This window comes from Dehalococcoidia bacterium (assembly GCA_022449765.1).
Lineage (GTDB): Bacteria > Chloroflexota > Dehalococcoidia > Lucifugimonadales > Australimonadaceae > UBA2963.
On sequence record JAKUPZ010000009.1, the window covers coordinates 1 to 57,671 of the forward strand.

The window sequence follows — 57,671 nt, forward strand, 5'->3', positions numbered from 1 at the left end:
CAGGCTGTGGTCCAAGGTATGCAAATACCAAGCCTGCTTTTACTTCTACCGGGTATGCCTTCATCTGGATTTTGTCTTTGAATCGAGCCTCCGGATCTTCTGTCTCTTCATAAGGCTGCTCTGTGCACTGACCAGTTTGATCGTATAACCAGCCATGGTATGGGCAACGGATACCTTCCTGCTCTGGTATTCCGTAAATCATATTCATGCGACGATGCGCACAATGAGGCTCGATTAGACCATAGGAACCTGAACGGTCTTTGTAGAGAATGAGGTCTTCTCCCAAAAGCCTGACCTTCATAGTCCATTTATCATTCATCTGTGATACCGCAGCAACTGGATGCCAGTACCGACGCATCAACTCTCCCATTGGTGTGCCCGGTCCAACTCGCGTATATCGATCGTTTGCTTCATGTGTCAGCATCTTTTTCTCCATGCACCTGTTATATAAACTTTACTGGCTAGGTAAGATTCTTTCTTCAAAAGCCCTGTTAGATTCTGAAAGCAATCTGGGAAATTCGTTAGTCTTGCAATTGTGCCAATCCTCAAGAGCATCTTCCCATTTTAAATTAGGCTCAAGAATTGTTGCACATGAACGCACAAAGTACATTTCGGGATTTTCAGAACCTGGCGGCATTTTGCCTTCCTTTTCAAAAGCAACCGCAGCACGGATCAAACTTCTACGTGCTCTAATAATGCTTGCATCCGTGGTCCCTAAATGCTCTTTTGTACGATCCATAATAGGGCCCATACTATGAATAACGGCAGAATCTTGTAAACGTACCGTAGGTATGCCTGTCATATTCTTAGTTTTCTTTGCTCGGGCATTGACAAGAAAATCTGAATCTAGTGCTGCTTTAGGCCACCAGTGAGAAAAAAATTTTCCATGTTGCTCGTCCTTCATTGGACCCACCCCTGGAGATAAAGCCCCAATTTCGTCTGCAAGTAATGCTGATGGTCTGCGAGTACCATCCATACGGCCTGATGGCTTCCACCAAATTCCCATGTGTAGGGTGTGATAATCATCAATTGGCACATAAATTGATAGAGGAACAACACCATCCTGAGCAGGAAACATTCCATAGAATGGAAAAAGGAATTGCGTAGTACGCCAGTATGTGTTTCCGTCAAGTTCCGTACGTTCTGCACCGTAAGTAAAGCCGTATTCTTTATCAACGATATGGAATTTAGCTCTCATGTCATTGTGGTATAAACCAAAGCGAGGCGAATCAGATGGATCTAAACGCCTATGTAAAAAATAGACGTGAGTAGAATCTAGTTCACCTTCCAAAGCCTGCATCCAATTGCATTCATAAACAATTTTCTGAGCATGATTGACGTTTTCTTCAGGGAGCAAGCCCCATTCAAATTGTGGAATTTGTGGCAAGTGCAGTTGGTCAGCGCCCATATATACCCAAGCTACGCCACCAAAATCAGCACATCTATACGACTTAATTTTTACTTTGTACTTAAAATTACTTTCAGCCGGTTCATTAGGCATCTCAATACATTGCCCTGATATATCAAATTTCCAGCCATGATATGCACAGCGTATACCTGATTCTTCATTACGCCCGTAAAAGAAATTCACTCCTCGATGGGGGCAATTAGGTTGAGTGACAGCCAACTCGCCTTCAGAGGATCTCCAAACAATGAGATCTTCTCCAAGTAGTCGTATACGTTGAGGCTGATCGTTTTCCTCATACTCCCAGGAATAGCCAAAAGGCAACCAATACTGCCTCATCATTTTCCCCATGGGAGTATCTGCACCAACACGGCAAAGCAAATCTGTATCTTCAGAAGAAAGCATTTATACCTCCGCACCTAGCTTGTATAAAAGCACTGGCACAATCATACTCTTATACGAAAATAAGTTAACAGTCTGCGTATACAAAGATGGAATTAGTAAATGGAAATCGTTGAAAAAATATCTGCTTCTGGAATGCGAATCTGGTATGCACTTCCTGAATCGGAGCTTTCAGCTCCTTTGATGGTAATGCTCCATGAACGATATGGGCCTGTAGAGCATAGCTTCAATGTAATCAAGCGAATGGCGTCCTATGGCTACGTCGCTTGCTTTGCTGATTTATTCCACAGATATCAAGGGGAAAGAGGACCGCTTGAACGTTCTGAGGCTCGCTACGACCCTACCGATATTCAAACAATCACTGACATTGACGAAACAATTGACTTCATGAAGCAAAATTCATTTGTAGATAATACAAAAATTGGGATAGTTGGGTTCTGTCAAAGCGGTAGAACACCGCTAGTGTACTCAGCTGCAGGGCGCAAAGTATCTGCAGTAGCTATTTTCCATGGTGGCGTCTATCCCCGTGATTACGAGCCGACTTTCGAGGGCCAAGAAGGGATTGGGACTGTGTTAACACGGCTTGATTGCCCTTTACTTGCATGTTTCGGAGAAAATGACAGGCTCGTTCCTTTGGAGAATATAAAAAAGCTACGCGATTCATTAAATACTCTAAACAAGCAAGCTACTTTAAAAGTATTTGCCAATACTCCTCATGGCTGGATGAATGAAACCAGACCAGACGAATACCAACACGATACATCTGAGCGGTCATGGGCAATACTTAGTGATTATTTTCAGCAGATATTCTCTGGTGAAAGTGATGCGGTAGCTGAAGTTGATTTTGAAGCTGATGCGGAAATCAACTTCAGCTTTTAAGCAGCTTCTATCTAGCTAAAGAAGGATTTTCTGATACGGCAAATCCTTCCAAGTCTTCCCATTCGCTAGGCCCACCTAATCCATGCTCAATATTCCAGGTAAGAGTATCAAAGCATTTACCTGTGACCCCACTTTTAGCATCTTGAGATGCCAAAAATAGAGCCAAAGGCACAATATGTTCAGGCCTCATTGGAGGTGGCGCATTGCGGTTTGCCATACCCATCTCACGACGAGCGATGTTCTGTTCATCAAATCCCGTGGTTCTGGTGTGGCCAGGAACAAGCAGGTTTACAGCAACATTTTGATCTCTAATCTCGTCTGCCATATAAAACATCATTGTCAAAAGTGCAGCTTTGGTAGATTGATAAGGCATTTCCCTGCTATTAGGACGCAGGGCGTGGTAGGCCCCTCCATAAGAATGGTGGAGTGCTCCGCTGCTAATTACAGACATGATGCTTCCGCTCTGTTTTTCTAGCATGGGCTGTACGAATCTACGTGTCACTTTCAACGCTCCAAAAACGTTGACTGCAAACATTCGTTCCCAATCCTCATCACTGGTTTCAAGAGTAGTTGTTCTACCGGTCGGAGGAAATAAAATTCGCTGGCGCATTGCAGCATCATTCATCAACGCATCGCATGTTCCCCATTTCTCTATGGTCCTTGCATATGCATCATCTATTTGCCCATCATTTGTCACGTCCACAGTTGCTACTATCACATCATCAGGTCGTGACTCTAATTCGCTGAGGAATTCCTTGTCGCTATCTCCAGAAAATCCTGTAGGCTCCCAGGAAATATCCATAGCAACGACTTTTGCTCCTCTTTCAAGAAAAGAACGAGTAAATGCTCTTCCCATTCCTCTTGCAGCACCAGTAATCGCGATTATTTTTCCTTCTAATTCAGACATGTTTACTCCTAGATTCTCTCTTTTTTATAGCCCGTACAGTCGTTTAGGATTATCAAAAAGGATTTTTCTTTTGACTTCTTCACTTACATCATTTCGTTGCCTAAAAGTATTGATGGCGTCGTTTTCACCAGAGATATCCGTGTGCCCGTAATCAGTCCCAATAACAATATTGTCTTCTCCAGCATAAGAAAGTACATACGGTAGATCATCGTCGGACTCACAGGAAACAAAAACATTTAACCCTTTCAGTAGGTCTTCAGGCATAGTTCGATTTAGTTTTCGTTCTCTTCTCCTCACTTCTTTAACAACCCAAGGGACCCATTGCGAAGAAACTTCTATAAAACCCCACCTTAGTTTAGGGAAATACTCTGGTATGTCGCTCATCATCACAACCAGCGACGAACCTACAGTAGGTACTCGAAGCGAATAAAAGCTAGATGCGCGATCGTGTGCAGATTTCATTCCACTAACTACCAATGGATTACCATTGGAAACGTGTACTGCAATACACATGTCTAATTTCTGGGCTTCCTCGTATAGGGGGTAAAAGTGAGGATCTACCAATGAGTGCTCTCCTTCAATAGATCTCATCATCACACCTACAGAGCCGTTGGCACGAGCATAACGTAATTCTTCAAGAGCCTCTGGAATTGACATGACTGGTACGACACAGGTCCAAGGCAGTCGATCATTTGACTGCTTATAGGCATCTGCCATCCATCTGTTCCAACCTCTACAAATTGCTATCTCTGCACGAGGATCATCAGTAAATTTTGTGATCCAAAAGCTGTTAAATATTATTTGGGTATCTACACCCATCCTGTCCATATCTTTAAGGCGTGCTCCTACATCATCTAAATCTCTTCCTTCCGGGGAAAGATTTAAATCAAATCCTTGCTTTTTCGAAAGCTCTGATAACTGTTGCTTATTCAAGTTAAAACTAGTTGGTCTAATTAAGTCACCAACTTTCCAGGCAATAGTCCCATCATTTGCCTGATACAAAACGGGGCGGAATTTTTGATCCGAAGGTTCAATGTAATCCCAAGTACGAGTCGTTTCTACAACATGCGCGTCTGCATCTATTACTTTAGTCGCGATTTCAGTGACCATAGTTTCCTCCCTATTGACGACCGCCATTTATATCAATAACTGCTCCAGTAGTATATGACGCTGCATCAGACACTAAATATAATGCAGCGCCCGAAATATCATCTGCGTCTCCAGTCCGACCTAAGGGGATGTTGTTAGGTCCTCGGCTACCCGGAGGTGCGTACGGATGTACAGCCGCACGGTCGGCATGTGCAATAGTACCTGGCGCAATAGCGTTCACTCTAATCTTGGGCGCCCATTCCTGAGCCATAGTTAACGTAAAGCTGATTACACCTGCTTTTGCAGCACCATACAGCCCATTCCCTGGGCTAGCGCCCTGCCCTGAAGCAGAAGCCATGTTAAGAATAGTTCCTTTACCCTGACTGAGCATGTAAGGAGCAACTGCGGAACTGGCGTGGAAAAAGCTCTTTAAATTAAGGTTCAGGCATTCGTCCAAATCTCCTGAAGTCATTTCTAGTAAGGGGCCCATACGAAAAGTTTCCCCCCAAGTCGCACCCGCGTTATTAACTAAAATATCGATCTGACCCATTTCATGAATAACCTCTTTCGCCATAGCATGCATTTGCTCAGGATCCCTGACATCGGCAATAATGCCCAGTCCACGTCGGTCCATACTCCGAATCTCATCAACAACGGGATCTACGGGTTTATGTATTCTTTCAGTTCCAAGGCTCACCGATTCTGGAAGCCTTGCAATGATTACAACATCTGCTCCTGCTTTAGCCAATGTAAGTGCAATTGAACGGCCAATACCTTGGCTTCCACCTGTAACAATTGCTACGCGGCCGGATAGATCCATAGAGTCCATATAATCCTCACTTCTGCGCAAGTATGGTTATTTTTAGCTAGTAGGTAAAGAGGCGCAATTTCTATTAATTCGGTAATATTAGCGCAATAGTATTAATATGAGTGATTCAGATAACTGCTAAAGTCCGATGAGGGGGCAATATGGTTTCAATAATACATTCTCGTGGCGATAGATCATTGCGTGATTTAGTAAATCTAGATGAAGGGTTAATCGCAAGAGAAATTTACGTAAATGAAGCAATATATCAGCAGGAATTAGAGCAAATATTTGCCCGTGCCTGGCTGTTCATTGGACATGAAAGCCAAATTCCTAATCCAGGAGATTTTGTCATATCCCGCATGGGTGAGGAAGAGATAATAGTTGTAAGGGATCGCAAAAATCAGATACACGCATTTCTTAATACTTGCAGGCATCGGGGAATGAAAGTTTGTCGATATGACGAAGGAAATACTCTTGTATTCACATGCCCTTTCCATGGATGGAGCTATGATACTGATGGGCGATTAGTTGGTGTTCCGTACTACAAAGCGGCATATCATGATGAGTTAGATAAATCGCAATGGGGACTGCATGAAGTTGCACAATTATCAAACTATTATGGGTCTCTTTGGGCAACATGGGACAAAAAAGCACCGTCTTTTGAAGATTATTTAGGAGTTTATGCTCCAACCGTACGTTGGTGTTTCGAAAGTAGTGGTGGTGAAGATAATGGTGTCGAACTATTCACACCTGCAACTAAATGGCATATCCCTACCAATTGGAAATTCCCTGGGTTCAGTTTCGACGGAGACAGCGCACATGGAGCAATGACGCATCGCTCAGTCAACGTTGCAGCTATCGGTCCTCAAGGTGAGCTAGATGGAGGAGGAAGAGGCGGAATTCAAGCGCCTTTTCCTAAAGAGCCATTTGAAATGATGCTCCCCGAACTCGGCCATGGTGGACATAACCACATGTACGAACTGCCTGGTACTCCTGAGTACGCGAACACCTGGCAAACTGAACCTCCAGAAGTTGATGAATATTACAAGGCTCAGCGAGAGAAAAAGCAGGCAAAATACAAAGGCACTTACCTACACGCAGGAAATGGCGGAACTGCGCTGGTCTGGCCAAATGTGAATATACAGCCTCATCGAATTTTAATCTGGCATCCTCATGGGGTCGGAGTTACTGAAAGCTGGCGACAGTACCCGGTTGATAGGGATGCCCCCCAAGTTGTAAAAGACGCTCAGCGACGGTACATGATGAGGTATGGAGGTCCTACAGGCCTTACTGAATCTGACGACATGGAAAACTGGAATTATGCATTCCCCGCAAGTTTAGGGACTATTGCACAAAGACTTCCATATAATTTTCAAATGGGTTTGGGGCATGCACATACTGACGAGCGAATGGAAGGTATGACATTCAATTATCGTATCGCTGAAGAAAATCAAAGAGCTCGCCTAAGGCGCTGGATTGAATTCATGGAAGCGCCAAGCTGGGATGAGATATTCCCAGTAAATCCTAAAAAAAACACGGAACGAAAATAAATGACAAGCAACAACGAGAAACCTAATGCTGATGATTTGATTAATGTAAACAACACTGTCATTCTTACTAATTTGCCTGAAGGTCAAAAAGTTAAATTGCGAGATGGGTCCGTGGCGGAAGTTACAGCCAATCCGAGAGACGGCGGGTGGATATTTATAAAGTTCATTGAGTCACCAGACGATCCTTCACTAGTTGGCACTGAAGATATGGCATTCGCGGCCGATGTTGTCGGCCTGGTGGATTAGGAAGTAGGGAAAATGAGTAATTATGCTACTGATACTTCAATTGAACGATTGCTATTTGAAAGAGAAATCGAAAAATTCCTTTACTATGAAGCTGAGCTCTTAGATGATCGAAGATTTAATGAATGGATTGAACTAATAGCAGACGATATCCACTACCACATGCCCGTTCGTCGGAACGTCAAATTTGGAGAGCAGCATCGTGAAAATTCAGACTCGAAATCAGAGATTTCATGGTTTGATGAAGGTAAAAGAACATTGGCAGGTCGTGTGCGTCAAATTAATACTGGGTTGCATTGGGCAGAGGAACCTTTTTCAAGGGTCCGTCACATCATCAGTAACATCGTAGTAGGTGAGCTGTCTGAAAATGAAGTCCCAGTGAGAAGTAATTTCTTTGTTTGGACCAATCGTCTGCAAACAGAGGTCAATGTATTCGTCGGAACTAGGCAGGATATTTTAAGAAAAGACGATCAGACAGGATGGAAAATCGCGAAGCGTCTTATTCTCCTAGATCAGAATGTCCTTTTGTCAAAGGCCATCACAACTTTTTTCTAATGCCTTTATCTGCTGAGTGGCGAATTTTCGGGGAATTTGATGTTTTGTTAATTCTCAGAGCTTCAGGTGAAGTAAAAGAAGCCCTAACAGTTGATGTGAGTAATCTGCATGATTTCCTTACTCAAATGGATAGCACCTTTTCAGTTGCTGGAGATTTGCCAATTGAAGGAACAAAACGCAACCCAGAACCTTGGGGAGCTCTTGTGCTGTCTCGTGAACAATCTGGGGAAATTATAGATATGGATCCTGAGAAATTTTGGGAAGGAGTCCATATATGGTTCCGGTCACATGGTGTAGATTACGATACTCCCATTCGTAACCATCCCAAATTTAACCATTAGCCCTGTCTGGTGGCCGGGAAAAAAATACGCAAGCGCTACCTAGAAACGAAACTAAGGAAAATCCAACAAGCGCGAAAAAATAACTTTCAAAAGTGTCATAAGCAACAGCCGCAACTACAGGTCCTAAAGCCTGTGCAATTGTCTGAAATGCAGTAACTACTCCGCTTATACTACCTAATCTACCGCGACCAAAATAATCAGCAAAAATAATCTTCTGTAATGTCATTTGCCCAGTTAGAACGACTCCCCAAAATACTGCCCAAGCAAATGCAAGCCAAATCGCATTAGCTGCGCCCAAAAGAGCAAAAGCACCCACGCCTATTAAGGCTGTATCCAATGTAAGGCTACGGCGTGCACCGAATCGATCCGCAGCATAGCCCCAGATTACTGCGCCCAAAACTCCACTTGATGCATAGCACGCAAGTACAAGCACTGCTAATGATGATGAAAAGCCATGATCCATAAAGAAAGGGATCATATGCAATGTGACTCCCGTCCTGATCAACCAGGTCGTGCAAATAGAAGCAATAAGCAGATAATAAGAAGGTATTCGCTTAGCCTCATGAAAACCCAAGGAAATCTGAGGTTCTCTGAGGTCTGCTGCAGGCACCGAATTACCCTCTTGCACCTTTGGAATTACTCCATCAGGGAGCAATCCCAGATCCTCGGGCTGCCTTCTCATGAATATAATTGCTGGGAAAAATGACAGGATCCATATGACTATACCTGCAACCACTGCGGCAACGCGCCAGCCGTAAAGGTTTACCAATAGCTGCACATAAAGAGGGGTAATGGTGGATCCTGCTTGAGAACCAATGCTCCCAAACGCAACTGCGCGCCCTCTTTTTTCAATGAACCATTTGGGGATGATTATTCCTAAGGCTACTCCCGTTACTCCATTCGACATCATGCGTGCGATGGTCTGTAGAGCATAAAATTCCCATAGCGTTGTGATCCAGTTCATCAGGACAAACGCTGCGCCCACTAAACCAAATGCAATTCCAAGAGCAACTCTTGGACCAAATCTATCAATCAATGGACCTACGAAAAGAGCTATTGCTCCCCCAAGTAAGGAACCGAGAGACATTGCCCCTGCAAACTGAGTTCGTGTCCAACCAAATTCCGCATTCATTGGCGCAAGGAAAACACTCAACACATTGAATGTCTCTGTGCTCTGAGTAAACATACCCAAAGCAGTCACAATGATAATCACCCAGCCGTAGTAAAACCGGGGCTGATTGTTTGTATTTTTTTTATTCAATAAATTACTTGTGTAAGGCTAACTTCTTATCAGCCTGCTCTCGAGTTAGTTTCCCTGCATCAACCATTGATTTGTATTTTTTAGTAAGCAAAGCAAGCTTCTCGTCTGCCTGAATCTGCGTAAGCTTTCCTGCCGTTACCAGATCGCTTAAGCTCTGGGTTTTCTTTTTTTGGATGTTTATTTTTTTAGCGTAGGTTTTCTTAGATTTATTAGGTGTTATTTTTCCCTTGGATTTACCTATTTTCTTCCTATCTGCCTTTTCCTTTTTACCTTTTGGCTCATCCTTAAACTTGTTAACAGTGATTTGAGCAGCTCTATTATTTCTCTGAGCCCTGTTTCTAAAAGGTCTTTCCATTTTCGGGGAAGCGCTTGGGCTTTGCTGAGCATCTATGCGATCTCTACGTACTAGAGGCGCATTTGAGGAGTTCTGCTCGTCCTTCGATTGCATAGCAAATACTACCGCGAAAGTGGAAATTCCCAGGGAAATTATTACTAGTACTAATAGACCAATCGTCCAAATTCGAAAATTACTTGCCATGTCGTTAAATTACCAGTCTCTTACAAATTAGTCACTAAACGATATACCCGCATTCCTTATAATAATCTTGCGCACCCTCATGGATCGGAGCGCCAGTAAAAGATTCGTTCCATTGTTTCTCAATAGGCCCGGTCAAAGAGGACCAGTATTTGGTCGTCGTCACTGGTAATCCGCCAGCTTCACCGTTGTCGTAGTCCAGCTGAATTGACGTAAGCTCAATATCGCGCTTTTTTTTATCTATTGCTTTTGCCAAGTAATATGCGATTTCAGAATCCAAATCTGCACGGCATGTGACGACAATGTGGGAGTCGTCAAGCGCAAGTAAATTACTTTCAATGCTTGCCACGAATCCAGAAGGAGTAATTTGACGCCTTAATCCTTTTGACTCCAGACGCTGCATTACGGTTTCATCTATTCCCAGAAACTTGTATCCGCGTGAACCCACCCATGGCCATGCTGAAAAATCGTAAGCGCTTCCATCACCCCAGAGCCCATCCAATTGATTTGCTTCAAAGCGTTTTTTTGCTTCTGCTGCTGTATGTTCAATCCGGCGCACCGAGCCGCCCCACTTTTCAATGTCTGCATAGGAAAAGCCATATTCATTTAGCACAGCTTCGCCACCGCTTCCAGCAATATGTAATGCTGGCTTTTTTTCAGCAATCTGCGCAAATGATGTTATTCCTGTCCAGGGAGCCATGGAAAACAGAAATCTATCCTCTTGAGGAAGCCAGGCGATTGTGCGTAACCATTCATCCGGAGATGCGCCTGCGTATAACCCTTCTCCAGAAAACCGATGTTCATTCACTACCCATTTTGAAAAAATCACATCTACTGCACCTTGCGAAAGCGCACTGTAACCCCCTGGTCCTAAAACATGTGCAGAAGCTTTTATATCCATAAATTCACTCAACCCCCTACCAATGGCCTGTGTAAAGCGGAATTGAGTGGACCATGATGTTCCAAATTTTATTTCTCTCGGTTCAGATTTAGTCATATATATATTCTCTTACTTACTGATGATTTACGAATAAATTTTGCCAATATTCATGACATAGTACATGCCAATTAGTATCCTATAAATATGTCCAAAAAATCACCGCGTATACCAAAAGACACGAAACCTGTTGAGGACGACCGTACTCAACTTGATATTCGTGAGTACGGCCGCTTCAGAAAAGAAGAGGACTACAAGCCCACTGATCCACCTGACTATGAAAGCAAGATCCATGGGAGCACTCGCAGGATTTAGTCCTATCACTATTAAGAGGCAAGTTTGAAGCAGATATTTGCAAATTTTATTGAACGGCGTTCAGGTCTCCTTATTGCTGCTTTTTTTACAGCAACCTTATTTCTATCTATACCTGTTGCGACACAAGGCTCTCCAGATTCTGCCTCTACTGAACCTGATGGAGAAGCATTCGATCTTCGCGATGACATTGCCTCAAAGCTCGCCTCCCCTATATTTCCCATCGCCTATATTGCTGAATCAAAAAATGGTGACGTTCTTACCAAAGATTCTTTGTTGACATTATTTCGTGCTGAGGAAGAATTGCGACAAAAAGATGAGCAAGGCCTACTCGCAGTCAATGGGCTGCCGAATAACTCCTACTTAATCAAGTCTTTCAGTGTTCAGTCGAATTCTGAATATTATGGTGTGAGCACCATCGCAGATATGGCTAACCAGGTCCTTCAAACCCACCCTCTTCTAGGTACAAACCTAGAAACGGCGTCTGAGGAGCAGGTTAAATTTGCAATCCATTTTCTCCTTGCCAATCCTTTAACATCTTCCCTTCAAAGCCAGCTTTCAACAAAAGCAACTAGGGAAACCCGTACCGTACTAGGGGAGAACATTGATTGGTGGATTTCACCTGCAATCAATTTTGTCGTAGTTGCAGATAACAAGCTACTGGGAGGCGAAAACACGCGCAGTGCAGGTTCCCTTTCCAGTGACGAAACCACGCTAACCAAGGAGCATTTTGCCCGTAATATCCAGTCAATCTTGCGGGTAGACCAAACACACTATCAAGTCTGGGGGTTGGCGATAGACCAAAACCTAGAAGCTGAAGACGAGGGCTCTACAGCAGGCATTTTTATAACTCTGACTGTTATTGCCGCCCTGGGCGTTGTGGGTATCTCTCTTCGAACATATTGGGCAACGGCCTTAGTAGCCATGGGTATTGGGTTTTTAATGATTTGGCTCAAAGGGCTAAGTACACTACTCGGCATCAAGGGTGGGTTAATCATTGAATTTATCGTACCCATTGCGATGGTTTCCCTAGGAGTGGATTTCGCTGTGCATGCAGTCAGGCGTTATCGAGAAGAACGCCTAAACGGTTATGCGCCACGCATGGCACTGCGCATTGGGTTCGCGGGCGTACTCAGCGCACTCGCACTTGCAATGGCAAGCGATGGGATAGCATTTTTATCAAACGTTCCATCAGGCATAGAAGCTGTAACGCACTTTGGGCTTTCTGCAGGGATAGCCGTTTTTTCTTCCTTTATTGTTCTCGGCATAATTGTCCCTTTGATACTGATGCGTATTGAAAATCTTGGGCAAAGATCCACCATTCCTAATGCAGCGCTATCCAAAGTCCTGTTTTGGTCAGGACTAATAGGGGTGATCACCACAACTGGATTTGCGGTGATACTCACGGTTGCATTAAATATTCAGATTGGAGTGTTAGTGCTTTTCGGAGTAGCCATCATCTTCATAGGCATCCCTTTGCTTGTTACCAAACGAGATGGTGTACCTTCAGATGAATCTAGCAAATTTCATAAAAAGCGACCCCTTATTGAACGGCTTCTTCCGAAGATTGTTCTGGTGCTTGCCGAATACAAATATTTCACGCTGCTTCTCACTCTTATCGTTACAGCGCTAAGCATATTTACAGCTCTAAAATTAGAAGCGACATTCGACGTAAAGGATTTTTTTGAAAATGATTCGGACTTTGTTGTTGGATTAGATAAGCTTGATGAACATGTCGGGGATCGCTCGGGCGAGGGTGGAATAGTTTATATTCGCGGAGATCTAACTGACCCGGAAGCACTCGTAATGATTGATGAACTAATGTCAAAATTAGGCAGCAATCCCTACGTAGGAAAAGAAGCTGATGGCACTCCAAGTATTTTCCATAGAAACGTGATCAGCATGGTCAAGCGTATCTCCTTGGATCCTGTGGTTTTTGAAAAAATTACCGGTCAGCAAATTATCGACAACAACAATGACGCAATTCCCGACTCAAAAGAACAGATCAAAGCCATCTTTGATTTCATTCGGCTTAACGGGGTGCCGCTAAATCAAGATGTTCTGGTCTACACCGTAGAAGATGTCAGCACCTCTTTCTTCCATGACCCCAGTGGCTCCGAAGAAAATGTTGCGACACTCATAGTCGGCATTCCGGGTACAAGGGAGCAAGCCGTAGTGCAGGAGGCAGAGATCTCATTATCGAAAGATTTGGAGTTTTTGGCAGCCAATGTATCCATATCAAAAGTGGGGCTTACAGGAGCACCTTTCACCAGAAATGCAGAGCTTACAGCTAGCACTAATGCATTAAGAACATCTTTGCCAATAGCTGTAATTGGCACATTAATTTTTCTTATTCTCAGCATGCGATCATTCAGGTTTGCTGTTGTCACAGTTATCCCTGTAATACTTGTAGCATCCTGGCTTTATGCGCTCATGTACCTTTTAGGCTTTGCCTTGAACCTTGTTACAGCGACGATTGGAGCCTTATCAGTAGGTGTCGGAATCGATTACTCCATACATATGACAGAGCGCTATCGTGAGGAAATGACTCGTTCTTCAAGCAAGTTAGCAGCCATCGAATATGCCGCAAAAGAGACTGGCTCAGCATTATTAGCATCTGCAGGTTCCAGTATCGTTGGCTTTACTATCATGGGGTTTGCACCAATGCCTTTGTTCTCGTCTTACGGTATTTTGACAGCGATAATGATTTTCTTAGCACTTGCTGCGGCACTAGTCGTCCTCCCATCACTCCTAATAATAGCTACTGGTTCTCAATATTCGTCCTCAGAAACAACAATTGACGCCCGCCTAAACTAAATATAACGTCTGCGTATATATCTCTTAGATTCTTTGGGAGGAGAAACTATGACAACAAATAACGACCCGGCTCAAGTTCCAGTATTTGAGCGTATCGACAGCTACGAAGAGTGGAAAAGAGATGAGGGTGTCAAATTACACGGAGGGCTATACATAAAAGACTTGTATAGCTTGGAGTTGGATTACTGGCCAAGAAAAGGCGTTAATGGAGCAGTAGTCTATCTTGATGGAGATGAAGATACTGACGAGCATGTCATCGAAATAGGTCCAGCAGGGAAAACAAACCCCGAGCACCACATGTACAACGAAGTCATTTACGTCCTTAGCGGGCGAGGAGCTACTTCGGTATGGTATGACGAATCAAAGAAGCAAACATTCGAATGGGCTGAAGGTGCCTACTTCTCCATACCAATGAATGCTACCTTCCAGCATTTCAATGGAAGCGGTTCAGAACCAACACGCATGGTTTCAGTAACCACCTTGCCAGGTGTATTAAGAAAGTTCATTACCCCAGACTTTATCTGGAATAACCCTTACGTTTTCCCTGATCGTCTCAATACGGAAGAAGGATGGGCTTCGGGTTCCGGCTCAATGTACAAAGGGCGTATTTGGGAAACTAATTTTCTTCCTGATGCGGCGAACATGCCTATGCCAGAATGGCACGAGAGAGGAGCAGGCGGAACTAACATAATGCTTTCTCTTGCTGATAACACAGTTGCTTCTCACATTTCCGAATTCCCAGTAGGAACTTATAAAAAAGCACATCGGCATGGGCCAGGCGCTCACCTCCTAATCACCGGCGGCGTTGGCTTTGCTCTTGTTTGGAAAAATGAAGACATGTCTGATCTTGTGAAGGCAGACTGGCAAAGAGGAAGCCTCTATCTTCCTACGCAGGATGCAGATAATGAATATTTCCATCAGCATTTCAATGTTGGAACCACGCCTGCACGATATATCAATATGAGCCCCGCCAATTCTCGAAAATATGCAGTAAGGCGAGGAAGTAACGATATCTCTAAGCAAGGTGAAATCCGCGCGATGGTCAGCATCAAAGAGGGCGGTATCCAATTAGAGTATGAAGATGAATCACGAAGAGTACATGAGATTTTTGAAGAAGAATTACGTAAGCATGGGCAGGAATGCAGGATGAAAAACTTAATCCCCTATTGCACTGGAGTTGAAGGACCCCAGAACAAGAAAGGTGCTCTTAAGGCTTGGGATTAATCTTGACTTGATTTCTATAGAAAATAAGGACCCGCTTGGGTCCTTATTTTTTGCGTTTTTTCTTACGGGAAGGCTGCGTCACTATAACTGGCTCAATAATTCTGGTGTTCGTACAAGAACCATCTTTGACTTCATATACATGAGTCGCAATCGTATCGAGGATCTCAGGATCATGTGACGCACAAACAATAGTGCCATCATATTTATTCAGTGCGCTAACCAAACTGGTTCGTGTTGCTCTATCCAAGTGGTTAGTGGGCTCATCCAAAAGCAGGACATTGGTAGGCTGAATGAGAAATTTGGCTAGTGCAACTCTGCTTCGCTCCCCTCCGGAAAGTACTGATACTGGTTTAAAAACATCATCCCCTTTAAACAAAAATTCTCCGAGAACGGTTCTTACCTTCTCCTCAGTTGCCTCAGTGGCAACTGACTGTACTTCTTCCAACACTGTTCGGTCGGGATCGAGGGCTTCATCCTGGTGCTGTTCGTAATACCCTGGGCGAGCTCTTTCAGCCCAGTTCACGCTCCCCTCAACCGGATCTACCTGACCCATAGCTAATTTGAGTAGCGTCGATTTACCACTACCGTTAGGTCCCACCAGTACAATTTTCTGCCCTCTCTCTACCATCAAGCTAGTATCCATAAGAACAAAATCGTCGTCGAATGCAACTGAAACTGAGTCAACTGAAAGTACTTTCTGCTCAACTCTACCGTGTGATTTAATGCTGAATTTTGCGCCAACTTCTCGACGGGGTGCAGATATACGTTGGACTTTAGCAAGGGCTTTCTCCCGGCTTTTAACCTGGGTAGCTTTGGTTGCCTTTGCCCTGAAACGATCAATAAACAATTGCTGAGAAGCCAACTGCCGTTGCTGTCTTGCAGCGGCCTGTTCCTGCTGAACCCTTCGTTTTTCCTTTTGTGCCAAGTATTTCGTGTAATTGCCAGTATAAGAAACAACGCCCTGGCTTCCGACTTCCAGGACTCTCCCCACTACCTTGTCGAGAAACGAACCATCGTGCGTAACCAAAACCAGCGTTCCCTCATACATACGTAACTCTCTCGCCAGCCAATCCTGTGCATTCTTGTCCAAATGGTTAGTAGGTTCATCTAATAGCAAATGATCAGGAAGTCTTACTAAGGCCTTAGCCAGAGAAATTCGCATCCGCCATCCACCGCTAAATGATCCACATTTTTTAAATCTGTCCGTTTTTTTGAAACCTAGCCCGCTGAGGACTCGATCGACACGAGCATCGATTTCATACCCATCCAAAGTAGAAAACCGTTCATACAGTTCAACTGACTCTTCAACAAGCCTTGAATCAGCGGAGTCGCCATTAGCTAACTCGTCTTCAATTTGCTTGATGCGGTTGGAGACAAATAAGGCATCAGGGAAAGCACTCCACATCTCTTCAACCAAGCCATTATCAGGATCAAATCCAGATTCTTGTTTGAGATAACCAAGGGTTCCGTTTCTATGCCCCGCTGAGCCAGAAGATGGGTAATCTTCGCCTCCCAGCATTCGTAGCAAGGTGGTTTTACCTGCTCCATTAGGGCCCACAAGAGCAGTCCGCTCACCGTCAGCTATATTGAAAGAGACATCTTTGAAAAGATCGAATCCCCCAAATGACTTATTAACGTTTTCTGCGAATAACATAGAGAGCCTATTATCCAACTTCTATCTTGAGTATTGAACTCAAAACGATGCCCTCTTGGGATTAATCCGTAGAGGGCGTCGTAACAACTTATAGATTTTCTTGATCAACCAAATTTAACTTGCAAATGCCTGCAACTTCACTTCGACTCTGATTTCATCTTCAAGGCTTAAAACTGCTCTAGCTGTTGGAACGGGCATTTTTAGCTGATCCCACGTAACAACGGTTTTACCTGTTATTGAAATATGATCCCCTGAATCAATAGCTACAATGTCAAAATCAACAGGGATATCATTCCCTTTAATTTTCAAGATAGAGGCAATTTTAGTGCTTACCTCCACGCCTGTTTCAAAGCCTTTTGGAAGAGTTTCAATTGGTGGCACTTCTAATATTGCAGTACGGTTATCTGGAAACATCCTCCTCTTTACATAGCGATCCCTTGAACTTGAATCGCTCGTCAAACTGTGAAGGTCCATTTCTATAATAGATTCTCTGCCGTCGAGGAAAATATTCCCCTCTAATTTGCTGGTTGTTAAAACAGCGTCAATTGGAGAGGATAATCGGAACAATTGCTCAGTAACGCTGAAGGAGATTTTGGAACCTTCTGCAACACTGAACGCCACACCTTCGTAATCTCCCACAGAACGTTTCGCATTCTTACCCTCTTGTTCTTTAGATGCTACGGGAGAGGAATCGGGTGTTTGGATAGGAGCAGGAACCGCAGTAGGTGCTGCAGTGGGAGCAGGATTACTAACGGGAGTAGATGTCGGTTTCGCAACCGAAGCCTCATCTACTAGCGCTGGAGCCACCGATTCAGATGTGCTCTGGACGCTGGGGTCTGGAGAAGAGGAACATGCAACTATAAATGCTAAGGCAATAGTAAAAGTAATTAGGTTTCGTATTTTCATACGATAAGGATAATATTTTTTGAGGAAAAGGTTAACGGTAGTCGTAATTTTTAGTAAAGATAAACAATTGGACGCAGTGAAATTTCACTGCGTCCAATTGTTGTGTCACGCTACTTAGTTAAGTTGATATCCAGCTTCGCCATGATCGCTTGAATCTAATCCCGCATCTTCTTCAGATTCAGCAGATCTTATACCTAGGCCAGGGATTACATCTAAAACTTTCAGTAGAGCAAAAGTTACCACTAGTGAATACACGAACGTACTGACAATCAAAACTATGTTGTCCACTAGCAACGCAGAGTCACCTTCAATCAGGCCAATATCTGCGGCAAAAATACCGCAGCCGAGCAGGCCTACCATTCCACCTACACCGTGGACAGCAAATACATCAAGGGCATCATCAAATCGTAGTTTGTCTTTGAAAAACACCACATAGAAAGTGATGATTCCGGTCACAACGCCTAAAATTAAAGAGGGGCCAACGCCAATAAATCCGGCAGCTGGTGTGATGGTTGCCAATCCGGCAATTGCACCCGTGGCAGCGCCTACGCCGCTAGCCTTACCGTTGTGGAACATACCAAGAAGCACCCAAACCATCATTGCAGTAGCTGCACATGTGTTAGTTACTAAGAATGCACTTACCGCGACTCCATCAGCAGCAAGGCCGGATCCTGCATTAAATCCAAACCAACCGAACCACAGAATTGATGCACCTAGCAAAACATAAGGAACATTGTGGGGCAAAATACCATTCTCTATATTCCTGCGCTTGCCAACAAGAACTGCTGCAGCAATTGCTGCTACACCAGCATTGATGTGAACCACTGCACCTCCTGCAAAGTCCAGTGCACCTCTTTCGGCCAACCATCCTTCAGGAGCCCATACCCAGTGTGCTACAGGCGCATAGACGATAGTCACCCATAGAACCAGGAATATGAGGTAGGTCTTGAATTTGAATCGTTCACAAAACGCACCGGTTATAAGTGCCGGAGTGATGATTGCAAACATCATTTGGAAAATTGCAAACACCTGCTCATCTGCACTATCCACACCGGACAAAGCAAAATTACTCAAGCTACCGATAAGCGCATTACCACCTTCGCCGAAAGCAAGGCTGTAGCCCCAAAGTACCCAGACGACACTCACAACTCCAAGCGAAATAAATGAGTACATCATGGTAGAAACCACGTTTTTACCCCTCACCAAGCCACCGTAAAAAAAGGCCAATCCAGGGGTCATAAGCAATACCAAAGCACTGCATGTCAACATCCAAGCAATAGATCCAGAATCCATACGAAAGATCCTCCCGTCAAGAAATTTAGTCAGAGTTAACCAACGGTAGGACCGTACAGCAAAATTTTTCAAAAATGTTAAAAAGTATGTTGCGAAAGTGTTACGTATTTGACTGTAGTTTGTCGTTATTTCGCTAAAGAAAGCTTGTTAGACCTGAGAGTATCGCAGCAATGGCAGATATAAGAACCACAGCAAGTCCAATTTTTCTAAAAATTCTTTGTGAAACACGGCTGTGAAGCCAAATCCCTGTTATCAGCCCTCCAAGGCTTCCGGGGAAGAGTAATCCAGACAAAATAAAGACTTCAGAAGTCAGTACACCACTAATGAAAAAAGCTGGAAATGCAACAATGCTGACTGATTGCAAATAGAAGGTGATATTCGCCCGAAAACGCTGTGGCTCAACATCTTGATTAGTAAAAAATAATATGACAGGAGCTCCGGCTAGTCCCGTAGAACCTATGAGCAAGCCGCTTAATGCTCCAACAGGAATAGAGAGCAGTTTTTCATTTTTTGCTTTCAATTGGAGCCCTGTAAACATTCCGATGGCGGTCAACCCAACGACTACGCCGATGATCGTTTTCAAAACTCCTGCGTTCAAATTAACCAAAAAGTAAGTGCCTAATGGCGTGAAAATTATCCCGGATAGAACAAGCGGCCATATCCTTTTGAGGTCAACTAAAGCGTAAATTTTTATAAGTAGTATTAGTGCTAATAAAAATCCCTGTAGCACAAGTACGGGCACCACCAGAGATGGATCAAAGAGAATTAGCATTATTGGGGCTGCCACAATAACGAACCCAAAACCTGTGGTCCCCTGGATCATTGCAGAGAAAAATACTGCCACCCCTGCAAAAATAATTAAATTTATCTCCGGCATCGATTAAGCATATAGCAAAAATGCCTTATCGACTGTTAACTGTTAAGCTGCTGCTGAATAGGAACCTGATGCTTCGATTTACATCTATCCCCGCGATCTCAAAATATTTCCTCGCATTCCGTAGTGCTGACTTTAGGTGGTTATGGATTGGAGGACTTGGCGGTCATTCTGCATATTGGGGGCTTATTGTTGTTCGAGGGGTACTGGTCTTACAAGTAACGGATTCGCCCAGCATGGTAGGAATAACTACTTTTGCTGCAATGGCTCCTCGGTTCGTTACCCCTCCATTAGCTGGGTATTTTTCTGATCGGTACACGAGACGAACAGTTTTACTGACAGGTTATATAGCTCAAATATTGCATAGTGTGCTTCTCACAAGCTTAGGAGTCTTGGGAGTATTAGGTCCTTGGATAATTGTACTTCTGGCAGTATTTAACGGTGCAGTACGCTCATTTCAAATGACTGCAACGCAATCCCTTATTCCAAATGTAGTACCGAAAGAACATTTACTAAACGCCGTGTCCTTGAACATGATTTCCACTCATGGAAGTAAACTTTTAGGTCCCGGCTTGATGGCTATCCCTCTCATTTTTTGGAGTGCTACATGGGGGTTTGCAATATGTGGACTACTCTATATGGCTGGATTGATTGGAATACTTTGTATAAAAGCACGAACGACAGGCGGCATACAAAAAGGGACAAGCTTTGGCGCTAGTCAAAAAGAAGCAATTATATATATCTACAAAAATAGATCACTCCGCACATTATTTCTATTAATTATGCTCCACTGCTCTTTAACAATGGCCTATGAATCAATACTACCGATATTTGCAAAAGTCGTGCTTGATGATCCTGTTAGCGGCGTCAGTTATCTAATGATGGGCGTAGGGACGGGCTCAGTGCTGTTTGCCTTGTATGTAGCAGGAATGAGTAGTGCTCGACTCCGGGGCAGCATGCTTCTAGTTTTAGGGGCACTAAGTGGCTTATCGCTCTTTGGATTAGCGTTATCAGATAATTTTGCCTCAGCCATTTTCTGTACCGCAATCATGGGAGGTTCGCAGGTAGGTTTCATGGCAATTGCTAATTCAATGGTTCAGACAATAGCTCCTGATGAATTGAGAGGACGGATTACTGGGCTTAATCAAATCAATATAGGTGGAACAATGGCGGTATTAAATCTCTTCAACGGCATTATTGCTGGAGAAATTGGGCCCACATTAGTTCTCGTCACATGGGGGGCATTATTTAGCGCAGTAGTGATTGCTAGTCTGGCTTTCCCCACGCCCCGCGCGCTCTACGCTGGTCGTACTTAGGGTAATTCTAAGAAGGCAAATTTAGAGGAAGAGCTAATACCTGCCTTGGCTTGCCCATGAAGCTCCGTCCACTGGTAGCCAAATTCCACTTATAAATTGTGCTTCGTCAGAATGCAGGAATAGTGCAGCGTAAGCTACATCCCAAGCAGTACCCATTCGATTTCCGAGCGGTACTCGAGCATTTCGAGAGGCTATAACTTGCTCACGTGGAGTACCTGCCGCTACACGTGCTTCAATTGCCATTGGAGTATTCATCAATCCAGGTAGTATTGCATTGACACGAATTGCAGCATCTGCATGTGCCATTGCAAGATTCTGTGTCATAGCAATTATTGCAGTTTTCATTGTTTTGTAACCCAAATAAGGGTAACCCTCCAACACAGCTAACGAGGAAATGTTCACTATTGAACCGCCTCCTTGTTCTCTCATTATCGGAATCACATGCTTACATGCCATCCAATGACTCTTTAAATTAACTGCAAAACTACGGTCAAACGCCTCTTCAGTAAGATCAACAGCAACAGCATCTCCCAGTGCTAAGCTTGCACCGACATTATTGTGAAGAATATCTATCGTTCCATAATTTTTTTTGATGCGATTTACCAGAATCCTTACAGATTCTTCGCTAACAGCATCAACTAATTCAAAAATAGCCTCATTGCCTTCGGCAATTATCATATCGACGGTTTCTTGCCCAGAGATGAGATCCTGATCTGCAACCACCACTTTTGCTCCTTCTCGAGCAAGCAAAATTGCAGTAGCACGGCCATTCCCAATGGTATCCCCTGGGGTTTGGCCAGCCCCAATTACAATCGCAATTTTATTTTCAACGCGTCCTGGCATAGTTCTACCTCCAGCAGCCTCATTTTCTCTTGCGTGTGATTTTATAAATGACTAGGTTAAGTAGTAAAAAACTCAAGTGCCGTTTTATTGAATTCTTCAGCAGACTGCTGAGGAAGCATGTGGCCTATTCCTTCAAATGTCTCTAAGCGGGCTCCGGGAATGCTAGACGCTGTAAGTTTGCCCATTTCGTAATCATTCACTTGATCGTCGGTACCCCAGCAAACCAATGTAGGAGCTTTTATAAGTGGCATTCTGCGCAACGTGTTATACCTTAATCTTGTGTCAGGGTTAGTCATGTGCCTCATGACACCAGCGAATGCCTCTCCATGGCCAGGCAGAGAATTCTTTTTAACAAAAGTTGCTACCAATTCATCAATTTCAACTGTTCCTTCCGGAAATCGATGTATAAATTGTTCTCTAATTTGCACTTCAGTAGGTACATTAAATTCGACCATGCTCTGAAGGGGACGAGTTGATGTACCGCCGCCAGCCACGTTGATCACTTTGTTCACTCTTTCCGGGCTCTCATACGACAATAACGTAACGATCCATCCGCCCATAGAATGACCAATAAAATTAGCCTTCTCAATTCCCATCACATCCAAAAATTCACGAACATGATCTACAAGATAGGCGAATGAAAAATCCTGAAGAAAAATATCGCCAAGGCCCCAATTAAGGCAATCGATGGCATAAACATGTAGGCTCGCAGAAAGAGGGCCAATGTTTCGCACCCACGTTTCACAGCCACTGGTCCAACCTGCGCCGTGGATCAAAACTGTCGGGAACCCAGATCCAGCTTCCCAGTACCGTGTTCTCCCATGACTCATATCTGCGTAATTCTCTACCCAAGTTTTAGGCAAGCTCACAAAATTTTCTCCAAGGAAGGTGTAGGAACTTTGAACAATAGAAAATCATATATGGTGGAGCCGAGGAGGCTCGAACTCCTGACCCCCGCCTTGCAAAGGCGGTGCTCTCCCAACTGAGCTACGGCCCCACACTGTACCCGCTAAGTATAACGAAAATTGCTGAGAATCGTTAGGCCAGAAAAATCTACAGGTTTAAACCTTCTAGTGTCTCTTGCACTACACTAAATCTTTCGAAAGGAGGCATGAAGTACGCTCCTGCGATTTTACCTGAGAGCTCCTGTAATAATTCCTTGCTAATGTCTATACCAATAGATGCAGATTTATCACCTGCCTGCTCTAGGCGCTTTACTATGTCGCTAGGCACGAAAATACCTGGGACCTCGTTGTGCAAGAATAACGCATGGCGGGTATTTCTTAAAGGTAAAACTCCTAAAATCACAGGAACAGGGAATTTGCCCAAAACTGAATAGACTCGATCGAATTGTTCCATCGAATATATAGGCTGGGTCAGTAAGAAATGAGCACCTGCAGCTATTTTTCTCTCTAAAACCTTAAGCTCTCGGTCTATGTCGGGTGCATTGAAATTAAACGCTGCTCCAATGAAAAAAGAAGTAGGGGAGTCTATTTCCCGTCCGTTAGCATCAACACCGTTATTGAATCCGGACATCAAGCGAATAAGCCCTGACGCAGTAACGTCTGATATTGCTGTTGCTTGAGGGTAGTCACCGCTCTGTGGAATATCTCCCATTACAGTGAATACATTGCGAATACCCAGAGCATGAGCACCTAGAAGATCAGAATGTAACGCAAGAAGATTCCTGTGCCTTATGGCAGCATGCATTATTGATTCTATTCCGAGTTTTGATTGAATCAGGCTCCCGGTAGCAAGCGCGCTCATACGCCCTTGTGCGCGGGGGCTATCAGCGACATTTACCGCATCTATGTGACCTGCAATACCGCGCAATTTATCAACAGTGTCGCTTATATCAAACCCTCTTGGTGGTGAAAGTTCTACAGTGACTACAAACTCACCTTTAGCAATCTTTTCTGCAAGTCCTGTAGCGGGCTTGCCTTCATCTTCATGCTTGGAATGCTTTTGGGGTGCTTTCGGTATTTTTGCAAACGTACGCTGAGGTATTACTCCTTTTATTTCGTCTCTTACAGAAGAAATATGCTTAGGCGTAGTACCACAGCATCCTCCAAGGATTGTTGCTCCGCTATATGCAATGTCTTTTAAAACTTCAGCAAAATAAGATGACTCTGCAGTATATTGAAGCTGACCGTCGACGTACGAAGGAAGCCCTGCATTTGGCTGCGCTATTAAAGGGAGATTGGTATTTTGAGCCATTCTTTCAATAACACTTCTAAGTAAATCAGGGCCAATACTACAATTAGCTCCTATAGCAAGTAGGCTGCTTTCATTTAGAGTAGTGGCGATTTCTTCAGGTGTATCCCCAGCAGGAGTCAATCCATCATTATTGAATGTTAGCGTTGCCATCAAAGGAAGGTTGGAGACGGAACGCACTGCATCCAAAGCTAACCTTAGTTGAGTGAGAGAAGTAAATGTCTCAAGTATCAATACGTCTGCGCCTGATTCAGACAGAATTGATGCCTGTTCGGCAAAAACATTATGCGCGGCAGCAGAACCTAAAATTTCCGCGGCAAAAGAATCGACAGCCAATGGTCCCATTGCGGCAGCAACCCAAGCCTGTTGACCATTCAATCGTATAGCCTCACGTGCTAAAGCAACTCCCGTACGATTCAATTCTTCAGTTTGCGATGAAATACCATGACTGGCCAATCGCGATGAATTTGCCCCAAAAGTATTAGTAGCTATTAACTCTGATCCTGCCTGCAAATAGCTACGGTGAATAGCCTTAACAATTTCAGGCCTCTCCAAATTCGCAGCTTCTATAGGCACTCCTGTAATACCTTGGGCGTAAAGTTGCGTACCCATAGCTCCATCAGAGAGTAATGAACCTCTCGATAGTCGTTCGATTAATGATGAATTACCCATATGGAACTTAATTGTACAGTTAAATTGCTGCATAGTGCGTTGCGAGTATTGAATAGAGGGACTATGCTGCTCGGACTTGAGAGTTAAACCCTATGAATGGTCCTGATTTAAGCCTTACCAATTGGCTCCTAGCCAGTTCGCCAGTCGTGATACTTGTAGTAGCGATTTTATGGCGAAATTGGGGAGCACCTAAAGCTGGTGCAGCAGCATGGATACTTGCTGCAGTACTGTCTTATTTTGTTTTTGGCAGCAATACTGATCATGTGGCAATTGCAACCGCTAAAGGGCTCAGTCTTTCTGTATTCGTCCTCACAATTGTTTGGACCTCTGTTTATATGTTCAATCTAGTTGATCGACTAAAAGGAATTAACGTCATAGGCCAAACTATGGCAAGGTTAACCGAAGACAAGCTTATGCAGGCCTTGTTAGTGGGATGGGGATTTTCTAGTTTCATCCAGGGCATAACTGGGTTTGGTGTTCCTGTAGCAGTTTCTGCCCCCCTTTTGATCATGCTCGGCTTTAAACCTGCCAGAGCTGCCGCCATGGCCTTGGTCGGACATGGATGGGCTGTAACTTTTGGTTCAATGGGGTCTTCCTATTACACTATTCAACTCGTTACAGGAATTGAAGGTAGCGTGATAGCACCTCATATGGCGCTGCTATTTGCTCCTATCATAATCTTGAGCGGGTTTCTTGTAGCTCATATTTTTGGAGGATTTTATGCAGTCCGGCGCAGCTTTTTTGTGGTAATAATTGCCGGTAGCGCCATGGCCGTTAGTATGTACTGGCTAGCAAATATAGGCGCGCCTCAAATTGCATCAAGCGTCCCAGCTGTTTTGGGCATGATAATTATTGGGGTACTTTCCAAAACTCCGTTATCTTTGAAATCAGCCGATGATAAAAATATTGAAGCAAAGAAAACGACCTCTCCTGAAGACATGTCCTTCCTTCTCGCATTCATGCCCTATATCCTTCTTATTGGCTTAAGTGTCATCTCCCAAATAACAATCATTAAAGAGGCTGTTACTCACATCCGATGGGGACTTGATTACCCAAGTTTTGCAACATCTTCTGGCTTCATTGTTCCAGCAGTAGAAAGTTACGCGCCTATAAGAATCCTCAATCACCCTGCTCCACTCATCGCATTCTCAGTATTGTTTAGTGCAGCAATTTACCTCGTAGCAGGCAGGTGGCAAAAAGGGGCAGCGTGGCAGTCGTTAAAACTAACTTATAACCAATGCCTGGGAACAACAGTAGGTGTTGCAACCATGGTGATGATGGCTGTGGTTATGGCAGATTCAGGTATGACCGTATTACTTGCAAAAGGCATTGCTAATGTCTCGGGCCCAGTTTTTCCGTTAGTTTCACCATTCATAGGGCTACTAGGCTCATTTATGAGCGGAAGTAACACAAATTCCAATGTAATGTTTGGCTTATTGCAACTTGAAACTGCGAATGCCTTAGGAATCGGCCCTGTTACTATTTCCAGCATTCAGTCGATCGGCGCATCTGTCGGAAGTCCCATGGCTCCTGCCAAAGTTCTTGTAGGAGCAGCTGTAGTCGGATTAGCTGGAAAAGAAAGAGATATATTTAAGATTGTAATACCGTATATATTGGCGTTGGTATTGCTTGCGGGGATTGAAGCCATACTTATCATTGAACTAATGCCAAACTGGGAAAGGTAATATGATCTCTGCGAATTGGAAGAAAAAATTACGTCACTTAGTGCTCGTAGGAACTTTAATCAGCTTTCCTCTTTTATACATGGGACCTGTCACTCTAGAAAGCTCTCTAGTGACAATGGCAGGGCTAGTAGTAGCAACTATTACAGCGATCATAGCCTGGCTAGTATTTTAAGACTGAGTGGTACTAAATGAATTCTAATCAAGAACCCAAGGTATCCGCTCAAAGCCAATTTGGACGCCTAGCGGAATCGTATAAAAACAGTAAAACACACACTCAATCCAATGCTCTTGCATCTGCGGCCTCCTATCTCTCTGGTAGGAGCTACCAAACTGCAGTCGACATCGGTGCAGGCCCTGGCTTTACAGCGTTCGATATTTCCCCGCAATGTGCACGGGTAATTGCGACTGATATCACACCAGAAATGCTCGAACAGGTAAGGACTTTGCGCATAGATAAAGGTGCGCCTGATACAGAAATGATGTTGGTGCAAGCCGAATCTCTACCATACGCTGATGATTCAATAGATTTGATCACATGCAGAACTGCATCACACCACTTTGTAAACGTTAAAGATTGGATGAATGAGGTATCTCGCGTACTTTCCCAGAGTGGAGAGTTAATTGTGATCGATACTATTTCTCCAGTAAATCAAAAAGCGGCCGATTGGATGCATGAGATAGAAATTTGGCGAGATCCTTCACACGTCAAAAATTTTTCACTCGCTGAATGGCAGACCTTAGCTAATTTGGCTGGATTAAAAATTGAAGTAGAAGTAATTTCAGAAGTGCTTTTAGAGTACCCTGATTGGACTCAGCGGGCAGGCATGGACGACGCTGAGGCGGTGAAGCTAGGCCTAGCATTAGAAAATGCACCCCTTGAAGCGAAAGAAGCCTTCAACATAAAAGGGACTCAAGAAAACGGGATTAATTTTTCCTGGCCCGTTATTAATCTTCGAGCAATCAAAATTTAATCGATATTCCTCAAGGATCTTTGTGCGGCTGCAACCCCTGAGCCTGAATTAATTTCAAACCCTTGTGAAGCCAATGCTTCTTCTAAAGCGCTAAGCACCATAAGAACGTTGTTTGCCGTACTATTATGACCCATCATTCCAATCCGCCATACTTTCCCAGCCAAGGGTCCAAGCCCTCCACTAAGCTCAATATTATGATTCTCAAGAAGGAATTTCCTTGCATCCGCTTCATTGACACTATCCGGTGAGCGGACGGTTGTCACACTCGGAAGAGCAATAGATGCGTCTGCAACAATGCTAAGTCCCATTGCGTTCAATCCTGAGCGCAGTGCAGCTGCATTACGTTTATGCCTCAGCCATCGATTTTCTATTCCTTCTTCTGTCACCAAAGTAAGGGCCTCTTGAAGCGCATATATCATCGAAATGGGAGCTGTATGATGATAGGCTCTTCGGTCCCAGTAGCTTCCTAATTCTGTTAAATCAAGGTAAAAGCTTCTGACTTTAGATTTCCTATTGGTTACTACTTCCATTGCGCGAGGACTCATTGTAAAAGGAGCAAGACCTGGAGGTGCTCCGATACATTTCTGTGTACAGCTATAGCAAATATCAATTCCCCATTCATCAACGTGCAATTCGACTCCACCCAAAGAGGTCACCGCATCCACAATTAGCAATGCTCCTGCTTCGTGAGCAATATCGGCTATTTCTTTTATAGGACTAGCTACCCCTGTCGAAGTTTCCGCATGAACTATACCTACTGCTTTAACCTTCCCAGAAGTTGCTAGTGCCTCTTTAACGCGAGCAGGGTCGACAGCTTCTCCAAATTCATGACCTACAAAGACCACGTTAGCTCCATTTCGTTCAGCAATATCTGCGAGCCTTTGGCCAAAATAACCATTTGCTGCCATCACAAATGTGTCACCGGGCTCTATAACGTTAACTATTGCAGCCTCCATTCCGGCGGTCCCAGTCCCTGAAATGGGTATAGTCACAGGATTCTCAGTTCTAAATACATACCGCAGTTTGCTACGGACATCGTCCATAACTCCAAGAAAGTGTGGATCTAAATGGCCTAAAAGAGATGAGCTCATGGCCTGCAACACTCGAGGGTGTACGTTACAAGGTCCCGCCCCTAATAGGAGGCGATTTGGAGGTGATGATAAGCCGATATTTTGTGTCATATTTTACTCACAGTTAGTAGCACAACGTATATTTGGGAATTCAAAGCATTATAACAAGCATAGCGTATCGTTACACTTTTCGTTGCTTTCAAGCATGTACCTAGAGGTAAATCCCATTGTATTAATTTTTATATTTTTTGAACAAAAATTAAAAAATCAACTACTCATAGTAGTAGCAAATGTATTTCGTACTGTCCGTAGTAGTAGCGTCCTCAGCTTATAATCAGTACAACTATAATGGTAATCGCCTGTTGCATCCAACCAAATCGAACATAATAAAAGTCGTTGAATTGCTAACCAAATGCATTGTAAAAGTTTTAAACAATGACTAAATTTTTATATGTCTTGATATTTGGTTGTTCGTAGAAAAGGAGTTCTACCGAATGCAACAGCTAGATGGCATTCATCACACACCTGTGATGCTTAGGCAGGTTGTGAGTGGTCTAAACGTTTGCCCAGGTGGTAAATATGTAGACTGCACGCTTGGCGATGGTGGGCACACTTCCGAAATTTTAGCTAAAAGTTCACCCGCGGGAGCAGTGCTTGGAATCGACGCCGATCCTGAAGCAATTCAACAAACCATGAATCGCTTACACAATTATGGTGATCGAATAGTTGCTGTTAATGCGAATTTTGGAAGCGTTGCTTCATTAGCACACAAGAACGGCTTTATTCCAGTTGACGGAATTTTGTTCGACTTAGGGCTTTCCTCAAGGCAACTTGACTTAGAGGACCGGGGGTTTAGCTTCCGCCGGTCTGCTCCACTCGACATGCGGTTCGGTATTACTGGAACTACCGCATCTGAATTGGTAAATGATCTTAGCGAGCAAAATTTAGCAAACCTGATATATGAATTTGGTGAAGAGCGAAAATCACGCCGAATTGCACGTGCAATAGTTAATTCTAGGCCAATTGAAGACTCCCTTCAGCTTGCAGAAATCGTTGCTAAGGCAGCTGGTTACAAAAAAGGTAGAACTCATCCTGCAACTCGAACATTTCAAGCGCTGAGAATTGTTACGAATAACGAAATCGAAAACCTTCGCTCTGGGCTAGATCAAGCTGTAAGTATTCTCAAAACTGGAGGTAGGTTAGTAACAATTGCTTACCACTCTTTAGAGGATCGGGAAATAAAAAAGTTTTTTGCCCATCAAAACCTCCAGCCTCTAAGCAAAAAAGTTCTGAAGCCCGAGCCTGAAGAAATTTCAAACAACAGGCGCAGCAGAAGCGCACGTATGCGAGTCGCAGAGAGAGTGTAGGCAAAGATTTATGGTAGTGAGCAAAAAAGAAAGAATTTATACGGCTATAGACATCGGGACCACTAAAGTTGCCACTTTGGTGTGCCGCATGGGACCTGGAGGTATCGAAATACTTGCAGCAGGTCATTCCCGTTCAGAAGGCATGCAAAAAGGGCTCGTTGTAGAACCTGACCTCCTCAAGCAAAGCGTTTCCGCGTCTGTAAAAGACGCCGAGTCTTTACTTGGAAAGCGTTTGTCTTCAGCCCATATTGGCGTAACTGGAGCTCATCTATCTTGCGCCAACGCAGAAGGTTCATTTACCAGTAATAGTAAAATTAATCAGCCTAAGTCTTTCACTCTAGACGATGTGGACACGTTACTCAAATCTACTGCAGGGTCTAGCCTACCTGGGCAGCAACTAGTCCAGATCATTCCTAGGTCCTTCGTTGTAGATGGGGTCACAAAAGTACTAGATCCAGTAGGAATCAAGGGCTCTAGGCTCAGTGTAGAATCTCACGTTGTAGTAGGTGATTCTGAGCCACTCGAATCACTTGCAAGGGTTATACGATCCGCAGGTATTGAAATCAAATCAATGGTTTTAGAACACCTGGCTAGCGCTGAGGCAGTATTAACTGCAAACGAAAAGGAAACTGGAGTAATTTTGGTTGATATCGGGGGTGGGACTTCCGATATGGTCGTTTATAAAAACGGTTCAATTTGGTATACGAATGCAATCCCAGTAGCTGGTCAACATTTCACAAGCGATATTGTTACTGGGTTAGGGCTTTTACCTTCAATTGCAGAGTCTACAAAAGTCAATTATGGATCCGCGCTAACTGAAGGTGTCGACAATGAAGCAGCCATCGAGGTTGAAACAGGCTTAGGCGGTCATACCCGCTTCGTTTCACAACTCGCTTTAAACAGACTTATACGAGACAGAGCAACAGAGCTTGCTCGAATGATCATGCATAAACTTGCAGAAACTGGGCTTAAGCATTTACCGCCTGCAGGAATCGTGCTGACTGGAGGGAGTGCAGCACTACCTGGAATTATTGAGATTGTTGCAGAGCAAGGTAAATGCCCTGTCCGATTAGGCGCGCCATCACACGCTTTGGGCCTGCCGGGGGAATTGGAGCATTCAAGTTTTTCGACCGCTATCGGTTTATTACTGTGGACATTAAAACACAAGCATGCAGGTACTTTTGTACCCTCAATAAAAATGTCAGAAAGAGTGACATTGCATGCTAAGCGTCTAGTAGCTCGCTTAGAAATGGAGCAACCAACACAAATAAACGTGTAATCAACTAAAGCAGGTTCTCAGTAGCCGGGGATCCTGCCTAGCGACGTAAGGAATACATAAAGCTTTCTTTCAATAGAAGCGTAAATAAAAGGGGTTGTACTTATGGTAATGGATATATTTGATAGCTCTAGAGATCCACAAATTGGATTGGCACAAGTGAAGGTTATTGGTGTAGGCGGCGGTGGTTCAAATGCCGTCAACCGCATGTACCGTGAACGTGTTGCAGGAGTTGAATACTTAGCGGTCAATACAGATGCACAGCATCTGCTTCGATTAGATATTCCTGTGAAAATTAGAGTAGGAGACAAGCTGACACGCGGATTAGGTGTTGGAGGTGATCCTGAAATTGGGAAAGCTGCAGCCGAAGAATCACGTGAGGAACTCTACGAAGCAGTTCGTGGAGCAGACATGGTTTTCATTGCCTCAGGTATGGGAGGGGGTACAGGTACAGGTGCCGCACCGGTAGTTGCTGAGGTAGCAAGAGAGACCGGGGCTCTTACTATTGGAGTAGTGACCAAGCCATTCGGTTTTGAAGGCAGGAGGCGTGAAAAAAACGCCGATGACGGCTTAAGAAGACTTCAAGAACATGTTGATACATTATTAGTAATTCCCAATGACAAGCTAACTAGCATGTGTGACGAAACTGTAACAGCAGATACAGCGTTTAAAATGGCCGATGAAGTATTGCGCCAAGGCGTCCAATCAATAGCTGAGTTAGTCACTACTCCAGGAGAAATAAACCTGGATTTCGCAGATGTCAAAACTATTATGACCGGTGCAGGCCCAGCATGGATGTCGATAGGTGCAGCTCAAGGCGAAAATCGTGCTATCGAGGCTGCACAGAACGCAATTAATAGCCCAATGCTTGATGTAAGTATAGAAGGAGCGCGGGGAGTCCTATTCAACATTACTGGCGGGACAGATATGACTTTGAAAGAAGTGCAGCAAGCGGCTGATGTAATTTCAAGAGCTGTTGACCCAGAAGCAAATATTATTTTTGGAATGGTAACGGACATGAAGATGGTTGAGGAAGTTAGAGTAACCATCATAGCTACGGGACTACCAACTATAGAATCAGCAAATTTGCCTGACGACGGTATAGCAGAAATTCTTAGAGGTGCTTTCGGAGAGCAAGCAGAGCTTGACCTTCCTCCTTTCCTCAGAGAAAACCGTAACAGCTTGATCAGTTAGATCGATACAGAGTTATAAAAAAAGGCTGCTTTAAAGGCAGCCTTTTTTTATAACCTATTCATATCTCCTCAAACTACCTCTTGACGTGACTATCCCCTTAAGTGATAAATTCCATATGAAATTTGAATGGCTTATCTAGTAGCCGTTGCACTTTAAAATACACTATATTGTAAGTATTAATGAAAACAATTGCCTATATACCATTGGCGGGTGGTCAAAATGCGTTGTCCCAAATGTAATGCACCAGACAGTAGAGTTACAGACTCTAGAGATACAGGTCAAGAAATACGAAGGCGTCGAGAATGTTCAGAGTGTGGAAGCCGATTCACAACTTACGAACGTTTGCAAAGCGCAGCGTTACAGGTAGTCAAGCGCGACGGGAGGCGAGACAGTTTTGATGGCGAGAAATTACTTCGAAGCGTACGCCTTGCCTGTGTCAAACGTCCTTTACCTGGCGGTACTTTAGAAAAATTAGTCGAAGACATTGAAAGCGATCTTCAAGCACTTGGCAAGAATGAAATCCCAGCGTTTGTGATCGGGCAGACAACGCTTGCTCGGCTCAGAGAAATTGACCCTGTTGCATATGTGCGCTACGCAAGTGTCTACAGGGATTTCGATACTTTGGATGGTTTTATCAAAGAAATTCAGCAATACCAAATTAATGATGTCTCAGCTAATACTTCGTCTAGTCAACTTGAACTCATTCCTAATGAATTTGCTATACCTCGAAAGCCAAAAGCGCGTCGAGGTAGAAAACCGAGCATAAACGTTCCGAATGAGAAAGATAGGAACAACGCAAGTACGGATGATACAGAGTAATTATCCGTAGCAATAAATAAAAATAATCCTCCGATATTCGGAGTCCCGGACACTCATCTCCCCTGAGATGTCCATCGTACCCTCCTCCGCAGGCCCCTTCCGAAGCGCCACGGGAGTGGGCCAACGGGCCCCGTGGGAATCACGGGGCCCGCCCTTTATATCAATTCGAAACAAAGGAGCTCCAATGATTTCAAAAGCTCGTATAGCAATCACTTTAGGAGATCCAACTGGTATTGGGCCTGAGGTTGTAGCTAAAGCGCTTTCAAGTGAATCTATCTCTCAACTCGCGACGCCAATAATTATAGGTTCGGTAGATGTGCTAAATCGTGAATTTGAACGACTACAAAGTTCATTACAAGCCAAACTTATTGAGAGTGCTGATCAATCATTGCCAAATGGCAAAATTGGAGTGATATCTCCAATTGATAACCCACATTTAGTACATCTTCCGTTTGGAGAGATCTCGAATGAAGCTGGTGAAGCAGCGGTATCATGGGCACGAACTGCAGGAAAATTAGCCTTATCTGGAAAAGTTGACGCAATTGCGACCGCACCGATAAGTAAGGAGGCTGCTCGTCTTGCCGGGTACGAAGATTTCGGGCATCAGGAAATTTACCAACACCTTGCTGGAGTAGCCAGGGTTCTCACGATGCTGATAACAACCAATCTTCGAGTCGTACATTTAACTACTCATCATTCTCTCGCTAGATCCGTTGATTATGTCCACAAGCAAGGTATTACCGAAGCCATAGGCATGGTTGACCTTTTTCTAAAATCTTATGGCTTCACTTCCCCTAGAATTGGAGTTGCTGCATTAAATCCTCATGGTGGCGAAGGTGGGCTTATTGGATCAGAGGAAATCGACGAAATTTCCCCGGCAATTCAAGCGTCGGTAGAAAATGGAATACAAGCGTTTGGCCCAATTCCTGCCGACACTGTTTTCGGTCAGGCAGTCGAAGGCCAGTACGAAGCAGTACTTGCCATGTACCACGACCAGGGGCACATTGCGGTAAAAATGCATAACTGGGCCGAAAGCTTGACCCTGAATATTGGCCTTCCCTTTTTACGAACGTCCGTAGATCACGGCACCGCATTTAACATTGCAGGAAAAGGGATTGCCGATCCTACAGGAATGATTGAAGCCATTAATTATGCCGCAGAAGTTGCCAGCACTTCTATTTTGCCTGGCGCAAAATGATCAAAATAGGTTGCTGGTATACTCCCAGTGCAAACGGATCTAAAACCACGGGGGGAAAGTGCGAGTAGCATTTATTGGCGGAGGTGTCATGGCAGAAGCAATGCTCAGCAGGGCATTAGCTAGTGAAATTTGTTCCGCCGCCGATATTTATGTTACCGAGCTTTTAGATACACGTATAAACTATTTAAACCATCAATATGGCATTAATGTTAGTAATAAAAGAATTAACACTGAGACGTACGAAGGTTTAGTAGTTTTAGCAGTAAAGCCCCAGCAAATCACGCAAGTATATTCTGATCTTGGTGGTTCTTTTAACCAAAACCAGACAGTAGTTTCAATTGCTGCAGGAATTACAATAAATTCGCTAGTTAACGGCTTGCAGCATGATCGGGTTGTTCGAGTTATGCCCAATACTCCTGCTCAGATTGGGCAAGGAATGTCAGTCTGGACCGCAACTGAAAATGTGCCTATGCAAGATAAACAATATGTTAAAACCCTATTGTCCACATTGGGTAGTGAGTGGTTTGTAGAAGACGAAGATTTTATCGACATGGCGACTGCTATTTCGGGAAGCGGACCTGCGTATGTTTTTGCATTTATTGAAAGTTTAATCAACGCAGGGATCTCTATAGGCATGCCTTCTGAAATGGCAGAAACTCTTGTAAAAGAAACGTTCGCAGGATCTTCCAATTTAGCTAAAATATCCGAGCACAGTCCTTCTAAACTTAGAGAAATGGTCACTTCTCCCGGTGGTACTACAGCGGCTGCACTGCCAGAGCTTGTAAACGGAGGACTCGAAAACATTGTTGCTAACGCCGCAAAAGCTGCGCTAAATCGCGCCAAAGAACTAGGAAAACCAAATGATTAAAGAAATTGTTTTAACACTTCTCAACGTAATGACGTATGCGCTTCTAGCTTATGTCATACTTTCATGGCTGATAACTGCAAGAATTGGCGGGCAAACAGTAGCTCGTATATATATAAGTTTAGGCCAATTAGTAGAACCTCTTCTAACCCCTATCCGAAAAGTTGTACCTGTGTTCAGTTCAATCGATCTCGCGCCCTTGATTGCTTTCGTAATCTTACGCGTACTAAGTGCTTGGATTAATCGGGTTCTTTAAACGGAATAATTGTAATGGCTTTAGCCATAGTCACAGACTCCAATATTTCACTACCTAAACAAGTTTTTGAAAATTTACCTATTTTCATAGCGCCACTTGAAATCCATTTCGACGGGTGTTCATACATTGATGGGGTTGATTTAAATGCTGAGGAATTTTATCGGATAATCTCAACTCAAAAGAAGGCTATTACCACCTCTGCCCCTAGGCCTCAAGCCTTTTTAGAAGCATTCGAAAAAGCCAGTGACCAATACGATGAGATTATATGCATAAGTCTTTCTTCAAAATTAAGTGCCACCTACACATGTGCCCAGCAGGCAATTGACATTGCAGCAACCAAATTGGCAAGGGTAAAAATAAAACTAATAGACTCGGAGACGGCAGGGCTGGCACAAGGCTTGATGGTTTTAACTTGCGCCCGGCAGGCACAGCGTGGTGAAAGCTTAGACTCTATCGTAAAAAATCTACAGGAAACTAAGGATTCTTATAGCATGATTGGATGCGTCGGCTCATTGGATTACCTGGCCAAAAGCGGGAGAATTCCAAATATATATAAATGGATATCCAATCTAGCTAATATTAAGCCCTTAGTTCAGTTCTCTTCTGGAGAAATTAAGATGGTTTCACGACATCGAGGTATTTCGAAAGCTCTAAATCACATGGTAACTGTTGCCAAAACGAGCATAGGTGATGCCCCTGCTTTTGGAGCAGTAATGCATTCAGATGATTTAAAAAACGCTATCCGCTTATCTGACAAGCTCCGTTCTCAAATCGATTTTGAAGAGTTGTTTATTACTGAATTAACTCCTGTAATTGGAGCACATGTCGGTAATGGATTAGTAGGATGCGCCTTCTCTCCGATCTCGAAGCATTAGCGCCTTCTTTTAAGTCTAAAGGCCCTTTCCACACGCTCCCATCCTAAATGCTCATAAAATGGCTCACCTTCTTCAGATGACGTTAATACCAAATTAACTTCTTCTCCAGCCTCTTGCTGTACCAAATCGAGCATCCTCTTCCCTATACCCTGACCTTTTGATTCAATCGCTACTACAACCTCAGCAACTAAACAGTAGTATGAACCGTCACTAATCGCTCGACAAAAACCCACTAGTCGATTGTTATTTCTAACTGTGACCGTGATATTGCCATGATCTAGCATCCGCTGTACACGCTGAAGATCTTCGAGAGGGCGTAAAAATCCGCCCTCTATCAAGAGCTCCGCAACTTCCTTAGGTTCGGGAATTAAATCTAGGCTATAGGAAATTGTCATTAGTTAAATAACCTCAAATCTTAATTTAGACAAAATAGGAGATGTTCCTTATTGTTTGACACAGACAAATTAGAATCCTAGCATTCGATATTAAATAATATATTCATCAATTTCAGAAGAGGGTTTCATGACTGTAATTAATGTAGAGAAGGGCGACATTACCAAAAGCCCTTCTGACGCCATCGTGGTCAATTTATTTGAAGGTGTTGCGTCACCTGAGGGTGGTACTGGTGCGATAGACAAAGCGCTCGGGGGTGCTATTTCAGAACTAATCAAAGAAAAAGAAATTACTGGGAAGCTTGGGGAATCCACATTAATCCATACTTTAGGGAAGATTCCTGCTAAGCGCATTTTAATAATGGGTTTAGGAAAGCGAGAGAAATTTTCCACATCTGTAGTCCGTTCTATCTCTGGGCATGCTGCTCGATATCTCAGGCAAAAAGGAATTAAGCACGCTGCATCGATAACGCACGGTGCGGGGATTGGCCAGCTGGATACTAGTGATTCAGCTCAAGCAATCGCTGAAGGGGTAACTCTGGGGCTTTATGAATTCAAGAACTATCAAAGCAAAAAAAGCGAATCATCATCAAACGAGAAATCGTTGGAAAGCTTCACCCTAATAGAGCAGGACGAAGGAAGAATAAGCGCATTAAAAGCAGGCGTGGTGAGAGGAACGGTCATTTCCACAAGCGCACTGCTAGCAAGGAACTTAGTTAACGAACCTGCTAACGTGGTCAATCCCGTAAAAATGGCGCAAGTGGCGTCCGCAATGGCGCTGGAGGCAGGTATCCCGATTGAAATACTTGGACGCGAAGACCTTATGCAAAACGAGATGGGTGCAATGCTTGCGGTAAGCGCAGGATCAGCAAATGAACCTCAACTTATCATAATGGAATATCTAGGCGACCCGGAAAATCCTGAAAATAATATTGCACTTGTGGGCAAAGGGATAACTTTTGATTCCGGAGGAATTTCAATTAAACCAAGTGCAAGCATGTGGGAAATGAAAGGTGATATGAGTGGCGGAGCTTCTGTAATTGGAGCCATGAAAGGTATTTCTGAATTAAAGCCAAAAATAAATGTATATGGCGTTGTACCTGCTGTTGAGAACATGCCGTCAGGTACCGCACAGCGCCCTGGCGATATCATCCGTGCGATGAATGGAAAGACGATTGAAGTCGATAATACGGATGCTGAAGGCAGGCTGATACTTGCTGATGCAATTTCTTACATACGCCACACTAAAAATGTCAGGAGGGTTGTAGATATCGCGACACTCACAGGTGCGATAGTAATTGCATTAGGGCATGTAGCTAGTGGTGTAATGGGTACTTCGCAAACGCTTGTAGATGCGGTCTTAAGTGCATCAAAATCAACTGATGAAAAAATGTGGCAACTGCCATTATTCGAAGAATATAAGCGTCAGAACCATTCAGATTATGCTGATGTGAAGAATACCGGTGGAAGACCTGCCGGCAGTATTACTGCAGCTTTATTTATCGGGGAATTCACTGAAGGCGTCGAGTGGGCGCATTTGGATATAGCAGGTACATTTTTATCAGAAAAAACAACCGGGCATATGATCAAAGGAGCAACTGGAGTACCCACTCGAACTTTAATCAAATTAGTTGAAGACCTAGCACAAACATCCTAATAAGTTTGACCATGCGATTTAAGACCTATAACATTTCATTTCTTGGTGGGCGTGGTCGAGGGGTTAAGACGCCTGGTTGTGGCCCAGGAGATCGAGGGTTCAATTCCCTCCGCTCACCCCATTTATTCAGTCTTTTCAGCCTTTACTGAGTTGACTTAAACTCTGGCTCAACAAAAAAGACAAGTTGTCCGAGAGGGAGGAAATTCATGGGAAGATTAGAGAATAAGGTTGCAGTTATTGTCGGCGGTGGTCGAAATATAGGCAGAGCCACTTCTAAGCTTTTTGCATCAGAAGGTGCGAAAATCGCAATATTTGACCTAGATGAGGATAGGGCTGCTGCTGTAACAGAAGAAGTTGCTGAGCAAGGCGGTGAATGCATGTACGTCACCGGCGAGGTCCAAAAAGTCAGCGATGTCCAAAATATGGTAGCTAAAGTAGTCGCTCACTATGGGAAAATCGACGTTCTTATCAATTGTGCTGCCATCTCAGATCGTTCACCGATGCTTGAACTTGAAAATGATGAATACCATCGAGTGATTGATGTGACTATGAATGGCACTTACTACACCTGCAAATATGTATCCGAGCAAATGGTAAAGCAAGGGCATGGTGGATCCATAGTTAACTTCTCTTCAGGCTCCGCATTCCAAGGAAACACACGAAGAGTAGCGTATGACATGGCAAAAGGAGCAATTGTTGTGCTTACCATGGATATGGCTGCTCAACTAGCTCAATATGGAATACGTACTAACGCGATTGCCCCAGGCCAAACCGGATCTCAAGTTGGAGGTAAGATTGCCTTCGAGGATCGTCATTCAAATAACTTAGTAGGGGGAAGAGCGGGCTACCCAGAAGAACAGGCTAGCGTCGCGCTTTTCCTTGCAAGTGATGATGCAAGGCACTTATATGGCCAGACGCTCCAAAACGATGGTGGCAGCTCCATAGTCTAGCCAGATGAATTGAGGTAGAGATGGCCGAGGAATACAAAAAAGTTGCTAGGCGAGATGAAATCAAACCCAGTGAGTTGAAACTTGTCGATGTTGGTGAAAATCAAATCGTATTAACTGAACTTAATGGGGAAGTTATAGCATTCGATAATTTGTGCACTCATGAAGATTGCGACCTAGTTTATGGCGCGATCGACGAAGACAATGAGATTGAATGCGACTGCCATGGAGCGCGTTTCAACGTTTTAACTGGAGAGGTAACTTGCCCTCCTGCTGATATCCCTTTGCCGGTATACAAAGTGACAGTTAATGGCGATGAGGTCACTATCGGACCCAAGAAAAACTAATTAGTACGTCGAGCCAAGAGCAACACTCACAACTTGGCGCTCCAGTGAGAGTGCCAAGTCTTTAGCTAGCTCCAAATTTTGGGTTTCCCCTAGGGTAACAACAAAGGTTACTCCCAATAGTCGACCGATTGAAAAATCTACAATCGTAGAACCAAGAGTACCGTTGGGAATCTCATGAACTGCAAAAATGGACGCCGATTTGCCGTAAAAGCCTGAGAGTTCAACCTGTTCTGCGTGTATAAGCTCGTGCCCGTTATCGTTCAAATTCCCGACACTTCCTAAGAATTCTTTAAGGAAGATGTCATCAATCCATTCAGATGGGCCGTTATCAGTTTCAAATAAATGAATCACAGTGCCAACAGTTATCAAATCTCCATCAAGAGCAGTCTCAAGTTCTTCCGGAGCAAATTCGCGTACATACCCTGTGATCCTGCCACGAGCTCCAATTGATTCTACAGTCTGACCTGGAAAGCCGTGATCTGCCATCGTAGTGTTGTCGAGGATCCCTTCTCTCGCAATTTCAAATCCGGTTAGCTCGCTAGGCAAATCATCAATATCTAAAAGCATGTGTTCGAGATCTTCTTCGCGTACTGCGTCCGTAGCACGCTTTAAAGGGTCATCGCGTTTGATTTCTTGCTGTACCAAAAGACGGCTCCTAATAAATACTGAGTTTAGTTTATCAATAAATGTGACTAGAAACTAGCAAAAATAGTAGAATTGATGTACCGCCAGTAGCTCAGTGGATAGAGCATCGGTCTTCGGAACCGAGTGTCGGGGGTTCGAGTCCCTTCTGGCGGGCCATTTTTTAGATTCAAATCGCTAAGGGAACCCAAATTACTATCGCTCAGGAAATTTAAAGTCCTTAATCTGATCCGGATATGAAAAACAACAAAACTAATTATTTATTTTACGTATTACTCATCACCATCATGGGTTGCATTGTTGCGTGCGGAAGTGGTGCGGACAATGAAGAGAGCATCTCAAGTACCAAAAACCATACGTCTAAGCCTTCATCTGAAATCGAGATTAAAGCAAAGGAATCACCTTCGGTATCATTACCCGAACTAGGTGTAAAAGTTGAGTACTCAGATAAGGTGAAATTATGGGGCGAGAATTGCACGAATGACCCTTTTTATGGGACAGTCGAAATACCGATAATAGACTATTTTAAGGATTTAGAAGATAAAAGTTGGGACGTCGCTCGTAACGAAACATATACATTTCGAGATGGCGATAAAGTCATGAGAAACGGGCCATTTACTACTTGGTACTTCGAAATGTTCTTGCAAGATGTTTCAAGCAATGTCCCTAAAAAATTCGAATCGATTTCTTTCGGATCACATCCTGAGTACTTTTGGGAAGACTACGTTAATTATGTAGTTACCGTATGTGAAACATTCCATGGCCGAGATACCTTAAGGAACGCGGTACTCGCCCATTCCAAATTAATGAACTGGCGAACCAGCTGGCCGGCGCATGCTTCAAAATGGGAATCATTCCCATACATTGAAACGGGCCGTGAAGTAATCAAGGCACCTAGTCCCAGCGGCCTTGAACACTATACGAAATATATAACAGCATCAGGAGTCATTATTGTAGGAGGAGAAAAAGTACCAGCTCGTGCGATGCTGGCTGCCTATGATCGTGTGAATTATATGCTCTCTGCTCGACCAGAGTTTCACGACATTCTTAAAGAGAACAACGTCCGTATATCTTTGTTTGGACCAGGTTCAGGAAGCACAACCTCTGAACTACCAGAATTCGAAGGTGAAGACGAGCCGGGCGGAATGTCAATGGGAGTCACTGATGCTGCGATGACTGCCAACGCAGAGTGGTTGTGTTACCCGGGAAATCCAGATCGGGGTGGTGACCCTGTTATGCATGAATTAGTTCATTCACTTAACGGTATTGTCTTTGAGCAAATAAACGAGTTGTATTTCTATGAGCGAATACATGACCTTGCGCTGTCAGCTATCGACAAGGGAATATTTGCCACCAACTATACGCAGCACCTTCAGGATGGCGAAGAACAAGGTATACAACACTACGTTGGAGAGTACTGGGCCACGACAGTTGAAGGTTATTTAATGGACATGGAAGGATTTAAGAATTCGCACGACACGCATGAATGGATCAAGGAGAATGATCCTGAGTTATACGATTTAATTATCAGATATTTCCCTACTCAAAAATGGGACCTATGCACTGGGGAACTCAAGAAATGAAGACAATAAAATGGCGTGGGATTCCAGTAAATCTACCCAACAAGCGTCGTGAGTGGATCTTACTGCTAGGTGTTGAAGGCACTGTTTTGCTGGTGCTTGCTTACGCACTGATATCCAGATAAACCGATGCAACTAATGGTCGTTGTGGAAGAAGGACCTAGGATCGATTGATTCTAGGTCCTTCTTCCACAAGCAAATCAGATTAAAAGTATTCCGTCCTAATCCTTATCTCGTAAAGTTATGACTCCCAAAGCCCCTGATACGAAAAACATACCCATCCAGGTAACTATCCCAAGTACATCATTACCTGTGGTGAAAATACCAAACAAATGACCTATACCAATAATCACATAAAGAGATCCAATAACTCTGTGTAAAAGATCAGCGTACCGGTCAGCAAGCGAAATTCCGAACAGAGCAAAAGCAATACCCATGATCAATCCAACACCTTCAGTTAGATGGTAGCCAACAAGATATATCGCATTTGCAGATTCAACTGAGTTCGGATGAATTCCTAAAGCCCCAAAATTTAATCCAACTGACGCAGCCATCACCGCTATACATAGCGGGAAAAGAATTCCAGATGGTGTAGCTAATGCAGACCATTTAGTGCTTCCATCAGTTGATCGTGCTGACATTGAAAGTGTTCGCGACGACATTGAAAGGCCTGTAAAAAGCAAAATAATCCCAGTAAGAAACAAAACCATAATTGCTTTGCTAAATGAAGGATCTTTAACTAATGCAATCAATTCCCCCTCGGCAGTATCCTCGCCTACTGGCCATCCTATGAATGCTCCAAGTATGAGAATCGGACCAAGTATCAATAGTGTTCCGGTAAGATTCTTTGTGCTCATAATTACCTCCAATTAATTTTGTCAGAGACAAAATAATCTCAAAATGTTGATAAAACCAGCATGCATATCTTCATTTATGCGCCAATCGACTTTTCTTAAAGGAGGTTTTTAGCAAAATCAAACATTATGGCCAATGATTCGAGTGGGTTTGAGGGATATTGCTATACGCTTCTGTTCAATCATAACCTTGTCATATTCTGCCCAATCGGGATGCTCTTTACCGGCAGCTGCCCTATATATCCCCTGGAGAATCTGTCGTAGTTCCTCTGGGTCAGTATTAGTAGGAGTGGAGACTTCTGCAATTCCATCCAATACAGCAAAAGTCCGACGATCGGTGCTTATGATCATAAGTGCACACCGTGGGTCCCTAGTGAGGTTAAAAGCTTTAGCATTTCGAGATCGTGTAGTGAATACCAGACTGTTATCAATTTTTCCTACGGTCACAAGGCTTTGCTGCGGCATGCCGTCACGACGATAAGTAGTAAACACCACTACGTTATTCTGACTCAGCAAAGAATCTAAATCCTCAAGTGTTAGCATCACTACCTCCTAGAGTGCGTCGATACTAGGTGCGTGCTTGTACTTTGTCAAAAGTTTTTAAATTGGAAATCGATATCAATTTCGGTATTCTCTCTATATGTTGAGAATCCACATGCAAGTAGCTATGAAATCAATTCCCCTAACTGCCCTTGTTTGCTTATTAGTACTCATCCTCATTGGGTGCAATTCACATTCCGAAGAGGCTAGCCAAAAGAATACTAAAACCCAAACACAGCAATCCGGGCAAACTCAAAGAGCCAATAATCAAGAAATTGGCTCCAAAGTAAGTTCTGCAGAAGATGGAGGCCCCGAGGGTTCAGGTAAATCTAGTTCCAATTCAGTGGCAAATGAAGCAAGGCATGGCAATGCTTCTTCGCAATCCAAAGATTCCTATGGAAATAATAAAAATTCAGATGATCCTGTACGCTTTGAAACACCCAGTCTGGAAAATATCCTTATCCAAGACTTCGGGCCAATCGGCAATGAGAAAAATGCTTATGGGGCCATAGTTTTTAAAGACAATTTACCTGGGCTCATATTTGATGAATTTGGCAGAAAAGATTTGCATAATCCCTCTGCAGGATCATTGAATACTAGTTTTAAATTCAGGGCACCGCTAGAAACAATACTCGTCGCCCCTATCAGCGGCTCCATCACTTACATTGAGTGGCAGCCTAATAAAAACCATTCATCTGGCGATTGGGAAATACATATTAGCGCTGATACTTCCTCGCCATGGACGGTCATTATTGACCATCTTGTAAGCTTAGAATGCAGGCGTACCTCTAGCACAGTTGTTCCCTGTGAATCAGATCTCAACATATTAGGCAATCCTATTGATATCGGTGCGAAAATAGAAGCAGGTCAGCCTATCGGGTACATTGGTAACTGGCTTTACGACAATGATGGACCGACCTATGGGCATACCGAATTGAGTATTCTAAAGTACTCAGAAGACAGGAATAGTGCATCTGTTTATTGTCCAATCCCCTACATTCAACCAAGTAAACAAGAGTATTATGTAGATGCCGTAGCGGACTTAATGAAATTCTACGAGCAATGGGCTGGGGACGGAACGGTATATTTGGAAGATCAAATGCCATACCCCGGTTGCCTTTATGAAAAAATTGATTTAAACCCTGATGGCACTACTGTAGTTGAGAACTTACAAGGCTAAAAAGGAGCGTAGGCATTTATGCGATTTGTACTGATTTTGATAGTTCTATTCACTCTGGTATCCGCGTGTGGTAACTCAAACACACCAGATCAAAACACATCGACCGCATCAAGTAGCGAAGTTCCAAAAGAAATACCTGCTTCAAGTTCTTCACTTTCAAAGGAATCTGAAAATTCCAGCAGCCAAATAAGCAACTCTGAGCCCAAAGAACACGCGGACGCTGAAAAAACTGTATCCACTCAAGAAAAAGATGAACAAAAAGAGTTACCGACTCCAACTCCTAAGTCGGCCGTCATTGCTCCTACTGCTACTCCATTACCGGAAGTAGATAAAGATCAAATCGCGACCCCTACTGCCCAGCCAGAAGGATCTTCTCCACCAGCTAAGGCCACATCTACACCAACACCTAGCCCAAAACCGTTCCCTCTAGATGTTCAGTTCCCTCTCGACTTCAGCCCTTCAGGTAGATATCAGAATTTCTCAAGTTCTGCGCAAACAGCTTTCCAAAATGCAATAAAAGTCAATTTCGATAAGGCCACTCAAAAAGCCGGTGTTAGCGCTGCAGTATTTGACGGAACTCAATTGTGGACAGGAGCTGAGGGAAAGGCTTCATCAACAGACAAGATGACTGCTGAGACTCCAATGATTATTCGAAGCACTTCAAAGACAATTTTGGGGGCTCTTATGGTTTCCCAAGTTGATCGAGGGTTATATAGCCTGGATGACACCATAGAATCTTTACTTGCAAATCATCCTGATTACAGCCTGATCAATACCCCCAATGTAAATACTCAAGTCACTGTCAGGCAATTACTAACTATGACTTCCGGGATTTATGACTGGTCTAAACCTGCTGATTTGAACAGGCGAATGTCAATAATGGCAGATCAAAACTGGAAACCTGCAAATAACCTAAAGCAAATTATCAAAAAATTTACCAGTCCAGGATCCTATAACTATTCGTATGCCAATAGCATACTTCTAGGTTTGATCGCATCTCATCTTGAGAAAAAAGATTTGAACGATATATACCAAGAACAGTTTTTCAAACCTTTAGGAATTACAGCCGGGCTGCTTCCTGAAATAGCAACGCCAGAGAATACCGCGATTGCTCATGATGATCTATCTCTTTACCAAGGAGGAACCGGCTTTGGTGCTCTGAACACCGGGTTAGCGGGGCAATTCTACGGGTTAGATCCAAAAATTAGCTGGGCTGGTGCTGGAATAGTATCTACACCTGAAAACATTGCTCGGTGGGGTTATGAGCTCTATAGCTCGTCAGGTTCCGCGGTCTCCCCTTCTGTCCGTACTAAATTAATTGAAGCTATGACCGTTCCTACGGATCCTGGGCTCACTAGCTTGGGAATGCATACTTATGGCTACTATATGGGTACAGGTGAAGTTACTCTGCCGGATAAGTCATCCCTGAAAGTCTACACTCACCCAGGCGGTGGTGGAGGCCGAACATCTTGGATTTACTACTCACCTCAGTTGGATGTATCCGTATCATTACTCGCAAATTCACAAATGCTGCATAACCCTGGGAGTTGTGGCTATAAAGGCCAGATCTTCATGACTAATGGAGAATGCATGGCAGGGAGCATTTTCAATGCACTCAAGAAATAGACGTATTTAATATATAAAACGGTAATTCTCTATTCTCGAAGAAGGACTTTATAGTTAATTCAATTTCTAAAGAATCATTAACTACTAATTTTACTTTGATAAAGGGTGTTACTTGTTCTAAGTACAAGTATTTATATGCACCGTACTGCGGGCTTGGCCCAATACGTCCGAATTTTTCCCAATACGGTTTGGCCGTGGCAGATAATGCATACGACATACAATCACAAGTGTTAACCCATCCTGGTACCATCAGGCAATCGTACAATCGCGACCGCTAAGCAAGTAATAGGCAATTGTCTTAACAGCGCTAAAGGATTAGCGGTGGAGTTTGCTGACTCCATGATCAGAGCGCCCTGAATCATCCAGGACCTCGTCCCATTCAAAGACTTTGCCTTTACCTTCGCGGTTAATCATGAATTTCTTTGCTGACAAAGGTTCTAGTAGCTCGCAGTAAATTTCGATTCTGTTTCCGTCAGGATCATTTATATAAAAAGAGCGAGTGTATCCGTAATCTATCATTGGTAGAATTTCCACGCCTTTGCTAACAAGATCATCATGTATAGCTTTAAGTTCTTCGGTTCCACCTTCAATCACGAATGCAACGTGACCCAATCCTAATGTACCGCGAGTATGCTCTCCTCTCGCTTTAAACAAACCTATGTCATGATGCTGCCGTCCAAATGACATAAATGCGCCTGGGTTTTCTTCCCATCTGGTGACTTCCATGCCCAATTTATCTCTATAAAATTCGACTGCTGTAGCCACATCACTAACATTCAAAACTGTATGACCAACTCTTTCAATCCGAGGCATACATACCTCCTTTGATATCAAATTATACTCTTCTAAGTCATTGAAATTATATTCGAAAAATCAAAGTTTCAAGTTTATTTAGTCTAGCAACCGTCCCGCATTTGGTACCCGAACCGAACATCCTAGTAAGCGCATAATGTACCAAATACTAGCCTGTATGCCCCCTACAACAGGAATTCCTAAGTCTTTTTCCAATCTCAAGATGGCAGGCATTACTCTCCATGCGCCTCCAAATAGGTAAATTCCGTCACATTTTTTGTGTACCGAAAGTGCCTCAAGGGAAAATTCATACACTTGCTCTGGTGTAATCCTGTCAGCATGCTCAAACGCAGATTGAATTCCATTCATTGCAAGTACATTGAATCCTGCATCTGAAAGATATTTGGTAAAAACTTGATTCTGCTCTTCAGGGGTATAAGTTATACCCACCAAATTATTTATATTTAAAAATTTGAGCGCATTTGTTAAAGCCTGTGGTGCAAATGCCACAGGGATTTCATATTTTTCAGTAAGTTCAAGAGAGAGTTCTTCAGCTTTTTGGTACCCGAGGATCATTGAAGGCGGAGCACCTTCAACATAAATAGCATCTACCTCAAGTTCTGCAAGCTCTTCAATACGCTCAAGCACCGGACTCAGGATTTTTTTAAACTCAGATGTTGAACCCTGCCTGACACCTGCATGCATCGGAATGACACCAACACCTTCCGGGAGGTAACGGATTGTTTCCTCTAACGATCCGGGTCTGTAGGTTGGCTTGATTAAGCCAACCGTTCCTTTGACCCCATACGCCCATCGTCTATCAGTATCATTTTGATTCATTGGTATTAAAACCTACGCTTATTTAACCCCACTTAGCACCACCATATATATCCAATGCCGTGCCATTAACCCACTCAGCGGCGTCAGAAGCGAGGTAAACTGCAGCATTTGCAACGTCCTGGGGCGTTCCAAAGCGCTCTACTCCAATACCCATCCGAATGCCATCAAGGACCTCTTCTGTTCTGCCTTCACGTATGACGGGAGAGTCAATAAACCCTGGATTTATGCAATTTACTCTTACAAGAGGAGCCCATTGCGTAGCCATTGCCTTGGACAAGTAGATCACCGCTGCTTTAGTGATGTTGTAGACGGTCATATGCGGAGGACCCCAACCCCCCCAGCCACGACCTACACCGCCCATGGATCCCATATTTATTATGGTCCCCCCACCTTGTTTTTGCATCTGCGGCACCACCAAAGCAGATGCTCTTATGAGGCTTTTCACATTGAGATCTAGGCAACCCATGATGTCCTGATCAGTAAGATCTAAAAGAGGAGCTCTTTTGAAATCCTCAGCCACTGCGCCCCCGGCATTATTTACTAGAACATCAATTCTTCCATAATGCTCGATGGTTTGCTGTACCATAGCCTCAAGTTGAGCCGAATCCCTGACGTTCGTTGGCACAGTAAGGCAATCTCCACCCTCATTTTCAATTTCTAGCCTTATTGCGTCGAGTTTCTCAGGTGTCCGTGCTGCAACAACAACTTTCGCACCATTCCTCGCGTATTCAAGCGCAATACCTCTGCCTATGGTTTCACTACCACCCGTTACGATAGTAACTTTCCCATTTAATGAAAAATCTACTGGCTTGCTCAATTAGAGCCTCCTCAAAAATTATTATTAATTCCTTATGGTGTAGTTCCTGCTGCAGTTAATCGTCGTTTTGCCTCTTCGTAGAGATCAGGAATTAAAGGGCCTTTCGATGAAGCATTAAGGTTAGCCTGCAGATGTTCGATATTCACTGTCCCAACGATATTAGTGTTCATATGTGGGTGTGATTCAGTAAATCGGATAATGAATTCCATTCGGGATTGCCCATGGTCGAGCAAATCATCCATCCCAGCCTTTTCCCACACATCAAGTAATTCAGGATTTCTCTCAGCTGCTCTTTGCTCTTTGCTTGGCGCACCACGCGCAGCTCCACCACGAATGATAGTTCCTGCACCTGCACCAGATGCCATTGATATCAAATCTTCATGCTCTCTTTGTGAAGCAGAGTACGGGATTTGAAAAGCGTCAAATGCTCCCATCTCTATATGATCAGCCAAGTTAGGTATTGTACCTGACATACCTAAAAATCTTATCTTGCCCTGCGCCTGCAGTTCTTTCATTGTCCCTATCGTGTCATTCTCATCCAAAACTTGTTTACTCGGTGTCATATGCACCTGAAGCAAGTCCAAATAATCAGTGTTCAAACGCTGGAGGCTCTGCTCTACACCTGCAACAATATTTTCTTTTGTATATAAATGAGGTCCTCCGCCCCGCTCATTCGCCTTGTCAACCGGGCTTGGCACTATGCATCCGCATTTACTTGCCAGGAAGTATTCGTCTCGACGATGTGATATATGACGACCTATACGTTCTTCACTCATTCCGTAATCGATGGACGTATCGATATAATTTATTCCTAAATCCAATACAGTGTTTAATATTTTCGCAGCATCTTCTTCAGAAACGTCACGGCCTCGAGGTAAACCTCTTAGTTCCATAGCTCCATACCCAAGGGTTGTAACTTCTACACCAGTACGTCCCAATACGCGCTTATTTAAATTTGGCATCTCAACTCCCTTTTCTTTCAAGCGAGTATAGCAATCACGAGTTGCTTCCTCCATCCCAAAAAGGAGCAAAGGGATTTAGTGTTTTACGAATTGACTAAACCGATTACAATCAGTCTATGACTACCCAAGGTTATGTTGGCCAAAGCGTACTAAGAACTGAAGATGAACGTCTCCTTAGAGGAGCGGGTAGCTTCACCGCGGATATTCATTTAACTGGGCTCCTCCATCTTGTTATAGTACGAAGCCCTCACGCACACGCGAATATATTGAATATTGATGCCTCTGCAGTTTTAGCATCATCTGGTGTAGTAGGTGTGCTTACTAGCGATGATCTTCAAGAAGTAGGTTGGCTCAGTAGTATCGGTAGGCCTGGGATGGAAATTAAGCAAGGTGGAGACCATCCTATTTTGGCTAATGGCCGTGCTCTTTATGCTGGACAGCCGGTTGCAGCAGTTATAGCTAACAGCCTGGCTGAAGCTATAGATGCATCCTTAGAGTTTGACATAACCTATGAACCTTTACCTGCGGTAAATGACCTTGAAGAGGCATTAAGCAATAAGTTCGCTCCTCTACATGAAATTATGGGCGACAATATCTGTGCTTATCAACGCACAGGTGGCGGCAATGTAGAAGCAGCATTTGAAAGTGCTACAAAAGTCATAACAGGGAATTTCCACGTTCCTCGTATTGCTCCAATGGCTATGGAAGGCAGAGCCTGCATTTCCAGCTACGATTCGAATTCTGGAAATTTAACTTTTTATTCCTCAAATCAATCGGCCCATGACATAGAACATCATTTACACGAAATAATTACTGTACCTGGGCATATACGGGTGTTCGCGCCAGACGTAGGAGGCGGCTTCGGTCATAAGCATCATATTTACCCAGAAGAAGTATGCGCTATTGTTTACTCAATAAGATCGGGGCTTCCGGTTAAATGGGTAGAATCCCGTAGCGAAAACATCCATTCTTCGCACTCACGTGGATTAGAAGCTTCCTTAAGTGCAGCAGTTAATCCGAATGGGAAAATACTTGGCCTCAAAGGTCGTTTTCTTTCAGATATGGGCGCATTCTGGATCAGTGGGGCATTCACTTCACCTGATAATGCAGCTAAAAGGATAACCGGCCCATACGATATTCAAGCGTATGATGGCGAACAATTCTGCTTAATGACGAATAGGCCGCCAATGACTTCCTATCGAGGGGCGGGACAACCAGAAGGCACTTTCTGCATGGAAAGACTGATGGATTTAATTGCAAGGGAATTAGATATTGACCCCATTGAAGTGCGGCGGGTTAATCTCATAAGCCCTAAGAGTTTTCCGTATAAAACTGTGGCAGGAATACCGTATGTCGATGGTGATTATGAACCAGTTATCGATAGAGCCATTGAAAAAAGCCAGTATCAAGAACTTCTTAGGCAGAGGGATGAAGATAGAAAGTCAGGTAAATTAGTTGGGGTCGGAGTTGCTATTTCTACAAAAGGTTCTGGGGGGACTGGTGGCGATGCAGCTCGTTCCAGTGCAGCAAAAATCTCTATCGATCGTGATGGAGGAGTTTTGATTGCTACTGACATTTCGCCACATGGCCAAGGCAATGCAACTACTTTTGCACAAATTGCTGCAGATACTTTGGGCGTTGTAATTGAAGATATCACTGTCCAGTGGGGCGATTCCCATCTGATAGAACCATTTGGGCCCGGAGCAGGTACTTATGCGAGTCGCGGATTGGTAATAGGAGGTCATGCAGTACATCAAACTGCAGAGCAATTACGTGAATCCCTAGTGGAAACGGGAGCAAGGGTTCTCGAAACCAGTAGCGCTAATATCCGTATATCATCAGGGCGAATTCATTCGATTCAGGATCCCTCTCACTATCTCTCTATCGGGCAAGTTGCATGCATGATAGGTGATGAGTTTAACGGCTGTGAACATTATTCCACTTTCACTTTACCTCCAGGAAGCTTCGCCTTTGCTATGCATGTGGCGTACGTTGAAATAGACATAGAAACTGGGCATGTACAAGTCAAGGACTTTACTGCCGTACATGATGTTGGGAATTTAATTAATCCAATGATTGTAAATGGCCAAATACATGGTGGGATAGTCCAAGGTTTTGGAGAAGCGATGCTAGAGGGAATTTCATATGCTGAAGATGGTCGGCCTAATGAATGGTCTTTCATGGATTACTCAATGCCTTTGGCGGAAGATTTACCTAAAATGAAAATTGAAACATATGCGACCGAAGCAAGGAATGGTGCTCTAGGAGTTAGAGGCATTGGGGAAATGCCATCCGTCACTGCTCCAGTAGTGCTTGCAAATGCAGTACATGACGCACTCAGCAGCATTGGCGCTTCAATGGTTGAAATTCCTTTGTCGCAGGAAAAAGTATGGAAAGCTATTAATGCTACAAGCGGAAAAGCTGCTGATTAATGCGTCCGAAGACTTGCAAATATCTTTAATGAGGATGAAGATGCACTCATGCGAATAGGCGAATTTGAACTACTCGACTCAATGCCAGAACTGCGTAATCCTCACATTATTGCAACTCTTACTCCTTGGATTGATGCAGGAAGCGTGGGCTCACTTAGCGTAGAACGCTTAGAGCGATTCATGGGAGCAGAAGATCTCGGAGGTCTTGTAAAACCTGGACGCTATTTTGACTTCACTCGCTATAGGCCAGTCATGTACTACGAAGATGGCAAACGCCAAATGCGTATTCCAAATGCCGATTTAAGATGGGCAAAAGGTCCTAATGATCACGATTTTATTTTTCTTCACATGCTAGAACCTCACTCCAATTCAGAGGAATATGTTGATGCATTAGTGGAAGTTATTCAGCATTTAAAAGTGCAGCGATTCTGTAGAATTGGTGCTATGTATGATGCCGTACCTCATACACGTCCATTGTTAATCATGGGAACCTTAAATGGTCAACCAATGGAAAACTATGAAGGCATACAAGGAAATCGACGACGCCCGTACCAAGGACCTACTTCAATAATGAATTTGGTAAGTGAGAGGCTTGGGCAATCGGATATTGATCACATGATGCTAATGTGTCGCCTACCCCATTACGTAGAGCTTGAAGCTGATTTTGCAGGCCGTACTCAAATGCTCAAGGTTATCTGTTCACTCTACGATTTACCTTCGGAATACCACATTAGTAGACGTGATACCCAGCAGTACGACAGGGTTACTGCAGAAATGGAAAAAAACCCTCAAGTTAAATCCTTAGTTGCTCGACTGGAAGCTGACTACGATGCTCGTCGTCAAAGAAGAAACCCCGGTGACGGCAAGGAATCAGCTGATACGTTACCTCCCCTTCCCCCATCCGTCGAAGAGTTCCTTGGTGAACTCACAAGTCTGAATGACGGTGAAGGTAATTAATTTGTGAGCCCCAATAGGGTCTCATCTAACCTAAATGAACCACCACCAAATCCAAGATTTTTCTATGGATGGGTTGTAGTTGCCGTACTAGGAATAATAGGCGGGATTAGCACTTTCATCGGAGTTGGAAACTTCGGGGTATTTGTTGTCCCAATGAGTGAAGATCTTGGAGTAGGCAATAGTTATTTTGGCTGGGCACTCTCTGCAAGACTTTTCGGGTTTGCTATTTCCGGTCCATTAATAGGACGTTGCATAGACAAATATGGCACTCGGCTTCCTCTTGCTATTGGTGGTTTTTTATTTGGCGGTAGTGCGATCGCATTCTTTTTCATAGAAGCCGGTTGGCAAATGATAGGTATAACATTATTTGCTGGCATCACTGGGTTTTGGGGAAGCAGCACACTCTATTTAACAGTCCCTATAGCTAAATGGTTTGTTAAAAAAAGAGGTAGGGCAATGTCTCTATTCTTCCCTTGTGTCCCTTTAGGAATTGGCCTAGGCAGTCCCGCCACACAGTTGGTTATCGACGCGTTCGGATGGAGAGGAGCTTGGCTAGTACTAGGTGTGGTTGGGGGATTAAGTATCACGATTCTTTCACTTGTTTTTGTTAGAAATGATCCTAGCAGCATAGGGTTACTGCCTGATGGTGAAGTCAAGTCCATTGGAAATGCCCAATCTGCTAATTCTTCTATTGACGAATATCCTTGGACTCTCCGGGAGGCAATGGCGACTGGTGCGTTCTGGAAAATCAGCGCTTCATACGGGCTCTTAATGGCAGCAATGGGATCGGTCGGAGTATTTTGGATTCCATTTCTTCGATCGATAGATATAAGCCCGCATATAGCGGCATTAGCTTTCTCAACTCAAGCCTTCACGCAAGTGATCGCTGCAATACTCATCGCACCTTGGATAGACCGGATTTCGCCTCGTTATCTTGCGATGTCTGGCTTTACAAGTGTAGCTATTGCATTGGTAATAGCAGCCAATGCATCTGAGGCGTGGCATGGGTTCCTTGGAGCAACGCTTATTGGCCTAGGAATCGGTACTGCTATGTTAATGCAAACACACATATGGCCAGTCTATTTTGGGAGAGTAAATATTGGCGCTATCAGAGGAGCTGCGACACCAATAACGCTTGTAATGACAGCTATTGGTGCCCCAATACTAAGTATCCTTTTCGATAATTATGGATTTGCGACAGGATGGGTAGTCGCGGGGGTGGCCCTAACTGTTGGAATTGCACTATTGCTGATTTCGCCCAAGCCATTCATCTCCGTACCTGGTAAAAACAACTCTTAATGGAATCGAGATGGTGAAAAAATAGAAATATCGTTTGAAGATTCTCGATATTCTGCTAAATCAGCCATAACTTCGCCCACGGTACTGCAAAATTTAAAACCATGTCCTGAAAAACCTGCAGCATACGAAACTTGTGGGTATTCTTGGTGCAATCCGATAACAAAATTATGATCAGGTGAATTTGTGAACATGCAAACAACCATTCTTAGCATCTTTCCTTCAGCTGCAGGAAAATGATTACGTGTAAATGACCGAAGCATCTCTTCATCCTCTTGCCGAAAGTCACGGTCAAGATTATCAGGATCTGAAATTTCTCCAACATGGTGGAATTTCCCTACTTTGTAGCCAGGAACACCAAAAGCTGGAAACCCATAATATTCTTCCTCATCTGAAGTAATTATAAATACAGGAAAGTTAGCAGGGCTAAACATTTCAATATTTGATGGCTCAAACCATGCAACAACCTGCCGTTCAGGAACCGCAATCGATTCAAGTTCTGGAATAAGCTTTCCTGCCCAGGCTCCCGCCGTAAATACCAAGGCATCAGCATAGTATTCTGCTTGATCAGTAATAATTTTAACTCCCGAATCGACAGGCTCCCAATGTATTACTCGCTCTCCTTCATGTATCTGAGCGCCCCATTGAGCAGCGAGCTTAACATGGCCCTCTATACATTTCTCAGGAACCAAAAACCCACCGTCTTCTTGAAAAACTGCCATCATATCTTCTGGTAATTGGTATCCTGGGAATTTTTTATGCAGCTCCGAAGAGGTAAAAATTTGATGTGGAATATTTTGATCAATACAGGCACCTAAGGTATTTTGAAAACCACTAGACTCTGGTAATCCTGCGTGAACAGAACCTGTAATATGCAGTATTTTTTCTCCCATTTCTGCTTGCAAAGTTCCCCAAAGTTCATAAGCTCTTTTGCCAAACGCTACATACTCGGGACCTTCATGGTATGCAAGACGAATAATGCGAGATAAACCATGAGACGAGCCAAGTTCATGTGCAATCTGAAATTGTTCGATCCCGAGAACTTTTTTCCCACGTTTTGCTAATTGGTAGACAGTAGCACTACCCATACCGCCAACGCCAACAACTATTACGTCATATTTTTGAATAGCCATAATCTTTTTCACCTCTAAATATATCAAAACTGTTGCCGTTGATTAACAGTGGATGCTAACATCCGGCCCTCCGAGGCATGCATATATAATGCCACGGAACTTTACGATTGATTTTGGGAGGACCGCTCATGTCTTGGGCAAAACAAATTTCTGGGCTCCTAGTTTTGAGTGCAGCATTAATGGTTGCAGTAGTTGCGTGTGGAGGAGATGATCCCACACCGACTCCTAAACCTGCTGCAGCTGCTCCGGCCGCATCGGCCCCAACTGCAACACCTGTACCTGCAAAGCCTACAGCCACACCAAAGCCGGCTGCAAAAGAAGAAGCTCCGGCACCAACTGCAACTCCGGTACCTGCTTTTGATGCAGAAAGCTACTTCAAAGGTAAGACCGTGAAAATTATTGTTGGTTTTTCTCCTGGTGGAGGATATGACACCTATGCAAGATTGATTGCAGCGACCATATCTGATTACATTCCAGGTAAGCCTCGAGTAATAGTACAGAACCTACCTGGTGGTGGTGGCCTCAGAGGCCTGCAGACAGCAATGGCTGCCAAGCCTGATGGGCTTACAGCGGTGACCATGGCAAATAGGTGGCCTGCTCGGGAAGCTGCAGGAGAGGACGTCAAAGGTTTTGACCCTTACACTGCCGAGTATATTGGTACTCCTAGCTACACAAACAAATGGACTGCGCTTTGTGTAAGGTCTGATGTTGCAACGAACTGGGAAGAAGTAGTCGCCCTTGGTAGGAATATCACAACAGGTACTTCTGCCCCTGGTGGTGACATGATCGGTGGTGAGTTTGTTTCTTCAATCGGCCTACCCGTTAAAGTAATTTACGGATATGAAGGTACTTCAGAAGTGCTTGCCGCAGTAGATCGAAAAGAACTAGACGCTACCACAAGGTGCCCTGGTGAATTCTGGCTAAGCCTTTACCCTGAATGGGAAGAGCAGAAGATGCTAAAGCCTCTATTCTACTGGAAAGATCCTATTCCTGAAGCTGAATTAACCAGAATGGGTGTTACGGGTTCAGTGCCTCATGTGTTTGACGTAACAAAGGCCAATGCAGAGCAGCAAGCAGCTTTCAATCTAGCTGAAAAGTTAGAATCTATGACAAGGATGTACACTCTGCCTCCTAAAACACCTAAGGACATTGTCGAAACATGGCGTTCAGCATTCAAATCTACTTTGACTGATGCGAAGTTCGTCGAGCGCGCCTCGCAGCTTGAACGTGAAATTAATTACGGTGACCCTGAAGATTTCGTTGCAGCCGTACAGGCAGGAAAGGGATTGAGTACTGAGGGACGAGAATTGTTCAAAGCCCTCTATGGATTAAAGTAAATCCTTCTCTACTCAAATTAGAGTGAAACAAGGGCAGCATTTGCTGCCCTTGTTTCTTTAATGTTTTTTAGGTGTTGACTTGGAGTCGATACGCACGTAGTTTACGCATGTTTTAAAGTTCTCTTATCAATCGAGGTTTAAGTGGACGGAGATTTTCTTAAAGCTGCCCTTGACGGCGCGGATCAATTATTTTCTGTTGGACCGATGATTGCATTTGCAATCATGATTCCAATTGCTCTCATTTCCGGGCTGATGCCTGGAGGCGGTCTCCCATTCCTAGTTGTGGTTTTATCATTCGCAACTGAACTAGACCCATTTATCGCAATGCCGATGGTAATTGGCTATATGGCTGCAAATGACTTAACGGAACCAATCCCATCTATCCTTCTAGGCATACCAGGTGCACGATCATCGCAAGCAACAATTCTTGATGGATACCCTCTTGCCAGGCAAGGCCATGCAGGCCGTGCATTAGGTGCCGCTTACACATCCTCGTTAATTGGAGGAATTGTAGGTGGACTAGCATTGTTCATGGTATTGCCATTTGCCCGAGAGCTACTGAAGTTATTCGGTTCTCCAGAATTTTTCTTACTCTCGTTTCTGGGGATAGCATCTGTGGGTATAGTCAGTGCTGGAGCTATGACGAAGGGGATGCTCACCGCATCATTAGGCCTATTAATTGGCATGATAGGTTTTGTGGGAGTAGCTGCTACTGAGCGTGCTACTT

57 protein-coding genes and 3 tRNA genes (1 of these 60 running past the window's edge) are annotated in these 57,671 nt (G+C 43.9%); 33 read left to right on the forward strand and 27 right to left on the reverse strand.

Annotated elements, in window-relative coordinates; translation table 11 throughout:
• Together MK127_05185 and MK127_05190 are read right to left on the reverse strand one after the other, a co-directional pair.
• Positions 1–436: Rieske 2Fe-2S domain-containing protein (locus tag MK127_05185; GenBank protein MCH2532186.1), on the reverse strand; the 436-nt coding region annotated here is incomplete at its 3' end.
• A gap of 18 nt (positions 437–454) precedes the next feature.
• Positions 455–1,810: a Rieske 2Fe-2S domain-containing protein gene (locus MK127_05190; GenBank protein MCH2532187.1), complete on the reverse strand. Its 1,356-nt coding sequence runs from the start codon at positions 1,808–1,810 to the stop codon at positions 455–457.
• A 99-nt stretch (positions 1,811–1,909) separates the two neighbouring features.
• Here MK127_05190 and MK127_05195 point away from each other — a divergent pair, with 99 nt between their 5' ends.
• A complete protein-coding gene (locus tag MK127_05195) occupies positions 1,910–2,686 on the forward strand; it encodes a dienelactone hydrolase family protein (protein ID MCH2532188.1) in 777 nt (258 codons plus the stop codon).
• Positions 2,687–2,693: 7 nt separating this feature from the next.
• Here the strand turns inward: MK127_05195 and MK127_05200 are convergent, their stop codons facing one another.
• The 3 genes from MK127_05200 to MK127_05210 are packed head-to-tail and all read right to left on the reverse strand — an operon-like array spanning position 2,694 to position 5,511.
• Positions 2,694–3,593, reverse strand: coding sequence for an SDR family oxidoreductase (locus MK127_05200; GenBank protein MCH2532189.1), 900 nt, complete (start codon positions 3,591–3,593; stop codon positions 2,694–2,696).
• Positions 3,594–3,617: 24 nt separating this feature from the next.
• On the reverse strand, positions 3,618–4,703 hold the full coding sequence (locus tag MK127_05205; protein MCH2532190.1) for an amidohydrolase: 1,086 nt from the start codon (positions 4,701–4,703) through the stop codon (positions 3,618–3,620).
• A 10-nt stretch (positions 4,704–4,713) separates the two neighbouring features.
• A complete protein-coding gene (locus MK127_05210) occupies positions 4,714–5,511 on the reverse strand; it encodes an SDR family oxidoreductase (GenBank protein ID MCH2532191.1) in 798 nt (265 codons plus the stop codon).
• A 140-nt stretch (positions 5,512–5,651) separates the two neighbouring features.
• On the opposite strand from MK127_05210, the gene MK127_05215 reads away from it, so the two are divergent.
• From MK127_05215 to MK127_05230, 4 genes are read left to right on the forward strand one after another with little or no spacing between them, the layout of a single operon-like run.
• Entirely contained in the window at positions 5,652–7,040 is a 1,389-nt protein-coding gene (locus MK127_05215; protein ID MCH2532192.1) for a Rieske 2Fe-2S domain-containing protein, read from the forward strand.
• Complete coding sequence (locus MK127_05220; GenBank protein MCH2532193.1) at positions 7,041–7,286, forward strand: hypothetical protein; 246 nt, start codon at positions 7,041–7,043, stop codon at positions 7,284–7,286.
• A gap of 12 nt (positions 7,287–7,298) precedes the next feature.
• A complete protein-coding gene (locus tag MK127_05225; protein MCH2532194.1) occupies positions 7,299–7,838 on the forward strand; it encodes a 3-phenylpropionate/cinnamic acid dioxygenase subunit beta in 540 nt (179 codons plus the stop codon).
• Positions 7,838–8,179: a hypothetical protein gene (locus MK127_05230; GenBank protein MCH2532195.1), complete on the forward strand. Its 342-nt coding sequence runs from the start codon at positions 7,838–7,840 to the stop codon at positions 8,177–8,179. The genes MK127_05225 and MK127_05230 overlap by 1 nt, the downstream gene beginning before the upstream one ends.
• Here MK127_05230 and MK127_05235 read toward each other — a convergent pair.
• The 3 genes from MK127_05235 to MK127_05245 all read right to left on the reverse strand — a co-directional run bounded on the left by MK127_05235 (position 8,169) and on the right by MK127_05245 (position 10,972).
• A complete protein-coding gene (locus tag MK127_05235) occupies positions 8,169–9,440 on the reverse strand; it encodes an MFS transporter (protein ID MCH2532196.1) in 1,272 nt (423 codons plus the stop codon). The two genes, MK127_05230 and MK127_05235, sit on opposite strands and share 11 nt — an antisense overlap.
• A 4-nt stretch (positions 9,441–9,444) precedes the next feature.
• Positions 9,445–9,795, reverse strand: a complete 351-nt coding sequence (locus tag MK127_05240) for a hypothetical protein (GenBank protein MCH2532197.1) — start codon at positions 9,793–9,795, stop codon at positions 9,445–9,447.
• A 217-nt stretch (positions 9,796–10,012) separates the two neighbouring features.
• On the reverse strand, positions 10,013–10,972 hold the full coding sequence (locus MK127_05245; protein ID MCH2532198.1) for a TAXI family TRAP transporter solute-binding subunit: 960 nt from the start codon (positions 10,970–10,972) through the stop codon (positions 10,013–10,015).
• Positions 10,973–11,059: 87 nt separating this feature from the next.
• Between MK127_05245 and MK127_05250 the strand changes: the two genes are divergently transcribed.
• Genes MK127_05250 through MK127_05260 form a run of 3 tightly spaced genes read left to right on the forward strand, consistent with a single transcriptional unit; the run spans position 11,060 to position 15,265 of the window.
• Positions 11,060–11,227, forward strand: a complete 168-nt coding sequence (locus MK127_05250; GenBank protein ID MCH2532199.1) for a hypothetical protein — start codon at positions 11,060–11,062, stop codon at positions 11,225–11,227.
• A gap of 24 nt (positions 11,228–11,251) precedes the next feature.
• Positions 11,252–14,041, forward strand: coding sequence for an efflux RND transporter permease subunit (locus MK127_05255; protein MCH2532200.1), 2,790 nt, complete (start codon positions 11,252–11,254; stop codon positions 14,039–14,041).
• A 48-nt stretch (positions 14,042–14,089) separates the two neighbouring features.
• Entirely contained in the window at positions 14,090–15,265 is a 1,176-nt protein-coding gene (locus MK127_05260) for an ethanolamine ammonia lyase-activating protein (protein MCH2532201.1), read from the forward strand.
• A 43-nt stretch (positions 15,266–15,308) separates the two neighbouring features.
• Here the strand turns inward: MK127_05260 and MK127_05265 are convergent, their stop codons facing one another.
• The 4 genes from MK127_05265 to MK127_05280 all read right to left on the reverse strand — a co-directional run bounded on the left by MK127_05265 (position 15,309) and on the right by MK127_05280 (position 19,995).
• Positions 15,309–16,919, reverse strand: coding sequence for an ATP-binding cassette domain-containing protein (locus MK127_05265; GenBank protein ID MCH2532202.1), 1,611 nt, complete (start codon positions 16,917–16,919; stop codon positions 15,309–15,311).
• A 114-nt stretch (positions 16,920–17,033) separates the two neighbouring features.
• Positions 17,034–17,825 carry a hypothetical protein gene (locus MK127_05270; GenBank protein MCH2532203.1) on the reverse strand — a complete coding sequence of 264 codons (792 nt, stop codon included), beginning with the start codon at positions 17,823–17,825 and terminating at the stop codon, positions 17,034–17,036.
• A 114-nt stretch (positions 17,826–17,939) separates the two neighbouring features.
• Positions 17,940–19,118, reverse strand: coding sequence for an ammonium transporter (locus tag MK127_05275; GenBank protein ID MCH2532204.1), 1,179 nt, complete (start codon positions 19,116–19,118; stop codon positions 17,940–17,942).
• Positions 19,119–19,251: 133 nt separating this feature from the next.
• The gene (locus MK127_05280) at positions 19,252–19,995 is read right to left on the reverse strand and encodes a sulfite exporter TauE/SafE family protein (GenBank protein ID MCH2532205.1); all 744 of its coding nucleotides are present in this window, start codon (positions 19,993–19,995) and stop codon (positions 19,252–19,254) included.
• 68 nt (positions 19,996–20,063) lie between these two features.
• Here MK127_05280 and MK127_05285 point away from each other — a divergent pair, with 68 nt between their 5' ends.
• A complete protein-coding gene (locus tag MK127_05285; protein ID MCH2532206.1) occupies positions 20,064–21,308 on the forward strand; it encodes an MFS transporter in 1,245 nt (414 codons plus the stop codon).
• Between the two features lie 33 nt (positions 21,309–21,341).
• Here the strand turns inward: MK127_05285 and MK127_05290 are convergent, their stop codons facing one another.
• From MK127_05290 to MK127_05305, 4 genes are all read right to left on the reverse strand, one after another.
• Positions 21,342–22,151 (reverse strand): SDR family oxidoreductase, encoded by an 810-nt coding sequence (locus tag MK127_05290; protein MCH2532207.1) that lies wholly within the window; start codon positions 22,149–22,151, stop codon positions 21,342–21,344.
• Positions 22,152–22,207: 56 nt separating this feature from the next.
• Positions 22,208–23,014 carry an alpha/beta hydrolase gene (locus tag MK127_05295; GenBank protein ID MCH2532208.1) on the reverse strand — a complete coding sequence of 269 codons (807 nt, stop codon included), beginning with the start codon at positions 23,012–23,014 and terminating at the stop codon, positions 22,208–22,210.
• Between the two features lie 58 nt (positions 23,015–23,072).
• Positions 23,073–23,148: transfer RNA gene (locus MK127_05300), tRNA-Ala, on the reverse strand.
• Between the two features lie 56 nt (positions 23,149–23,204).
• Complete coding sequence (locus tag MK127_05305; GenBank protein ID MCH2532209.1) at positions 23,205–25,037, reverse strand: bifunctional homocysteine S-methyltransferase/methylenetetrahydrofolate reductase; 1,833 nt, start codon at positions 25,035–25,037, stop codon at positions 23,205–23,207.
• Between the two features lie 92 nt (positions 25,038–25,129).
• Here MK127_05305 and MK127_05310 point away from each other — a divergent pair, with 92 nt between their 5' ends.
• Genes MK127_05310 through MK127_05320 form a run of 3 tightly spaced genes read left to right on the forward strand, consistent with a single transcriptional unit; the run spans position 25,130 to position 27,693 of the window.
• Positions 25,130–26,722: an L-lactate permease gene (locus tag MK127_05310; protein ID MCH2532210.1), complete on the forward strand. Its 1,593-nt coding sequence runs from the start codon at positions 25,130–25,132 to the stop codon at positions 26,720–26,722.
• A gap of 1 nt (position 26,723) precedes the next feature.
• Complete coding sequence (locus MK127_05315; protein MCH2532211.1) at positions 26,724–26,894, forward strand: hypothetical protein; 171 nt, start codon at positions 26,724–26,726, stop codon at positions 26,892–26,894.
• A 16-nt stretch (positions 26,895–26,910) separates the two neighbouring features.
• A complete protein-coding gene (locus MK127_05320; GenBank protein MCH2532212.1) occupies positions 26,911–27,693 on the forward strand; it encodes a class I SAM-dependent methyltransferase in 783 nt (260 codons plus the stop codon).
• On the opposite strand, the gene MK127_05325 is transcribed toward MK127_05320, so the two are convergent.
• The gene (locus MK127_05325; GenBank protein ID MCH2532213.1) at positions 27,690–28,874 is read right to left on the reverse strand and encodes an alanine--glyoxylate aminotransferase family protein; all 1,185 of its coding nucleotides are present in this window, start codon (positions 28,872–28,874) and stop codon (positions 27,690–27,692) included. The two genes, MK127_05320 and MK127_05325, sit on opposite strands and share 4 nt — an antisense overlap.
• A gap of 383 nt (positions 28,875–29,257) precedes the next feature.
• Here MK127_05325 and rsmH point away from each other — a divergent pair, with 383 nt between their 5' ends.
• From rsmH to MK127_05365, 8 genes are all read left to right on the forward strand, one after another.
• Positions 29,258–30,130 (forward strand): 16S rRNA (cytosine(1402)-N(4))-methyltransferase RsmH, encoded by an 873-nt coding sequence (rsmH, locus tag MK127_05330; GenBank protein ID MCH2532214.1) that lies wholly within the window; start codon positions 29,258–29,260, stop codon positions 30,128–30,130.
• A gap of 10 nt (positions 30,131–30,140) precedes the next feature.
• Entirely contained in the window at positions 30,141–31,409 is a 1,269-nt protein-coding gene (ftsA, locus tag MK127_05335; protein ID MCH2532215.1) for a cell division protein FtsA, read from the forward strand.
• A gap of 108 nt (positions 31,410–31,517) precedes the next feature.
• Positions 31,518–32,600, forward strand: coding sequence for a cell division protein FtsZ (gene ftsZ, locus MK127_05340; protein MCH2532216.1), 1,083 nt, complete (start codon positions 31,518–31,520; stop codon positions 32,598–32,600).
• Positions 32,601–32,819: 219 nt separating this feature from the next.
• Positions 32,820–33,419, forward strand: coding sequence for a transcriptional regulator NrdR (gene nrdR, locus MK127_05345; GenBank protein MCH2532217.1), 600 nt, complete (start codon positions 32,820–32,822; stop codon positions 33,417–33,419).
• Positions 33,420–33,603: 184 nt separating this feature from the next.
• Positions 33,604–34,617, forward strand: coding sequence for a 4-hydroxythreonine-4-phosphate dehydrogenase PdxA (gene pdxA, locus MK127_05350; protein ID MCH2532218.1), 1,014 nt, complete (start codon positions 33,604–33,606; stop codon positions 34,615–34,617).
• A gap of 58 nt (positions 34,618–34,675) precedes the next feature.
• Positions 34,676–35,485 carry a pyrroline-5-carboxylate reductase gene (proC, locus tag MK127_05355; GenBank protein MCH2532219.1) on the forward strand — a complete coding sequence of 270 codons (810 nt, stop codon included), beginning with the start codon at positions 34,676–34,678 and terminating at the stop codon, positions 35,483–35,485.
• A complete protein-coding gene (locus MK127_05360; protein MCH2532220.1) occupies positions 35,478–35,738 on the forward strand; it encodes a YggT family protein in 261 nt (86 codons plus the stop codon). The genes proC and MK127_05360 overlap by 8 nt, the downstream gene beginning before the upstream one ends.
• A 14-nt stretch (positions 35,739–35,752) precedes the next feature.
• Positions 35,753–36,613, forward strand: a complete 861-nt coding sequence (locus MK127_05365; protein MCH2532221.1) for a DegV family protein — start codon at positions 35,753–35,755, stop codon at positions 36,611–36,613.
• Here MK127_05365 and MK127_05370 read toward each other — a convergent pair.
• Positions 36,610–37,008, reverse strand: a complete 399-nt coding sequence (locus MK127_05370) for a GNAT family N-acetyltransferase (protein MCH2532222.1) — start codon at positions 37,006–37,008, stop codon at positions 36,610–36,612. The two genes, MK127_05365 and MK127_05370, sit on opposite strands and share 4 nt — an antisense overlap.
• A gap of 127 nt (positions 37,009–37,135) precedes the next feature.
• Between MK127_05370 and MK127_05375 the strand changes: the two genes are divergently transcribed.
• The 4 genes from MK127_05375 to MK127_05390 all read left to right on the forward strand — a co-directional run bounded on the left by MK127_05375 (position 37,136) and on the right by MK127_05390 (position 39,956).
• The gene (locus tag MK127_05375; GenBank protein ID MCH2532223.1) at positions 37,136–38,662 is read left to right on the forward strand and encodes a leucyl aminopeptidase; all 1,527 of its coding nucleotides are present in this window, start codon (positions 37,136–37,138) and stop codon (positions 38,660–38,662) included.
• 45 nt (positions 38,663–38,707) lie between these two features.
• A tRNA-His gene (locus MK127_05380) sits at positions 38,708–38,783 on the forward strand.
• A gap of 85 nt (positions 38,784–38,868) precedes the next feature.
• A complete protein-coding gene (locus MK127_05385; protein ID MCH2532224.1) occupies positions 38,869–39,612 on the forward strand; it encodes an SDR family oxidoreductase in 744 nt (247 codons plus the stop codon).
• Positions 39,613–39,632: 20 nt separating this feature from the next.
• Complete coding sequence (locus MK127_05390) at positions 39,633–39,956, forward strand: Rieske 2Fe-2S domain-containing protein (protein MCH2532225.1); 324 nt, start codon at positions 39,633–39,635, stop codon at positions 39,954–39,956.
• Here the strand turns inward: MK127_05390 and MK127_05395 are convergent, their stop codons facing one another.
• On the reverse strand, positions 39,957–40,601 hold the full coding sequence (locus MK127_05395) for a hypothetical protein (GenBank protein MCH2532226.1): 645 nt from the start codon (positions 40,599–40,601) through the stop codon (positions 39,957–39,959).
• An 80-nt stretch (positions 40,602–40,681) separates the two neighbouring features.
• Between MK127_05395 and MK127_05400 the strand changes: the two genes are divergently transcribed.
• A tRNA-Arg gene (locus MK127_05400) sits at positions 40,682–40,757 on the forward strand.
• Positions 40,758–40,834: 77 nt separating this feature from the next.
• Positions 40,835–42,181, forward strand: a complete 1,347-nt coding sequence (locus MK127_05405) for a hypothetical protein (GenBank protein ID MCH2532227.1) — start codon at positions 40,835–40,837, stop codon at positions 42,179–42,181.
• Positions 42,182–42,399: 218 nt separating this feature from the next.
• Here MK127_05405 and MK127_05410 read toward each other — a convergent pair whose 3' ends face one another.
• Together MK127_05410 and MK127_05415 are read right to left on the reverse strand one after the other, a co-directional pair.
• Positions 42,400–43,035, reverse strand: a complete 636-nt coding sequence (locus MK127_05410; GenBank protein MCH2532228.1) for a hypothetical protein — start codon at positions 43,033–43,035, stop codon at positions 42,400–42,402.
• A 117-nt stretch (positions 43,036–43,152) separates the two neighbouring features.
• Positions 43,153–43,575, reverse strand: a complete 423-nt coding sequence (locus MK127_05415; protein MCH2532229.1) for a TIGR03618 family F420-dependent PPOX class oxidoreductase — start codon at positions 43,573–43,575, stop codon at positions 43,153–43,155.
• A 112-nt stretch (positions 43,576–43,687) separates the two neighbouring features.
• Here MK127_05415 and MK127_05420 point away from each other — a divergent pair, with 112 nt between their 5' ends.
• Together MK127_05420 and MK127_05425 are read left to right on the forward strand one after the other, a co-directional pair.
• Positions 43,688–44,752: a hypothetical protein gene (locus tag MK127_05420; protein ID MCH2532230.1), complete on the forward strand. Its 1,065-nt coding sequence runs from the start codon at positions 43,688–43,690 to the stop codon at positions 44,750–44,752.
• Between the two features lie 18 nt (positions 44,753–44,770).
• Positions 44,771–46,378: a serine hydrolase gene (locus MK127_05425; protein MCH2532231.1), complete on the forward strand. Its 1,608-nt coding sequence runs from the start codon at positions 44,771–44,773 to the stop codon at positions 46,376–46,378.
• Here MK127_05425 and MK127_05430 read toward each other — a convergent pair.
• The 5 genes from MK127_05430 to MK127_05450 form a co-directional block, all read right to left on the reverse strand.
• Positions 46,368–46,628, reverse strand: a complete 261-nt coding sequence (locus MK127_05430) for a hypothetical protein (protein MCH2532232.1) — start codon at positions 46,626–46,628, stop codon at positions 46,368–46,370. The two genes, MK127_05425 and MK127_05430, sit on opposite strands and share 11 nt — an antisense overlap.
• A gap of 65 nt (positions 46,629–46,693) precedes the next feature.
• Positions 46,694–47,191 (reverse strand): VOC family protein, encoded by a 498-nt coding sequence (locus MK127_05435; protein MCH2532233.1) that lies wholly within the window; start codon positions 47,189–47,191, stop codon positions 46,694–46,696.
• A gap of 78 nt (positions 47,192–47,269) precedes the next feature.
• Positions 47,270–48,010, reverse strand: a complete 741-nt coding sequence (locus tag MK127_05440; protein MCH2532234.1) for a hypothetical protein — start codon at positions 48,008–48,010, stop codon at positions 47,270–47,272.
• Positions 48,011–48,032: 22 nt separating this feature from the next.
• A complete protein-coding gene (locus MK127_05445; GenBank protein MCH2532235.1) occupies positions 48,033–48,827 on the reverse strand; it encodes an SDR family oxidoreductase in 795 nt (264 codons plus the stop codon).
• Between the two features lie 32 nt (positions 48,828–48,859).
• Positions 48,860–49,789, reverse strand: coding sequence for an aldo/keto reductase (locus MK127_05450; GenBank protein ID MCH2532236.1), 930 nt, complete (start codon positions 49,787–49,789; stop codon positions 48,860–48,862).
• Positions 49,790–49,905: 116 nt separating this feature from the next.
• Between MK127_05450 and MK127_05455 the strand changes: the two genes are divergently transcribed.
• From MK127_05455 to MK127_05465, 3 genes are read left to right on the forward strand one after another with little or no spacing between them, the layout of a single operon-like run.
• The gene (locus MK127_05455; protein ID MCH2532237.1) at positions 49,906–52,221 is read left to right on the forward strand and encodes a xanthine dehydrogenase family protein molybdopterin-binding subunit; all 2,316 of its coding nucleotides are present in this window, start codon (positions 49,906–49,908) and stop codon (positions 52,219–52,221) included.
• Between the two features lie 48 nt (positions 52,222–52,269).
• Positions 52,270–53,178, forward strand: coding sequence for a PAC2 family protein (locus MK127_05460; protein MCH2532238.1), 909 nt, complete (start codon positions 52,270–52,272; stop codon positions 53,176–53,178).
• A gap of 3 nt (positions 53,179–53,181) precedes the next feature.
• A complete protein-coding gene (locus MK127_05465) occupies positions 53,182–54,477 on the forward strand; it encodes an MFS transporter (GenBank protein MCH2532239.1) in 1,296 nt (431 codons plus the stop codon).
• Here the strand turns inward: MK127_05465 and solA are convergent.
• On the reverse strand, positions 54,474–55,607 hold the full coding sequence (gene solA, locus MK127_05470; GenBank protein MCH2532240.1) for an N-methyl-L-tryptophan oxidase: 1,134 nt from the start codon (positions 55,605–55,607) through the stop codon (positions 54,474–54,476). The two genes, MK127_05465 and solA, sit on opposite strands and share 4 nt — an antisense overlap.
• 128 nt (positions 55,608–55,735) lie before the next feature.
• Between solA and MK127_05475 the strand changes: the two genes are divergently transcribed.
• Positions 55,736–56,944, forward strand: a complete 1,209-nt coding sequence (locus MK127_05475) for a hypothetical protein (protein MCH2532241.1) — start codon at positions 55,736–55,738, stop codon at positions 56,942–56,944.
• 141 nt (positions 56,945–57,085) lie between these two features.
• On the forward strand, positions 57,086–57,671 hold the 5' end (the start) of the coding sequence (locus tag MK127_05480) for a tripartite tricarboxylate transporter permease (protein MCH2532242.1). Its footprint extends 947 nt past the window's final position; the window shows 586 of its 1,533 coding nt (coding positions 1–586); its start codon is at positions 57,086–57,088; its stop codon lies off the right edge, out of view.

Bases quoted from the DNA above. Each gene is read 5' to 3' on its own strand.
- MK127_05325 (MCH2532213.1), bottom strand. From the start codon at position 28,874: ATGACACAAAATATCGGCTTATCATCACCTCCAAATCGCCTCCTATTA.
- MK127_05275 (MCH2532204.1), bottom strand. From the start codon at position 19,118: ATGGATTCTGGATCTATTGCTTGGATGTTGACATGCAGTGCTTTGGTA.
- MK127_05205 (MCH2532190.1), bottom strand. From the start codon at position 4,703: ATGGTCACTGAAATCGCGACTAAAGTAATAGATGCAGACGCGCATGTT.
- ftsA (MCH2532215.1), top strand. From the start codon at position 30,141: ATGGTAGTGAGCAAAAAAGAAAGAATTTATACGGCTATAGACATCGGG.
- MK127_05430 (MCH2532232.1), bottom strand. From the start codon at position 46,628: ATGGTACCAGGATGGGTTAACACTTGTGATTGTATGTCGTATGCATTA.
- nrdR (MCH2532217.1), top strand. From the start codon at position 32,820: ATGCGTTGTCCCAAATGTAATGCACCAGACAGTAGAGTTACAGACTCT.
- MK127_05280 (MCH2532205.1), bottom strand. From the start codon at position 19,995: ATGCCGGAGATAAATTTAATTATTTTTGCAGGGGTGGCAGTATTTTTC.
- MK127_05360 (MCH2532220.1), top strand. From the start codon at position 35,478: ATGATTAAAGAAATTGTTTTAACACTTCTCAACGTAATGACGTATGCG.
- MK127_05365 (MCH2532221.1), top strand. From the start codon at position 35,753: ATGGCTTTAGCCATAGTCACAGACTCCAATATTTCACTACCTAAACAA.
- MK127_05270 (MCH2532203.1), bottom strand. From the start codon at position 17,825: ATGAAAATACGAAACCTAATTACTTTTACTATTGCCTTAGCATTTATA.
- MK127_05450 (MCH2532236.1), bottom strand. From the start codon at position 49,789: ATGCCAAATTTAAATAAGCGCGTATTGGGACGTACTGGTGTAGAAGTT.
- solA (MCH2532240.1), bottom strand. From the start codon at position 55,607: ATGGCTATTCAAAAATATGACGTAATAGTTGTTGGCGTTGGCGGTATG.
- MK127_05410 (MCH2532228.1), bottom strand. From the start codon at position 43,035: ATGAGCACAAAGAATCTTACCGGAACACTATTGATACTTGGTCCGATT.
- rsmH (MCH2532214.1), top strand. From the start codon at position 29,258: ATGCAACAGCTAGATGGCATTCATCACACACCTGTGATGCTTAGGCAG.
- MK127_05290 (MCH2532207.1), bottom strand. From the start codon at position 22,151: ATGCCAGGACGCGTTGAAAATAAAATTGCGATTGTAATTGGGGCTGGC.
- MK127_05220 (MCH2532193.1), top strand. From the start codon at position 7,041: ATGACAAGCAACAACGAGAAACCTAATGCTGATGATTTGATTAATGTA.
- MK127_05260 (MCH2532201.1), top strand. From the start codon at position 14,090: ATGACAACAAATAACGACCCGGCTCAAGTTCCAGTATTTGAGCGTATC.
- MK127_05420 (MCH2532230.1), top strand. From the start codon at position 43,688: ATGCAAGTAGCTATGAAATCAATTCCCCTAACTGCCCTTGTTTGCTTA.
- MK127_05435 (MCH2532233.1), bottom strand. From the start codon at position 47,191: ATGCCTCGGATTGAAAGAGTTGGTCATACAGTTTTGAATGTTAGTGAT.
- MK127_05315 (MCH2532211.1), top strand. From the start codon at position 26,724: ATGATCTCTGCGAATTGGAAGAAAAAATTACGTCACTTAGTGCTCGTA.
- MK127_05405 (MCH2532227.1), top strand. From the start codon at position 40,835: ATGAAAAACAACAAAACTAATTATTTATTTTACGTATTACTCATCACC.
- MK127_05250 (MCH2532199.1), top strand. From the start codon at position 11,060: ATGTCCAAAAAATCACCGCGTATACCAAAAGACACGAAACCTGTTGAG.
- MK127_05240 (MCH2532197.1), bottom strand. From the start codon at position 9,795: ATGGAAAGACCTTTTAGAAACAGGGCTCAGAGAAATAATAGAGCTGCT.
- MK127_05475 (MCH2532241.1), top strand. From the start codon at position 55,736: ATGTCTTGGGCAAAACAAATTTCTGGGCTCCTAGTTTTGAGTGCAGCA.
- MK127_05455 (MCH2532237.1), top strand. From the start codon at position 49,906: ATGACTACCCAAGGTTATGTTGGCCAAAGCGTACTAAGAACTGAAGAT.
- MK127_05415 (MCH2532229.1), bottom strand. From the start codon at position 43,575: ATGCTAACACTTGAGGATTTAGATTCTTTGCTGAGTCAGAATAACGTA.
- MK127_05230 (MCH2532195.1), top strand. From the start codon at position 7,838: ATGCCTTTATCTGCTGAGTGGCGAATTTTCGGGGAATTTGATGTTTTG.
- MK127_05305 (MCH2532209.1), bottom strand. From the start codon at position 25,037: ATGGGTAATTCATCATTAATCGAACGACTATCGAGAGGTTCATTACTC.
- MK127_05200 (MCH2532189.1), bottom strand. From the start codon at position 3,593: ATGTCTGAATTAGAAGGAAAAATAATCGCGATTACTGGTGCTGCAAGA.
- MK127_05375 (MCH2532223.1), top strand. From the start codon at position 37,136: ATGACTGTAATTAATGTAGAGAAGGGCGACATTACCAAAAGCCCTTCT.
- MK127_05440 (MCH2532234.1), bottom strand. From the start codon at position 48,010: ATGAATCAAAATGATACTGATAGACGATGGGCGTATGGGGTCAAAGGA.
- MK127_05310 (MCH2532210.1), top strand. From the start codon at position 25,130: ATGAATGGTCCTGATTTAAGCCTTACCAATTGGCTCCTAGCCAGTTCG.
- MK127_05460 (MCH2532238.1), top strand. From the start codon at position 52,270: ATGCGAATAGGCGAATTTGAACTACTCGACTCAATGCCAGAACTGCGT.
- MK127_05390 (MCH2532225.1), top strand. From the start codon at position 39,633: ATGGCCGAGGAATACAAAAAAGTTGCTAGGCGAGATGAAATCAAACCC.
- ftsZ (MCH2532216.1), top strand. From the start codon at position 31,518: ATGGATATATTTGATAGCTCTAGAGATCCACAAATTGGATTGGCACAA.
- MK127_05425 (MCH2532231.1), top strand. From the start codon at position 44,771: ATGCGATTTGTACTGATTTTGATAGTTCTATTCACTCTGGTATCCGCG.
- MK127_05215 (MCH2532192.1), top strand. From the start codon at position 5,652: ATGGTTTCAATAATACATTCTCGTGGCGATAGATCATTGCGTGATTTA.
- pdxA (MCH2532218.1), top strand. From the start codon at position 33,604: ATGATTTCAAAAGCTCGTATAGCAATCACTTTAGGAGATCCAACTGGT.
- MK127_05370 (MCH2532222.1), bottom strand. From the start codon at position 37,008: ATGACAATTTCCTATAGCCTAGATTTAATTCCCGAACCTAAGGAAGTT.
- MK127_05385 (MCH2532224.1), top strand. From the start codon at position 38,869: ATGGGAAGATTAGAGAATAAGGTTGCAGTTATTGTCGGCGGTGGTCGA.
- MK127_05190 (MCH2532187.1), bottom strand. From the start codon at position 1,810: ATGCTTTCTTCTGAAGATACAGATTTGCTTTGCCGTGTTGGTGCAGAT.
- MK127_05285 (MCH2532206.1), top strand. From the start codon at position 20,064: ATGCTTCGATTTACATCTATCCCCGCGATCTCAAAATATTTCCTCGCA.
- MK127_05210 (MCH2532191.1), bottom strand. From the start codon at position 5,511: ATGGACTCTATGGATCTATCCGGCCGCGTAGCAATTGTTACAGGTGGA.
- MK127_05245 (MCH2532198.1), bottom strand. From the start codon at position 10,972: ATGACTAAATCTGAACCGAGAGAAATAAAATTTGGAACATCATGGTCC.
- MK127_05225 (MCH2532194.1), top strand. From the start codon at position 7,299: ATGAGTAATTATGCTACTGATACTTCAATTGAACGATTGCTATTTGAA.
- MK127_05265 (MCH2532202.1), bottom strand. From the start codon at position 16,919: ATGTTATTCGCAGAAAACGTTAATAAGTCATTTGGGGGATTCGATCTT.
- MK127_05195 (MCH2532188.1), top strand. From the start codon at position 1,910: ATGGAAATCGTTGAAAAAATATCTGCTTCTGGAATGCGAATCTGGTAT.
- MK127_05320 (MCH2532212.1), top strand. From the start codon at position 26,911: ATGAATTCTAATCAAGAACCCAAGGTATCCGCTCAAAGCCAATTTGGA.